General features: G+C 62.3%; 59 protein-coding genes, 1 other RNA gene and 2 pseudogenes (1 of these 62 cut by a window edge). 23 read left to right on the top strand and 39 right to left on the bottom strand.

What is annotated here, in order from left to right; genetic code table 11:
* Both C6W55_RS05925 and C6W55_RS05920 read right to left on the bottom strand, forming a co-directional pair.
* Nucleotides 1-1,089 carry the 5' portion of a metallophosphoesterase family protein gene (locus C6W55_RS05925; RefSeq protein WP_286891898.1) on the bottom strand. It extends 195 nt beyond the left edge of the window, so the window shows 1,089 of its 1,284 coding nt (coding positions 1-1,089); the start codon lies at nt 1,087-1,089; its stop codon lies off the left edge, out of view.
* Nucleotides 1,086-2,237 (bottom strand): glycosyltransferase family 4 protein, encoded by a 1,152-nt coding sequence (locus C6W55_RS05920; RefSeq protein ID WP_286891897.1) that lies wholly within the window; start codon nt 2,235-2,237, stop codon nt 1,086-1,088. Before C6W55_RS05920 ends, C6W55_RS05925 begins: the two co-directional genes overlap by 4 nt.
* A 106-nt stretch (nt 2,238-2,343) precedes the next feature.
* Between C6W55_RS05920 and C6W55_RS05915 the strand changes: the two genes are divergently transcribed.
* The gene (locus tag C6W55_RS05915; RefSeq protein ID WP_286891896.1) at nt 2,344-3,507 is read left to right on the top strand and encodes a GGDEF domain-containing protein; all 1,164 of its coding nucleotides are present in this window, start codon (nt 2,344-2,346) and stop codon (nt 3,505-3,507) included.
* An 18-nt stretch (nt 3,508-3,525) separates the two neighbouring features.
* On the top strand, nt 3,526-4,275 hold the full coding sequence (locus C6W55_RS05910) for a TraX family protein (protein WP_286891895.1): 750 nt from the start codon (nt 3,526-3,528) through the stop codon (nt 4,273-4,275).
* A 10-nt stretch (nt 4,276-4,285) separates the two neighbouring features.
* Here the strand turns inward: C6W55_RS05910 and C6W55_RS05905 are convergent, their stop codons facing one another.
* Nucleotides 4,286-4,549, bottom strand: a complete 264-nt coding sequence (locus tag C6W55_RS05905; RefSeq protein ID WP_286891894.1) for a hypothetical protein — start codon at nt 4,547-4,549, stop codon at nt 4,286-4,288.
* A 149-nt stretch (nt 4,550-4,698) separates the two neighbouring features.
* On the opposite strand from C6W55_RS05905, the gene C6W55_RS05900 reads away from it, so the two are divergent.
* Nucleotides 4,699-4,929, top strand: a complete 231-nt coding sequence (locus tag C6W55_RS05900) for a 3-dehydroquinate dehydratase (protein WP_286891893.1) — start codon at nt 4,699-4,701, stop codon at nt 4,927-4,929.
* A gap of 63 nt (nt 4,930-4,992) precedes the next feature.
* Here the strand turns inward: C6W55_RS05900 and C6W55_RS05895 are convergent, their stop codons facing one another.
* Entirely contained in the window at nt 4,993-5,991 is a 999-nt protein-coding gene (locus C6W55_RS05895; RefSeq protein ID WP_286891891.1) for a glycosyltransferase family 4 protein, read from the bottom strand.
* A 166-nt stretch (nt 5,992-6,157) separates the two neighbouring features.
* Here C6W55_RS05895 and C6W55_RS05890 point away from each other — a divergent pair, with 166 nt between their 5' ends.
* Together C6W55_RS05890 and C6W55_RS05885 are read left to right on the top strand one after the other, a co-directional pair.
* Entirely contained in the window at nt 6,158-7,651 is a 1,494-nt protein-coding gene (locus C6W55_RS05890; RefSeq protein WP_213484847.1) for an RsmB/NOP family class I SAM-dependent RNA methyltransferase, read from the top strand.
* A gap of 150 nt (nt 7,652-7,801) precedes the next feature.
* On the top strand, nt 7,802-7,894 hold the full coding sequence (locus C6W55_RS05885) for a sporulation protein YjcZ (protein WP_083883146.1): 93 nt from the start codon (nt 7,802-7,804) through the stop codon (nt 7,892-7,894).
* A gap of 66 nt (nt 7,895-7,960) precedes the next feature.
* Here the strand turns inward: C6W55_RS05885 and C6W55_RS05880 are convergent, their stop codons facing one another.
* Genes C6W55_RS05880 through C6W55_RS05870 form a run of 3 tightly spaced genes read right to left on the bottom strand, consistent with a single transcriptional unit; the run spans nt 7,961 to nt 11,138 of the window.
* Complete coding sequence (locus C6W55_RS05880; protein ID WP_213484796.1) at nt 7,961-8,767, bottom strand: Cof-type HAD-IIB family hydrolase; 807 nt, start codon at nt 8,765-8,767, stop codon at nt 7,961-7,963.
* 32 nt (nt 8,768-8,799) lie between these two features.
* Nucleotides 8,800-9,561 carry a pseudouridine synthase gene (locus C6W55_RS05875; RefSeq protein ID WP_213484795.1) on the bottom strand — a complete coding sequence of 254 codons (762 nt, stop codon included), beginning with the start codon at nt 9,559-9,561 and terminating at the stop codon, nt 8,800-8,802.
* Nucleotides 9,561-11,138: an RsmB/NOP family class I SAM-dependent RNA methyltransferase gene (locus C6W55_RS05870; protein ID WP_286891884.1), complete on the bottom strand. Its 1,578-nt coding sequence runs from the start codon at nt 11,136-11,138 to the stop codon at nt 9,561-9,563. Before C6W55_RS05870 ends, C6W55_RS05875 begins: the two co-directional genes overlap by 1 nt.
* Nucleotides 11,139-11,260: 122 nt before the next feature.
* Between C6W55_RS05870 and C6W55_RS05865 the strand changes: the two genes are divergently transcribed.
* On the top strand, nt 11,261-11,758 hold the full coding sequence (locus tag C6W55_RS05865; RefSeq protein WP_213484793.1) for a thioredoxin family protein: 498 nt from the start codon (nt 11,261-11,263) through the stop codon (nt 11,756-11,758).
* Nucleotides 11,755-12,249, top strand: a complete 495-nt coding sequence (locus C6W55_RS05860) for a PCYCGC motif-containing (lipo)protein (RefSeq protein ID WP_286891881.1) — start codon at nt 11,755-11,757, stop codon at nt 12,247-12,249. Before C6W55_RS05865 ends, C6W55_RS05860 begins: the two co-directional genes overlap by 4 nt.
* A 35-nt stretch (nt 12,250-12,284) precedes the next feature.
* On the opposite strand, the gene C6W55_RS05855 is transcribed toward C6W55_RS05860, so the two are convergent.
* The 3 genes from C6W55_RS05855 to C6W55_RS05845 are packed head-to-tail and all read right to left on the bottom strand — an operon-like array spanning nt 12,285 to nt 14,649.
* Complete coding sequence (locus tag C6W55_RS05855) at nt 12,285-12,725, bottom strand: DUF309 domain-containing protein (RefSeq protein ID WP_015254359.1); 441 nt, start codon at nt 12,723-12,725, stop codon at nt 12,285-12,287.
* Nucleotides 12,709-13,527 carry a GTP diphosphokinase gene (gene yjbM / locus C6W55_RS05850; protein WP_286891878.1) on the bottom strand — a complete coding sequence of 273 codons (819 nt, stop codon included), beginning with the start codon at nt 13,525-13,527 and terminating at the stop codon, nt 12,709-12,711. The genes C6W55_RS05855 and yjbM overlap by 17 nt, the downstream gene beginning before the upstream one ends.
* A 24-nt stretch (nt 13,528-13,551) precedes the next feature.
* Nucleotides 13,552-14,649: a quinone-dependent dihydroorotate dehydrogenase gene (locus tag C6W55_RS05845; protein WP_286891876.1), complete on the bottom strand. Its 1,098-nt coding sequence runs from the start codon at nt 14,647-14,649 to the stop codon at nt 13,552-13,554.
* Between the two features lie 174 nt (nt 14,650-14,823).
* On the opposite strand from C6W55_RS05845, the gene C6W55_RS05840 reads away from it, so the two are divergent.
* The gene (locus C6W55_RS05840) at nt 14,824-14,964 is read left to right on the top strand and encodes a hypothetical protein (RefSeq protein ID WP_015254356.1); all 141 of its coding nucleotides are present in this window, start codon (nt 14,824-14,826) and stop codon (nt 14,962-14,964) included.
* 21 nt (nt 14,965-14,985) lie between these two features.
* Here C6W55_RS05840 and C6W55_RS05835 read toward each other — a convergent pair whose 3' ends face one another.
* The 6 genes from C6W55_RS05835 to C6W55_RS05810 form a co-directional block, all read right to left on the bottom strand.
* Nucleotides 14,986-16,431: a L,D-transpeptidase gene (locus C6W55_RS05835; protein WP_286891874.1), complete on the bottom strand. Its 1,446-nt coding sequence runs from the start codon at nt 16,429-16,431 to the stop codon at nt 14,986-14,988.
* A gap of 99 nt (nt 16,432-16,530) precedes the next feature.
* The gene (locus C6W55_RS05830; RefSeq protein ID WP_083883144.1) at nt 16,531-16,641 is read right to left on the bottom strand and encodes a stalk domain-containing protein; all 111 of its coding nucleotides are present in this window, start codon (nt 16,639-16,641) and stop codon (nt 16,531-16,533) included.
* Between the two features lie 12 nt (nt 16,642-16,653).
* The gene (locus C6W55_RS05825; protein ID WP_015254354.1) at nt 16,654-17,217 is read right to left on the bottom strand and encodes a stalk domain-containing protein; all 564 of its coding nucleotides are present in this window, start codon (nt 17,215-17,217) and stop codon (nt 16,654-16,656) included.
* Nucleotides 17,214-17,579, bottom strand: coding sequence for a hypothetical protein (locus C6W55_RS05820; protein ID WP_015254353.1), 366 nt, complete (start codon nt 17,577-17,579; stop codon nt 17,214-17,216). The genes C6W55_RS05825 and C6W55_RS05820 overlap by 4 nt, the downstream gene beginning before the upstream one ends.
* Before the next feature lie 240 nt (nt 17,580-17,819).
* Nucleotides 17,820-18,056, bottom strand: coding sequence for a ferredoxin (locus C6W55_RS05815; protein ID WP_015254352.1), 237 nt, complete (start codon nt 18,054-18,056; stop codon nt 17,820-17,822).
* 46 nt (nt 18,057-18,102) lie between these two features.
* Nucleotides 18,103-19,398, bottom strand: a complete 1,296-nt coding sequence (locus C6W55_RS05810; RefSeq protein WP_286891870.1) for a DNA polymerase IV — start codon at nt 19,396-19,398, stop codon at nt 18,103-18,105.
* Nucleotides 19,399-19,612: 214 nt separating this feature from the next.
* Here C6W55_RS05810 and cimA point away from each other — a divergent pair, with 214 nt between their 5' ends.
* Complete coding sequence (gene cimA, locus C6W55_RS05805; protein WP_286891868.1) at nt 19,613-21,226, top strand: citramalate synthase; 1,614 nt, start codon at nt 19,613-19,615, stop codon at nt 21,224-21,226.
* 25 nt (nt 21,227-21,251) lie between these two features.
* Here the strand turns inward: cimA and C6W55_RS05800 are convergent, their stop codons facing one another.
* The gene (locus tag C6W55_RS05800) at nt 21,252-21,779 is read right to left on the bottom strand and encodes a TlpA family protein disulfide reductase (protein WP_015254349.1); all 528 of its coding nucleotides are present in this window, start codon (nt 21,777-21,779) and stop codon (nt 21,252-21,254) included.
* Between the two features lie 138 nt (nt 21,780-21,917).
* Here C6W55_RS05800 and C6W55_RS05795 point away from each other — a divergent pair, with 138 nt between their 5' ends.
* Both C6W55_RS05795 and C6W55_RS05790 read left to right on the top strand, forming a co-directional pair.
* Entirely contained in the window at nt 21,918-23,243 is a 1,326-nt protein-coding gene (locus C6W55_RS05795) for an MFS transporter (protein ID WP_286891866.1), read from the top strand.
* A 56-nt stretch (nt 23,244-23,299) separates the two neighbouring features.
* The gene (locus C6W55_RS05790) at nt 23,300-23,770 is read left to right on the top strand and encodes a M67 family metallopeptidase (RefSeq protein WP_015254347.1); all 471 of its coding nucleotides are present in this window, start codon (nt 23,300-23,302) and stop codon (nt 23,768-23,770) included.
* Here C6W55_RS05790 and C6W55_RS05785 read toward each other — a convergent pair.
* The 3 genes from C6W55_RS05785 to C6W55_RS05775 all read right to left on the bottom strand — a co-directional run bounded on the left by C6W55_RS05785 (nt 23,702) and on the right by C6W55_RS05775 (nt 26,964).
* Nucleotides 23,702-24,439, bottom strand: a complete 738-nt coding sequence (locus C6W55_RS05785) for an exonuclease domain-containing protein (protein WP_286891864.1) — start codon at nt 24,437-24,439, stop codon at nt 23,702-23,704. The two genes, C6W55_RS05790 and C6W55_RS05785, sit on opposite strands and share 69 nt — an antisense overlap.
* A complete protein-coding gene (locus tag C6W55_RS05780) occupies nt 24,436-25,545 on the bottom strand; it encodes a DUF294 nucleotidyltransferase-like domain-containing protein (protein WP_286891863.1) in 1,110 nt (369 codons plus the stop codon). The genes C6W55_RS05785 and C6W55_RS05780 overlap by 4 nt, the downstream gene beginning before the upstream one ends.
* Before the next feature lie 66 nt (nt 25,546-25,611).
* The gene (locus tag C6W55_RS05775) at nt 25,612-26,964 is read right to left on the bottom strand and encodes an ammonium transporter (RefSeq protein WP_286891862.1); all 1,353 of its coding nucleotides are present in this window, start codon (nt 26,962-26,964) and stop codon (nt 25,612-25,614) included.
* Nucleotides 26,965-27,348: 384 nt separating this feature from the next.
* Here C6W55_RS05775 and C6W55_RS05770 point away from each other — a divergent pair, with 384 nt between their 5' ends.
* Both C6W55_RS05770 and C6W55_RS05765 read left to right on the top strand, forming a co-directional pair.
* On the top strand, nt 27,349-27,786 hold the full coding sequence (locus tag C6W55_RS05770) for a MerR family transcriptional regulator (RefSeq protein ID WP_286891860.1): 438 nt from the start codon (nt 27,349-27,351) through the stop codon (nt 27,784-27,786).
* A gap of 174 nt (nt 27,787-27,960) precedes the next feature.
* Nucleotides 27,961-28,629: a zinc metallopeptidase gene (locus tag C6W55_RS05765; RefSeq protein WP_041853839.1), complete on the top strand. Its 669-nt coding sequence runs from the start codon at nt 27,961-27,963 to the stop codon at nt 28,627-28,629.
* Nucleotides 28,630-28,715: 86 nt separating this feature from the next.
* On the opposite strand, the gene gltC is transcribed toward C6W55_RS05765, so the two are convergent.
* Nucleotides 28,716-29,618: a glutamate biosynthesis transcriptional regulator GltC gene (gltC, locus tag C6W55_RS05760; protein WP_015254341.1), complete on the bottom strand. Its 903-nt coding sequence runs from the start codon at nt 29,616-29,618 to the stop codon at nt 28,716-28,718.
* 36 nt (nt 29,619-29,654) lie between these two features.
* Nucleotides 29,655-30,260, bottom strand: a complete 606-nt coding sequence (locus tag C6W55_RS05755) for a rhomboid family intramembrane serine protease (protein ID WP_286891858.1) — start codon at nt 30,258-30,260, stop codon at nt 29,655-29,657.
* Nucleotides 30,261-30,354: 94 nt separating this feature from the next.
* Here C6W55_RS05755 and tpx point away from each other — a divergent pair, with 94 nt between their 5' ends.
* Both tpx and C6W55_RS18270 read left to right on the top strand, forming a co-directional pair.
* Entirely contained in the window at nt 30,355-30,873 is a 519-nt protein-coding gene (tpx, locus tag C6W55_RS05750) for a thiol peroxidase (RefSeq protein WP_286891856.1), read from the top strand.
* Nucleotides 30,874-31,038: 165 nt separating this feature from the next.
* A pseudogene (locus tag C6W55_RS18270) lies at nt 31,039-31,077 on the top strand (hypothetical protein).
* 29 nt (nt 31,078-31,106) lie between these two features.
* Here C6W55_RS18270 and C6W55_RS18265 read toward each other — a convergent pair.
* From C6W55_RS18265 to cshA, 4 genes and pseudogenes are all read right to left on the bottom strand, one after another.
* Nucleotides 31,107-31,304: pseudogene (locus tag C6W55_RS18265) on the bottom strand (DUF1499 domain-containing protein); the annotation flags it as partial.
* Between the two features lie 260 nt (nt 31,305-31,564).
* Nucleotides 31,565-31,749: non-coding RNA, 6S RNA (ssrS, locus tag C6W55_RS05740), on the bottom strand.
* A 45-nt stretch (nt 31,750-31,794) separates the two neighbouring features.
* Nucleotides 31,795-32,556: a YesL family protein gene (locus tag C6W55_RS05735; RefSeq protein WP_015254337.1), complete on the bottom strand. Its 762-nt coding sequence runs from the start codon at nt 32,554-32,556 to the stop codon at nt 31,795-31,797.
* A gap of 124 nt (nt 32,557-32,680) precedes the next feature.
* Nucleotides 32,681-34,234 carry a degradosome RNA helicase CshA gene (cshA, locus tag C6W55_RS05730; RefSeq protein ID WP_015254336.1) on the bottom strand — a complete coding sequence of 518 codons (1,554 nt, stop codon included), beginning with the start codon at nt 34,232-34,234 and terminating at the stop codon, nt 32,681-32,683.
* Between the two features lie 151 nt (nt 34,235-34,385).
* Between cshA and C6W55_RS05725 the strand changes: the two genes are divergently transcribed.
* The 3 genes from C6W55_RS05725 to C6W55_RS05715 all read left to right on the top strand — a co-directional run bounded on the left by C6W55_RS05725 (nt 34,386) and on the right by C6W55_RS05715 (nt 36,862).
* Nucleotides 34,386-35,213: a YitT family protein gene (locus C6W55_RS05725; protein ID WP_015254335.1), complete on the top strand. Its 828-nt coding sequence runs from the start codon at nt 34,386-34,388 to the stop codon at nt 35,211-35,213.
* Between the two features lie 119 nt (nt 35,214-35,332).
* Complete coding sequence (locus C6W55_RS05720) at nt 35,333-35,533, top strand: hypothetical protein (RefSeq protein WP_015254334.1); 201 nt, start codon at nt 35,333-35,335, stop codon at nt 35,531-35,533.
* Between the two features lie 165 nt (nt 35,534-35,698).
* Nucleotides 35,699-36,862 carry a putative glycoside hydrolase gene (locus C6W55_RS05715; protein ID WP_286891853.1) on the top strand — a complete coding sequence of 388 codons (1,164 nt, stop codon included), beginning with the start codon at nt 35,699-35,701 and terminating at the stop codon, nt 36,860-36,862.
* Nucleotides 36,863-36,916: 54 nt separating this feature from the next.
* Here C6W55_RS05715 and pfkA read toward each other — a convergent pair whose 3' ends face one another.
* The 3 genes from pfkA to C6W55_RS05700 are packed head-to-tail and all read right to left on the bottom strand — an operon-like array spanning nt 36,917 to nt 39,370.
* The gene (gene pfkA, locus C6W55_RS05710) at nt 36,917-37,885 is read right to left on the bottom strand and encodes a 6-phosphofructokinase (protein WP_015254332.1); all 969 of its coding nucleotides are present in this window, start codon (nt 37,883-37,885) and stop codon (nt 36,917-36,919) included.
* A gap of 57 nt (nt 37,886-37,942) precedes the next feature.
* Nucleotides 37,943-39,004: a tetraprenyl-beta-curcumene synthase family protein gene (locus C6W55_RS05705; protein WP_041854264.1), complete on the bottom strand. Its 1,062-nt coding sequence runs from the start codon at nt 39,002-39,004 to the stop codon at nt 37,943-37,945.
* A 48-nt stretch (nt 39,005-39,052) separates the two neighbouring features.
* Nucleotides 39,053-39,370, bottom strand: a complete 318-nt coding sequence (locus tag C6W55_RS05700; RefSeq protein ID WP_015254330.1) for a hypothetical protein — start codon at nt 39,368-39,370, stop codon at nt 39,053-39,055.
* Between the two features lie 119 nt (nt 39,371-39,489).
* On the opposite strand from C6W55_RS05700, the gene C6W55_RS05695 reads away from it, so the two are divergent.
* The gene (locus C6W55_RS05695) at nt 39,490-40,137 is read left to right on the top strand and encodes a nitroreductase family protein (protein WP_015254329.1); all 648 of its coding nucleotides are present in this window, start codon (nt 39,490-39,492) and stop codon (nt 40,135-40,137) included.
* A 61-nt stretch (nt 40,138-40,198) separates the two neighbouring features.
* Here C6W55_RS05695 and C6W55_RS05690 read toward each other — a convergent pair whose 3' ends face one another.
* From C6W55_RS05690 to C6W55_RS05680, 3 genes are all read right to left on the bottom strand, one after another.
* On the bottom strand, nt 40,199-40,945 hold the full coding sequence (locus C6W55_RS05690) for a YebC/PmpR family DNA-binding transcriptional regulator (RefSeq protein ID WP_286891850.1): 747 nt from the start codon (nt 40,943-40,945) through the stop codon (nt 40,199-40,201).
* A gap of 145 nt (nt 40,946-41,090) precedes the next feature.
* Nucleotides 41,091-41,288: a cold shock domain-containing protein gene (locus C6W55_RS05685; RefSeq protein WP_015254327.1), complete on the bottom strand. Its 198-nt coding sequence runs from the start codon at nt 41,286-41,288 to the stop codon at nt 41,091-41,093.
* A 142-nt stretch (nt 41,289-41,430) separates the two neighbouring features.
* Nucleotides 41,431-41,865 carry a hypothetical protein gene (locus tag C6W55_RS05680; protein WP_015254326.1) on the bottom strand — a complete coding sequence of 145 codons (435 nt, stop codon included), beginning with the start codon at nt 41,863-41,865 and terminating at the stop codon, nt 41,431-41,433.
* 154 nt (nt 41,866-42,019) lie between these two features.
* Here C6W55_RS05680 and C6W55_RS05675 point away from each other — a divergent pair, with 154 nt between their 5' ends.
* The 3 genes from C6W55_RS05675 (at nt 42,020) to pepF (ending at nt 44,536) form a co-directional block, all read left to right on the top strand.
* Nucleotides 42,020-42,253: a hypothetical protein gene (locus tag C6W55_RS05675; protein ID WP_015254325.1), complete on the top strand. Its 234-nt coding sequence runs from the start codon at nt 42,020-42,022 to the stop codon at nt 42,251-42,253.
* An 84-nt stretch (nt 42,254-42,337) separates the two neighbouring features.
* A complete protein-coding gene (locus C6W55_RS05670) occupies nt 42,338-42,517 on the top strand; it encodes a hypothetical protein (protein WP_041854262.1) in 180 nt (59 codons plus the stop codon).
* Between the two features lie 225 nt (nt 42,518-42,742).
* Complete coding sequence (gene pepF, locus C6W55_RS05665) at nt 42,743-44,536, top strand: oligoendopeptidase F (RefSeq protein ID WP_041854261.1); 1,794 nt, start codon at nt 42,743-42,745, stop codon at nt 44,534-44,536.
* 90 nt (nt 44,537-44,626) lie between these two features.
* Here pepF and C6W55_RS05660 read toward each other — a convergent pair whose 3' ends face one another.
* The 5 genes from C6W55_RS05660 to C6W55_RS05640 all read right to left on the bottom strand — a co-directional run bounded on the left by C6W55_RS05660 (nt 44,627) and on the right by C6W55_RS05640 (nt 51,079).
* Nucleotides 44,627-45,505 (bottom strand): ABC transporter ATP-binding protein, encoded by an 879-nt coding sequence (locus C6W55_RS05660; RefSeq protein WP_286891846.1) that lies wholly within the window; start codon nt 45,503-45,505, stop codon nt 44,627-44,629.
* Between the two features lie 4 nt (nt 45,506-45,509).
* The gene (locus C6W55_RS05655; RefSeq protein ID WP_286891845.1) at nt 45,510-48,374 is read right to left on the bottom strand and encodes an ABC transporter permease; all 2,865 of its coding nucleotides are present in this window, start codon (nt 48,372-48,374) and stop codon (nt 45,510-45,512) included.
* Between the two features lie 31 nt (nt 48,375-48,405).
* Complete coding sequence (locus C6W55_RS05650) at nt 48,406-49,440, bottom strand: efflux RND transporter periplasmic adaptor subunit (protein WP_041853836.1); 1,035 nt, start codon at nt 49,438-49,440, stop codon at nt 48,406-48,408.
* Complete coding sequence (locus tag C6W55_RS05645) at nt 49,409-50,131, bottom strand: ABC transporter ATP-binding protein (protein WP_286891844.1); 723 nt, start codon at nt 50,129-50,131, stop codon at nt 49,409-49,411. The genes C6W55_RS05650 and C6W55_RS05645 overlap by 32 nt, the downstream gene beginning before the upstream one ends.
* A gap of 105 nt (nt 50,132-50,236) precedes the next feature.
* On the bottom strand, nt 50,237-51,079 hold the full coding sequence (locus C6W55_RS05640) for a DUF92 domain-containing protein (RefSeq protein ID WP_286891843.1): 843 nt from the start codon (nt 51,077-51,079) through the stop codon (nt 50,237-50,239).
* Nucleotides 51,080-51,246: 167 nt separating this feature from the next.
* Between C6W55_RS05640 and C6W55_RS05635 the strand changes: the two genes are divergently transcribed.
* Entirely contained in the window at nt 51,247-52,404 is a 1,158-nt protein-coding gene (locus C6W55_RS05635; protein ID WP_286891840.1) for an HD domain-containing phosphohydrolase, read from the top strand.
* Between the two features lie 45 nt (nt 52,405-52,449).
* Here C6W55_RS05635 and C6W55_RS05630 read toward each other — a convergent pair whose 3' ends face one another.
* Together C6W55_RS05630 and C6W55_RS05625 are read right to left on the bottom strand one after the other, a co-directional pair.
* Nucleotides 52,450-53,208, bottom strand: a complete 759-nt coding sequence (locus C6W55_RS05630) for a glycerophosphodiester phosphodiesterase (protein WP_286891838.1) — start codon at nt 53,206-53,208, stop codon at nt 52,450-52,452.
* 36 nt (nt 53,209-53,244) lie between these two features.
* A complete protein-coding gene (locus tag C6W55_RS05625) occupies nt 53,245-54,600 on the bottom strand; it encodes a CapA family protein (RefSeq protein ID WP_286891836.1) in 1,356 nt (451 codons plus the stop codon).
* Nucleotides 54,601-54,883 lie beyond the last annotated feature (283 nt).

Raw genomic sequence — 54,883 nt, 5'->3', positions numbered from 1 at the left:
TTCGCCCGCGAAGCTGTCTTCCCCGGCGAGCCGGTCGAAATCGAGATCGGGCGCCGTTCGGACCGTCAGCCGGTGCACCCAGATCCAGCCGGCCCCGTCATCGGCCGCCGGCTCGCCGAGCCGCTCGCGCAAGGCCGCAAGCAGCTCGTCCGTGCCGCGGGTTTCCAGCCGGCGGTGCAGCGGGCCGCGCCCCTCGACCACCATTTCGAGCATGACCGGACGCCCCTCCGCCGACGACACCGCGCCAACCGCACTTTCCTCCATCCGCTCCAGCAGCTGTTCCTCGTCCGCAATTCCCTCGATGGAGACGCGGCACAAGAGCCACCGGACTTCATCCAGCGGCATGAACGTCAGCCTGACGCCGCCGGACGCGTCGACGTCGACGAGATAACATCCCTTCGCACCGGTCTCGCCGGCATGACGGCCCTGGAGGTTGCCCGGATAGACGACATGGGGATATTCGTGCAGCACCCGCCGCCCGTGAATATGGCCGAGCGCCCAGTACTGGAACCCCGCGCCCAACAAATCATTCAGCCTGCACGGCGCATAGGCGTCGTGATCCGGATCGCCGTCGACGTTCGCGTGCAGCAGCGCGATGTGAAAATCGGCGCCCGGTGCCGGCCGGTAACCCGGGACGAGATTGTCCGTAACCGCCCGGCGGTCGTACGAAATGCCGTAAACGAAAGCGGCCGGCTTGCCGTCTCGCCGGTAAGCCGGCCGGTGCTCCGCGCTCCCGCTTGCGCTGAAGATATGCACGCCTTCCGGCAGCGCGAACCGTGCGCTTCCCGAGCCCAGCGGATCGTGATTGCCGTGGATAGCGAACACTTGGGCGCCGGCGGCCGCAAGCCGGCTCCACGACCGGTGAAGCGCCGCCTGGGCGCGCAGGGAACGGTCCGCCGAATCGAACAGGTCGCCGGCGATGACGACGAAATCGGCCTCTTCCCTCAGCGCCATGTCCGTCAGCCGGCGCAGGGCGCCGAATTCCGCTTCCGCAAAGCAGCGGCGGACGGCTTCCGGCGCGCCCGCCAGCCCCTTGAACGGGCTGCCCAGATGCAGATCCGCCGCATGGATGAACCGGAACGGATTCACGTCGTCTCCCCTTCCTGCACGGCCGTCTGCGTCAAGCCAAGGTAAACCTCCTTCAGCTGCGCGATCACCCGCTGCAGCGAGTAGTCCCGCTTCGCCTTCTCCCACGCCGCGCGCGCCAGATTGTAGCGGTAGCCCGGATCCGAGACGACCTTCTCGAGCGCGCCAGCGAGCGCCTCCGGATCATCCGGCGGCACGAGCAGGCCGTTCACGCCGTCCTGGATCTGCTCCGCGATGCCGCCGACGTTCGTGCCGACAAGCGCCAGCCAGCAGAGCGCCGCCTCGGCGAACACGGAACCGAACGCCTCCGCCCGCGACGGCAGGACGAAAATATCGAAGAACGGCATGAACTCTTCCGGGTGCAGCATGTATCCGTAAAAAATCGTTTCGTCGTACAGATCCAGCTCGGCGGCCATCGCTTCCAGTTCCTTGCGAATCGGACCGTCGCCGATGATGTGAAGGACGAACGCATGCCCCCGCTGTTTCAGCAGCGCGCACGCCTTGAGCAGAATGTCCAGCCCTTTCGCCGGCACGAGCCGGCATACGGTGATGAGCTGCGGAATTTCGTTGTCATGGGAGACGGGCCGGAACCTTTTCTCGTCGAATCCGTTGGGGATGACCGTGATGCCGCCCGGATTCTTGACGTGCGGCGCCAGATAATCCCGGAATGAGTACGATACGGTCAGCAGCCGGTCGACCTTCGTTTCCAGTTCCCCGTACAGGGAAGTCAGGAACCGGTGCTCGGGACCGTCCGGCTTGATTCTGCCGTTCAGGACGAGCTCGCGCTCGTAGCTGGAATGGATCGTCATGGCGACGGGCGTGTCGGGGAACAGCTTCTTCATGACAAGTGCGGGGATCGGATGATGGGCATGGATCAGATCATAGGTTTTGTTGATGCGCAGCCGCGTCCACCACAAGTAGTCGCGGCATGTCTGCAAATATTTGTCGACAACGGGATTGCCCCGGTATTCGCCGGCATCGAACGTCGCGAATTCGAGATCTTCACTGCCTTTGCCGCGCACCCGCTTCGGGATGGAGAACAGTTCCATGTCCCACCCCATCTTGAGGAACCTTTCCTGGATGTACGGCACCATGGAGGAAACGCCGCCCGGCTGCTCCGGGGGAAAGAACAACGCCTGCAATACCTTCATCCTGACTTCCTCCTCCGACAGTCGGTTACGCAACTGCCAAAACCATGATATAATAGAACATATGTTTCTGTAAAGGAAGCCATTACGCCTGCTCGGAAGGGATACCATGACCGCTGCATTTGAATGGATACTTTCGCCTGCCGGACGGATCACCTGCTCCGCCTCGGCGTTGACCGTCGCCGGGCTTTTGATCGTGATGTCCGTCCTCCAATGGAGAATGAACCGCCGGCACGCCTCCTACCGTCTGCTGATCGTTGCGCTGATGCTTGCGCCGGCGTCCTGGATCGAACCGGTCGGCGCGGCGCGGGACGCCATTCCGGCCGGCGCCGGTCTCCTGTCGTTCATTCTCGTCAATTTCGCCGTGCTGGCGCTCTATGTCACGTTCCGCCGCAGCGACAAATGGATGCTTGCGGTGCTGGTTGCGCTGGCCTCCGGCGCGGCCGCGGCGCAATTCGGCCTGGACGCGGGATGGTTCAGCGGAGGCGGACAAGCCCCGGACGCGGCAGACGGAGCGGGCGTCTTCCGGCCGGTGGATCTCATCTTTCTGGTCATCTCCGGCCTGATGCCGGCCTATATCCTGCCCCGCATCGGCCAGAAGGCGAAAGTTGCGGCCGCGCAAGCGTTTTATTTTCTGAGCCGGCTGATCGCCATCGCGGAGACCGGTTCGGCGTCGGCGCTTCCGGCATGGATCCCGGCAGCCGGGCTGCTGCTCATCACGTTTTACTACCATCTCCTGTTCTTCATCCTGTTCCGGCGCACGCTGGAACGGATGCAGTCCGTTTACATATCGTCGATCAAGGACGGCCTGACGGGACTGTACAATCGCCGGCATTTCCTGAAGAAGACGAACCGCTACGCCGGACACGGCCTGCCGGTCTCCATCCTGTTCTGCGACATCGACAACTTCAAGAAATTGAACGATACGCAGGGACATCACGCCGCGGACGAAGCGCTGAAGAAGGTGGCGGCGATCCTGTCCGAGGAAGTGTCGGGCGTCGGCACGGCCGGAAGGTACGGCGGCGAGGAGCTGGTCGCTTCCATCGCCCGTCCCGGAGCCGATCCGGCCGCGATCGCCGAGACGTTCCGGCAGCGCGTCGAGCGGGAGACGCCCGTCACCGTCAGCGTCGGCGTATGTCCGGCAAGCGCGGGCCTGTCGGTGGAGGACGCGATGCGCCGCGCGGACGAAGCGATGTATGTGTCGAAGACGACGGGCAAGAACAAGGTGACCATTCACCGCCCGTCCGCCGCCGCGGCAGGCCAAAAGCAATAAAATCAGCATGCCGTCCGCATGCTGATTCCGAAAGTCCCCTCTACGGGAGCGAAGACGATGCAATTTCTCGCCATGTTGACGATGCTGATCGACCACCTCGGCATCGTGCTGTTTCCCGAAACGCCGTGGCTCCGCCATATCGGCCGGCTGGCGATGCCGCTCTATGCTTATGCGCTCGTGCTCGGATACGGCAGAACGCGCAGCTTTCGCCGCTATGCGCTGCGGCTTGCCGCCATCGCCGTCCTCTCGCAGCTTCCGTACCAATACGCGCTGATGGGGCCGGACGAATCGTTCGAGTTCAACGTCGTCTTCACGCTGCTCGTCTCGCTCGCCGTCCTGCGCCTGATCGACCTTTCCATATCGTCAACATCCGCCCGCGGTCTGCGAGCCGGGGTCATTGCTCATGGAGACTCCCTTGGAACGGCATGGCGCCCCATAACCACTGCAAGCATCGCCGCAAGCGGATGTCTGCTGCTGGAGCTGCTTCCCTTCGATTACGGCGCCTACCTGCTGCTGCTTGTCCTGATCTACCGCTTCACCGTGGGACAGGTCGCAACGGCGCTTCATTTTTTCCTAAACGCGCTGTATCTGCTGCCGGGGTCCCCGCCGTACCAGATGTACAGCCTGCTGGCCACGCTGCTCATCGCCCATGCCCCGAAGGCGCTCGATGCGGCCGGCCGCATCCGCATACCCCGCTGGCTGTGGCTGTCGTTCTATCCGGCGCACCTCGCCGTGCTCGCCGCCATCCGGCCGTTCGTTGCGGTATGAACGCCTCGCTTCAAGCCTTCAGCGTCCGCCAGGCCGCATCGACGAGCAGATCGAAGGCTTCGTCGTTTTCCTCGAGATACGCTTCCACCTGATCGATGTCGCGCTCGCTTCCGGACTCGTTCATGAAAAACAGCCCGTATGCCCAGTCTGTGCCGTCCTTGCTGTGAAGCGCCGCTTCATACGGATGCCCGTGCCCTTCCACTTCAAACCGCACCGAGCCGACATAGCCGTCATCCGTCCGCCGCATTTCCGCTCCAAGGATGTTGAATTTCATGTACTTGCCCTCCTTGCAGGTTTTGTGAATATTTTGTTAACTTTTTCGCCCGGGACAACATTTATCACAATGTTTTGAATCATTTTTAACACAGTTTTAATCTAAATTCGTTATAATGGCACCATAGTTTTCGCAGGGAGAGATTTGCGATGAGAACGTTCATTTCCTTGCATGATCGGCCGATTCCCGTATATATGCAAGACACGAATCCCAAGAAGGCGCTCGAAATGCTGGGCGAAGTGCTGAACCGGAAGCTTCAGACCGGCAAGGCGGCGCTGCGCCGCTGCATCCAGTCGCTCATCAGCATCGAGATCGTCGGCAGCGAAGCGACGCTGCATGCGATGAGCGAGCACGACACGCGCACGATTTCACTGTATTGACGGACTTCCGTCATTCCCTCCATCCCGGGCGGACGCCGCCAAGGCGTTCGCCCTTTTCCGTTCCTAACCGATCCACTTCGCGAAAAATTTCCGATACCCTTCCCGCATCACCCGTTCCGAGAAACGTTCGAACGCCCGCTCGCGGTTGTCTTCCGACACGGCCGCCGGCGCGGCGAGCGCCATGTTGACCAGTTCGAACCAGTTGTCCGGATTGCCGGCGAACGCGTGGCGGCCGGAAATATGCCCGTAGCACGGATGGTCGGGCTTTACGATCAGCTTGCCCATCGCCATCGCCTCCGCCAGCGGCATCGCGAACGTGTCGAACACCGAAGTGCTCCAGTAAACTTTCGCCGAGTTCATCAATCTGAAGATGTCGTCCCGGCCGAGCGCGAACATCAGCTTCACGTTCGGCGGAATGTCGTATTTCTTCATGCTCTCCTTGTACCGGAGGCCGCCGAACACCATGACGACTTCCGCGTCCGGATGGGCTTTGGCGTATGCGATCGGAATCTCCGGCCGCCGGTTCGGCTCGTCCCGCCCGATCCAGAGCACGCGATTCTTCACGACGGCTGACGGGTCGTAATGCCGCCGCGCCAGCTCCTCCTCGAATCCGATCGGAATGACGTCCACGTCGGTGACGCCGAAATCTTCGGCGAACCGCCGCTTGAGATACTCCGTGTGGACGATCGCCTTGTCGACGATCGAGTAGAACGGCCGCATCATGTCGGCGCCGGTGAGCGCGGGATGCGGGTACGAATGCGGGAACAGCACGCATTTGTCGATGAACAGCTTCAGGAACGTAAACCCGGACACCGTGCAGATGACGTGGTCGATGTTTTCCCTGTACAGCTGGTCGAGCACGATGTCGTAGTTGACGAGATCGCCTTTCTCGTATTCGAATCCCGGCGCCTGGTCATATCCGCTCACATGGCGCTCCGGCTGCACGAACACGATCTCGATCCCTTCGTCCGCGGCGATCGCCTTGAGGCGCTCCGCGTAAATGCGCGGGCCCTGGGCTTCGGTGAACTGAATCTTGCGCATGACGAGTCCGACTTTGGTCAACGGAAGTTGGCTCCTTTCCGGGTGGGACTTGTCCAGATATTTCGATCATATAACGATCTGTTCGTGAAGGACAGACCCGCGGTTCGCCCGGCGTTCGTGCGAATCCGCAGGCCGCTGTGGTATAATGCGTTCGATCGACTGCAAGCAACGGAATGGACTGAGGACATTGAGCAATCGGGACAAAAAAACGAACGAAAACGTCATGCCGGCCCCCGTGACGAAGCTGCCCGCCGTCTCCGACAGGCACGATGCGGACGAGGAAGCGCCGGGCGCGGCGGACAGGCCGCCGCTGCCCGCAGCGTTCGTCCGCCGGATGGAAGCGCTGCTCGGCGAAGAAGCCGGGGCGTTTCTGCGCGCCTACGGCGAACCCCGGGCGTACGGCCTGCGGCTGAACGGCCGCAAGCTGGCCGATCTGAGGCTGGAGCCGGACAAGCTGCATCGGATGTTCGGCCTCGAGCCTGTGCCCTGGTGCCCCGGCGGCTTCTACTACGCTCCGGAAAGCCGCCCCGGCCGCCATCCTTATCATGCGGCGGGATTGTACTACATCCAGGAGCCTTCCGCCATGTCGGCGGCGGAGCTGCTGGCCCCGCAGCCGGGCGAGCTCGTGCTCGACCTGGCGGCCGCCCCCGGCGGCAAGGCGACGCAGATCGCCGATCGGCTGGCCGGGCAAGGCCTGCTCGTCGCGAACGAGATTCACCCCGCCCGCGCGCGGGTGCTCAGCGAGAACATCGAGCGGATGGGCATCGCGAACGCGGTCGTCACAAACGAGCCGCCCGACCGGCTGGCGAAGCGGTTCCCCGCTTACTTCGACGCGGTCATGCTCGACGCCCCGTGCTCGGGCGAAGGCATGTTCCGCAAGGACCCGGACGCCGTCCGCGAATGGTCGGAAGCGGCCGTCACCGCCTGCGCCGTCCGCCAGGCCGGCATTCTGGGCGAAGCGGCGAAAATGGTTCGACCGGGCGGCCGGCTCGTATACTCAACCTGCACGTTCAACCGCGAAGAGAACGAGGAGACGATTGAACGGTTCCTCGAGCGGCGGCCCGACTTCGAGCTGAGGCGGTCGCTGCGCCTGTTCCCGCATCGGGAGCGCGGCGAAGGCCACTATGCGGCGCTGCTCGTCCGCAGGGAAGACGCGGACGAGGGCGGACGGGCGGCCGCCGGGGCGCACGCCGGCCGCGGGCGCAAAGGCGGACGCGACGCCGGCAGGCGCGATGGCGGCGGCTTCGCCCGGTTCCGCGCCTTCGCCGCGGAGGCGCTCCCCGGCTTCTCCCCGGACGAGGATCTGCCGGGCGGCGGCCCGCTCGCGTTCGGCCAGCAGCTGTACTGGCTGCCGGACGGCGGCGGCCGCTTCGCTCCGCATCTGCTGGACGGGCTGCGCGTGCTCCGGCCGGGCTTGCATCTCGGCGACCTGCCGAAGGACCGGTTCGAACCGGCCCATGCGCTGGCGCTTCACCTCCGTCCTTCGGCGGCGCGCTGGTGCCTGCCCTTCGCGGCGGACGCGCCGGAGACCGCCGCCTGGCTGCGCGGCGAAGCGCTGCCGGCGGACGCGAATCTCGCCGGCTGGGGGCTCGTCGCCGTCGACGGCCTGCCGCTCGGCTGGGGCAAGGCGAGCGGCGGCCGCATCAACAACCGGCTGCCCAAGGGCCTTCGCCGCCCTTGATCCGCCCTTGTCCGCGCATGCCCAAAATTGAATGCCGCGGGGCATTCGTCCAAACGAACCCCATCCCTCGCCATATTATACTTTAGACCGGATGACGCGGGGGAAAGAACGACGCCCGCAACCGGAATATGCGTTCAGGGAGGGTGTTACATGTCCGGTGTAGGTGGAGCATTCACGTCCACGGGTGTGATCCTGGTTCTCTTCATCCTGCTGGTCATCGTATCCCGCGGCATTCTGTACTGATTCCTTCGCGAACCGAAAGCGACGAAATCCGCCGGCCTTCCGGCGGATTTCCCATTTTCAGGCGCCTCATGAGCTTGCCCCTAGCGCGTAGCGGCGGATCGCATGCGCGACGCCGTCCTCCTCGTTCGAGAGCGTCACGGCGTCCGCGGCCCGCTTCACCTCGTCCGGCGAATTGCCCATTGCAATCCCGAGGCCGGCGAATCGGAGCATGTCGATGTCGTTGTAATAGTTTCCGATCGCCATGATGCGGCTCCGGTCGATGCCCCTGAGCGACGCCAGCCGCTCAAGCGCCTTCCCCTTGCTCACGTCGGCATGCTGGACGTCGATGAACCAGTCCCCGCTCCGGATGCGGCGCAGCGGACTGTCCCACGCTTCCCACTCGCGCTGCACGCGGTCCATCTGTTCCTTCGAGCCGAACGCCGTGAACTTCACGAGGTCCGGCGGAAGCGGATCGTCCGGCCGGCGGCGGATCGGCACGACGCGGTAATGGACGTACATGGCATCCGCCTCGGGTGTCGACGATTCGTTGTACATGTCGAAAGCGGTGTTGATGTCGAAATGGACGCCGTTTTCGCGGCAATATTCCATATAGGGGACCATCGCCTCGTGCGGAATGCTGAAGCTGTGCAGCACCCTGCGTCCTTCCGATTCCACCGTCGCCGCGCCGTTGTGCGTGATGAGCGTGCCCGCAAGGCCGATTTCCTCCAGCAGCGGAATCGAGTTGATCGGTCCGCGGCCGGTCGCGAGCACGATCTCGGCGCCGCTCTCCGCCGCTTCCCGGACCGCTTCAATCACCGTCGGCGTCAGCTGGTGCCGGTCATTCAGCAGCGTTCCGTCCACATCGATCGCGATCAGGTCGAATTTTCGGTTCATGTTGCATTCTCTCCTCTCCCATCCGTCCGGCGTCAACGTTCGGACCACGCGCCCGCCGCAATCGCGGCGAGCGCCTCCATCTCTTCCTCCGTCAGTTCGCGATACATTCCGGGCGGCAGCGAAGGATCGAGCCGGAGCGGCCCCATCGCGATCCGCCGCAGCCGGACGACCCGCTTGCCGACCGCTTCGAACATCCGTTTCACCTGATGAAACTTTCCTTCCCGGATCGTGACCGAGACCTGCGACAGCGGGCCGTCCTCCGACTCCCGCACTTCCGTGACGGCGAGCAACGCCGGCATCGTCCGGTATCCGTCGTCCAGCGTCACGCCCGCTTCGAACGCCCGGACATCGGCTTCGCCGACCGCGCCCGCCACGACCGCTTCGTACACTTTGTCCACATGCTTCCGGGGCGAAAGCAGCTCATGCGCCAGTCGTCCGTCGTTCGTGAGCAGCAGCAGACCTTCCGTATCCTTGTCCAGCCGGCCGACGGGAAACGGGTTCCGCACCCGGTCTTCCGCCTGCAGCAGGTCGATGACGGTCTTCTCCCGCGCGTCCTCGGTCGCCGAGATGACGCCCGGCGGCTTGTTCAGCATGAAATAGACATATTCCCGGTACCGGACCGGCTTGCCGTCCAGGCTGACCGCGTCGCCTTCGGGATCGACGGTCATGCCCGGGTCCCGGGCCGGCGCGCCGTTCACTTCGACCCGGCCGAGCCTGACCGCGCGCTTGATCTCGCTCCGCGTGCCGCAGCCCGCATGGGCGAGCAGCTTGTCCAGCCGCATCCCGCGCGCCATTACATCCACCTCCATCCGGGCGCCCGCTCGTTGATGAGCAGGCCGTCCCTGAGCTTGCCCCAGCCGACGGGATAGCCGTCGATGCAGACGAGCGCGTAACCGGCCGCATCCGGCAATCGGCCGTCTTCGCCGGGCCGGAGCGTCAGCCGCTCCGGCTCGAGCGGCAGCGTCTCGCCCTTCAAATATTTCAGCGCTTCCGGCTCGTCAGCGCCGTATTCGACGCGCCGCGCGGCCTCTTCCGCCGCCAACCCCATCGCCAGCGCCTGGGACGGCGCGAAACGTCCGCGCCGCGCTTCCCCCAGGAGCCAGCCGTGGCGCACGACGCTTAAGCCCGACAGATCCGGAACGCCCGCCGGCTGCGCGTACAGCTTCTCCCCGACCGCGTCCAGCCGGCCGGGCAGTCCGCCGAGTCCGGGCAGCAGTTCCTCCTGAAATGACCGCCATGCGTCCACGGGATCCGCATCGCTGACATTTGCAATGTATCCGCGCGCCTTCCCGCGCTGTCCCGGCTTGCCGCCATTTCCGCGTCTGCCGGCATATTGCCGCGTCTTCAAGCGCGGCCTGCCGGGCGTACCTGCAGACTCGTCGTCCGGGCCGCCCGGACGCGGATTCACCGCGACGCTCTCCCGGCCGGCTTCGACCTTGCGGCGCAGCACGGCCGCGTAGTGGCCCTCGCCTTCGATACGGTGCGGCCAGAGACGCACCGTACCGGCGACCGCATCGACATGGCGGCGATCGATCCCTTCGAGGCTTACCCAGTCCGGCCTGCCCGGCGCCCAGCCGTGCGCGGGCGGTACCGGCACGACCTCGAAATCCGGCCGCTCCGCGAGCAGTTCGGCGATCCGCTCCTCGTTCTCCTCCGGCGAGAACGTGCAGGTCGAGTAGACGAGCACGCCGCCCGGCGCAAGCATTTCGGCCGCATGGCGCAGAATCTCCCGCTGCATCGACGTCCAATGCGCCGCGGGATGCCGCAGCCAGTCGGCGATCATCGACTCGTCCTTGCGGAACATCCCTTCGCCCGAGCAGGGCGCGTCGACCAGAATGCGGTCGAAGAACGCGCGGAAGACCGGCACGAGCCGCTCCGGCTCCTCGTTCAGGACGACGGCGTTCCGGACGCCGGCCAGTTCCAGGTTGCGGGCGAGCGCCTTCGTCCGCTCGCGGGCGTTGTCGTTCGCGACGAGCAGCCCTTGCCCCTTGAGCTTCGCGGCGATCTGGGTCGACTTGCCGCCCGGCGCCGCGCACAGGTCGAGCACCCGGTGACCCGGCCGCACGTCGAGCAGCTCGGCGGGCGCCATCGCGCTCGGCTCCTGGATATAATAAAGCCCGGCATGATAGTGCGGATGCTTGCCGGGCCGATCTTCTTCCGAATAGTAATAGCCGGCCTCCGCCCACGGCACCGGCTTCAGGCCGGCGGAAAGCGGCGATCGCATCCGGTACGATTCGCCGTCCGTCTTCAGTGTGTTGACGCGCAGGCCGTACCGGCGCGGCGCCCCGTACGACGCCAGCCAATCGTCAAATTCATCGCCGAGCAGCACTCGCATGCGGGCGACGAACGGCTCCGGCAGCCGGATGGACATCCTTGCCCCTCACTTTCCTCAATATTGTAACATCAATTTTGTTAGTATAGATGATATTATGTATAATAAGATCAGCCATCATGCCACCCATTATCGGATTATTGGAGGTTCAGCGTCAACCCATGCGGAAGAAAAGAAGCAAGATGCCTTTCATTTACGCGGCCGTCGTCATCGTCCTGTTCGGTGCCCTGTTTGCCCTGAAGTACATGAATCGCAGCGATCTGTACGACAAGCCGGTGTCGGATCTCAACCCGGCGACGCGGGAACTGCTCAAGGATCCGAACTACCAGAACATCATCCTGCCCGGCAAGCTCGAGGAACGGATCGCCAGCGGCGAGCCGACGTTCGTCTATTTCTTCGCTTCGACTTGCGGCTACTGCCGCGAGACGACGCCGATCCTGATGCCGATCGCGAAGGATCTGAACATCGACCTGCCGCAGTTCAACCTCGCCGAATTTCAGGAATACTATCGGAAATACAACATCGAGTACACCCCGACGCTGGCCTACTTCGAAGATGGCAAGGAAGTTGCCCGAATTGAAGGCGGCATCGGCGCTGCCGGACATTCGGCCGACGACTACAAGGCGTTCTTGCAGAACCCGAAAGGAGAAGCGTCATGAGGTTGACGAGACGCGACTGGCTTCTCGGCGGCGTCATCCTGTTCTTGGCGGCCTTTCTGATCGTGGCCGGATGCGGAGGCGGCAAGGATTCAGCCGGCGGATCGGCCGGCAGCGGGCATGACCACGGCATGACAACCGAAGGCGATCTGCTCGAGACGACGTCCGGGCCCGACGAACTGCCCTCGTTTCTGCTGAATTATACGAACCACACGGCCGATCTGTACGCCGCCGCCTATCAATACCGGGAAATCCTGCGCCATATCAACTGCTACTGCGGCTGCATGCAGTTGGACAACCCGCACGATTCGCTGCTTCGCTGCTACATCGCCGAAGTACGGGCCGACGGCTCCATCGTATGGAGCGACCACAGTGCGGCGTGCGGCATCTGCAAGATGGAGCTGGAAGACGTGATGGCGCTTGCCAAGCAAGGCAAGTCGACGGACGAGATCCGGGACGCCATCGACGCCAAGTACAAACCGGCAGGCCTGTAATTCCGGTCCGGAATGTGCCTGCCGGACATACCCGTCTATTCGCCGTCCGCGCGGGGCTGATCCCCGTGCGGACGCGCCGTTTCCGCGGCGACCAGCCCGGCCAGCTGCGGATCGATCACGCGGATCTCGATCGGCTCGGGCTCTGGCGGATGGCCGCCCGAGCCTTCCGCCAGCCACGCTTCGAGCGGCGCCAGCACCGCAGCCGCGTCTTCCCGCAGCCTTTTTACATCAATGCCCGCCTCCGCATCCGCGTACCCGTCCAGCTTCTCCAGCGCGGCGCGCAGCAGTTTAACGGCGCCGGTGTAATTGTCGTTTTCATAATGATGAAGCCCGACGGCAACCTGCAACAGCCCCTGCCAGAACCGGCTTCGTCCTTCCTCAAGCCACAATTCCTCCATGACATCATGACATTCGTAATAGTCCCGGTCGCAGTTGAACAGGACGAGAAACCGGACGAATTTAGGATCTGTCGCCAAGCGCCACCTCTCCTCCCTTGGCCCGCTCGATCGACGCCTGAATGTCCTCCGCCAGCAATTTCAGCCCGATGACGTCTTCCTGCTCCCACAATTCGTTGAATCGGAGCTGGTAGCGCGCCGCTTCCCGCACCTTGTGATAGAAATAGAGCTCCTGGATGCCGGCCAGCACGTTCGAGACGAGATTCGAGCTGTCCTCGAAGGTTCGCTGGGCTTCAAGAATCTCCTTGCGGATGCTCGACATCTCCTCATCCAGCCGGAACGCGGCTTCCGCCGCCTTGCGCAGCCGCTCCTTGACGTGCGCCGGAAGCTGCTGCTTGTACTTGTAGTTGAGCGAGTGCTCGATCGTCGCCCAGAAATTCATCGCGAGCGTGCGGATCTGTACTTCGGCGAGCACTTTCTTGAGCCCGAGCGCCGTCTGCACCGGGTATTCGACGATCATGTGATAGCTGCGGTAACCGCTCTCCTTGTGGTTCGTGATGTAATCTTTCTCATATACGAGCGTCAAATCTTTGCGCTCCCGGATCGAATCCGCGACAATGCGGATATCTTCGACGAACTGGCACATGATGCGGATTCCCGCGATGTCCTCGATGCCTTCTTCCAGCCGGTCCATCGGCACGTTCAGCCGTTTCGCCTTCTCGAGGATGCTCGAGATCCGCTTCACCCGGCCGGTGACGAATTCGATCGGCGCGTAGGATTGACGCGTCTTGAGCTCACTGCGGAGCGTTCTGAATTTGACCTTGAGTTCTTCGACGGCTTGTTCGTAAGGCAGCAAAAACAAGTTCCAATCCCGTCCGTCCATGCGGAAACCTCCTCCCGCAAGAAGCTAGCGATGATCCGCTCCTACCGCGTCGCCGACCCGGCGGAAGCCGTCCCGGGCAAGCAGAGCGGACAATTCGGCGGCGATGCTGCGCACGACGCCCGGACCTTTGTAGATCAGCGACGTATAGACCTCGACAAGCGATGCGCCGGCGCGAATCTTATCGTATGCATCCCGCGCGTCGAAAATGCCGCCGGAACCAATGATCGGCAGTTTTCCTCCGGTCAGGCGGTAAATCGTCCGGATCACGTCCGTCGACCGTTCGCGAAGCGGACGGCCGCTCAGGCCGCCCTGCTGCGTGCGGTTCGGATGCGTGAGTCCGTCCCGCGACAGCGTCGTGTTCGTGGCGATGATGCCGGAGACGCCGCTGCTTGCCAGAATGTCGACCGTCTGCTCCAGTTCGGCTTCGGTCATGTCCGGCGCGAGCTTGACGACCACCGGTTTGGGCGCTCCGCCGGTCCTGGCTGCCTGCTCCGCAATCTCCCCATGCACGGCGTCAAGCAGCGCCTTCAGCTCCTCGCCGTGCTGCAGTTTCCGCAGGTCGGGCGTATTCGGCGAGCTGATGTTGACCACGAAGAAATCGCCGTAAGGGTAAAGCACCCGCAGGCAGGCGCGGTAATCATCGGGCGCCTTCTCGTTCGGCGTCGCCTTGTTCTTGCCGATGTTGACGGCGATCGGCACGCGGCGCTCCCGGAGCCTCGCGAGCCGGGCCGCCATCGCCTCCGCGCCTTCGTTGTTGAAGCCCATCCGGTTGATGAGCGCTTCGTCGTCCGGCAGCCGGAACAGGCGCGGCCGATCGTTGCCGGGCTGGCCGACCGGCGTCACCGTGCCGACTTCGAGAAACGCCAGACCCATGCCGGCAAATCCCTCCACCGCGACGGCATCCTTGTCCAGCCCGGCGGCAAGCCCGACCGGATGGCGGAACCGGATGCCGAACAGTTCCGTCTCCAGCCGCGGATCCGGCTTCACGTCCCAGAAGCTGCGCATCATCGGCAGCACCCCGGGCAGCCTGACGGCCTTGCCGAGCCCGTGGACGATCAGCCGGTGCGCCCGCTCCGGATCCATCCGGAACAGAATCGGTCTGGCAATCGTGCGATACAACATGCGTTCCACTCCGTTCTACAGTCCGTATGCTCCACTGCAACAGTTTATCTTTTCCTGAGGGAAAAAGAAAGCGTGCAAACGCCGCGGCATCTGGATCAAAGCACCGGTTGCGGGACCCGAGGGGAAACGGTTACAATGATAGGAGAAACCGTTACAAGAGAGGGTCGATTGCCGATGAGCGCAGTTCGCAGAAGGCCGCCGGCCACGAAGAAACCGGCGCAGAATGAAATCAACAAGAAAGCGATACTGTGGGTTGCCGGCGCATTCGCCGCCGTCGTCATCGTCATGTCGGTGCTGATCATTGTGAACGGCTGAGACGATTCGGTCTCAGCCGTTTTATGTCAACCAGCGGTACACTTTGCCCGGATTCGTCTCGTCCTGCGTCGCTTCCAGCCGGAAGCGTTCGGCGGGGGCCGAGATTTCGTCCGGCAGCACCCCCGATGCGATCGTGACGCGTGTACCGAGCGGCGTCATGTCGTACAGTTCCTCCAGATCTTCCTTCGCCATCCGGATGCAGCCGAGCGACTCATCCCGCCCGATGCTGTCCGGCTCATTCGTGCCGTGAATGGCGTAGTCGGTGTCCGACAGCGTCATGCCGCGGCTGCCGAACTCGCCGTCCTCCCTGCCGTTCGGATTTTTCACTTTCTCGCTGATGACGAACACACCTTCCGGCGTCCTGTCGCCGCCGAGACCGATCTCGTAATTGCGCAGGATGACGTTGCCGCTGACGAGCGCCAGCCGATGATTGGCCTTGTCGACGATAATTTCGAGCGGCGCCTCGGGCAGGCCGTCCGGCGTCCCCGCGTTCCAGGCCGCAAATCCGCCTTCGGCCGGCATGCCCGCTTCCGGCGACGGCCGCAAGCTCGCCTTCCGTTCCGCTTCCGCCGCGGGAGCGAACAGCTCGCGCAGGACGGGCGAATCGCCGGCGAGCCAGTTGTCGGGGTACGGCCGCACCAGATCGTCCAGCGAAGCCGGCCACTCGCCGGTCGATTCCGCGTAGCGGCGGATGGCGCTGCGCAGCACCCACCATTGCTCCCGCCGTTCGCTCCACGCTTCGAGCAGCCCGAGCGATTCCGAGGCATCCGCCGGCGTGCAGACGCACGCCTCCGGGTCGAACATGCGGATGACCGCTTCCCCGGCGTCCGAATCGCTTCGCTCCACGGCGAGCAGCAGCCCGTCCGCCGCGCTGTTCCAGAACCGCCAGCCGTCCCGCTGCGCAAGCCGGATCGCAATGCCGTGCACCGGCAGCCGGGTGCCGTACAGGAGCGCCTCCAGCGCTTCGCCGACCGGCGATCCGGCGGCCGGTTCGACCACGTGCACGGCGACCGGGCGGCTGCCGTCCGCCGCGGGCCGGTCATCCGGCCGGACGGCGGGTTCGCCGCCGCCCCCGGATCGAACCGGCTGCCCGGTCGATCCGACCGTCGCGGCAGCCGGCGCGTCCGCCGCCGTCCGTTCCGCGCCCCGATGCCCGTCCGGCGCGCCGGGCGTGACGGCGACGAGGCCGATCAACATGACGGCCAGCAGGACGGCGCGCTTCGCCAGCCGCCGCCGGCGCCCCCGGTTCCATTGCTCCAATGCCTCCCGGGGAGCGGCGTCCGCCAGCGGATGCCGCTTCCGTTCGTACGCTTCATAGATGTCGCCGGCCTGCAGAAAGCAGTAATTCGCTTTCGCTTCTTTGCCCTGCTGCATATACGCCCTGCCGAGCAGATACCATGCCATCCGGTTGTCGGGGTGAAGACGGACGTACTGTTTCAAATACTCGATGTCCGCTTGTTCTTCCAATCGGAATCCCCCTTTCCGGCCGGCAAGCCCGTATAGGGTATATATCGGCAGTCAGTCCGCCCGGTTTAGACCGGGCGGACTGGAATCGCCGCAGGAAGATCAATATTGCAACTCGGTCTGCTTGTCGCGAATCAGCACGGCGCGCACGCCGCTCAGCCATTGCACGTCCAGGTCCAGCTCCTCCGCGAAGAACCGCACCGGCAGATACAGCCGGTTGTCGCGTTAGAACGGCGCCTGCGGCAGCTCCAGACTGCCGGAAGACGATTCGACCGTCTTGCTCCCTACACGAATCCGGTACCAGGCGTCACCCTGTTTCAGCGTCGTGACGCCATTTGCCCCATATTCGACGGTATAACCGAGTTCTTCGCTGATCACACGCACGGGCACGAATGTCGTGCCGCCCACGGCAATCGGCTCCGCATCCGACTCCAGCACCGTCCGGTTGTGGACGATCTCGATCGCGCTTCCTTCCAGCCTGGCCGGCGCTGCGTACGGACGCACGATCCGGATGCGGTTGTTGCCGCCGTCCGCGATAAGGAAAGCGCCGTCCCGATAATCGCCGGCCGGTTCGACGACGCCCGGGAAAACCTCGGCGACCCGCCCGGACTGCGCGTTCAGCGTCGTGACGCGTCCGTTCTCGATCTTGCGGATGACGTAGTTGAGCGTGTCGGCCACATAGATGACGCCGGACGGCGAAACCGCGACATCCATCGGATAATAGAAGTTCTCTTGCGACGCGGAACCGTCCTTGAGCCCGAGGATGCCGGTGCCTGCGATGGTCGTCACCGTGCCGTCCGGCGATATTGCCCGTTCGCATCCACCGCCGTCAAGGTCACTTTGATCGATGCCGTCTGCCGCGTTGCAAAGATCGAGGCCAAATGGAACGGCAGCCGGACGACCGCCTGGCCGTTCACTTCTTCCGCCCCGCCTTCAAATTTCAGAACGGCATAACGGACAACGTGGTTGTTGCCATCATGCTCGACATGATCGACGGCGTTAACGTCATACCCGTCGGGCGCGACCCAATGTTCATCCAATTCCACCTTGAACGGGCTTTCCGGCAAATTCCGGAAAGGGTTCAAGCCGTTCGTGTCGCGTAACAGCGTGTCGGCGAAGGCGAAATATTGCTGATCATACTCGACGTTCACCTGATAGACGAAAACGGCTCTGCTGCCCGTAAATCCGGAGAGCTTGATGTCAAGGGTCTTGACATGGGCGCTGTAATCCGAAGCGGATACCGCGACGGTCGGCCCCGGCGAAGTTCCGGGATTGGGCGAAGGTCCGCCGGTGAAAATGGCAACAAAAATTGTCGAAAAAAACAGAATTCCCCCCGCTTCCGCCCGGCAGGACGAAAACAGGGGAAATGAAACGGTTCGATACGGATGTTCTTATTTATTAAACGGCTGATCCGATACTTTGATCGAATCGGTCGGGCAGCCGTCGAGGGCGTCCTGGAGATCGTCGTAAAGCTCTTCCGGAATTTCGGTCGTGCCGGTGTTGCCGTCGCCGCCGTAGATGACTTCCGCAAGCCCTTCATCGTCATAGTCGTAGATGTCGGGCGCCGATGCTCCGCATGCGCCGCACGCAATGCAGGTTTCTTTATCCACCCAGGTATACTTCGCCATGAGATGTTACCCTCCTTGTATCTATCGCCATACGTTGCTGCAACCTTCATTCATCACTATATAATAATTCTTCCTCCGATTGCAAGGATGTACCGCGAATTCTCCGATTCCGGATCAGGGCGGACGGGCCGCCGAGCAGCATGCCGGCGGTCAGCACCGCCTCCTCGCCGAATTTGTCCCGAAGTTCGTCCATCGTCCGGATGAGCGCTTCGCGCTTCGGCTGCTTCTCGAAATCGAACAGGTCAAGCTGGACGACGGTCTCCTGTTTCGGCGACAGATTGGCCAGCGTGATGCCGAGCAGCCGCACCGGATCTCCCGGGCGGTGATGGCGGTCGAACAGCCGGCATGCGATGCGGTGAATTTCCACCGGATCGTCGGTGGGAGATTCCAGTGTCTCCGCCCGCGTACAGGTCCGCATGTCAGGCGTCCGGATCGTAATCTGCACCGTGCCGGCGATGAGCCGCTGCCGCCTGAGCCGCCGCGCCGTCTGGTCAGCCAGATTGAGGAAAATGCGGCTTGCTTCTTCGTGGTCGGTCACGTCATGCGGGAGCGTCGTCGTATGGCCGATCGATTTGTTCGGTCCGCGCTCCGGATTGACTTCGGCCGTGTCGATGCCGTTCGCGGCCGCCTTCATCCAGGCTCCGTACACGCCGAACTGCCGGATCAGCAGCTGCTCGTCGCATGCGGCAAGCTCGCCGATCGTACGGATGTTCATCCGCGCGAGCTTCGCGGCCGTCTTCCGGCCGACGCCGTGCAGCGCGTCGCACGGCCGGTGCCACAGCACCGCCGGCACGTCCCGGATGCGGAGCACGGTGATGCCGTTCGGCTTCTTCATGTCCGACGCCATCTTCGCCAGCAGCTTGTTCGGCCCGATGCCGATCGAGCAAGGCAGCGACCATTCGGTGCGGATGCGGCGCCGGATCTCCTCCGCGATCTCCAGCGGCGTGCCGAACCTGCCCGACCCCGTCACATCCAGATAACATTCGTCGATCGAGACAACTTCGACGAGCGGCGTGTATTGCCGGGCGATGCCGAGGAAACCGCGGGAGTACTTGCGGTACAGGTTGAAGTCCGGCCGGATGATGATCAGCTCCGGACACACCTTGAGCCCCTGCCGGACCGTCATGCCGGTGCGCACGCCCTTCTCCCGCGCCGCGTAAGAAGACGTGACGATGACGCCCCGCCGCTCCTCGACGCTGCCGGCGACGGCGATCGGCTTGCCGGCGTAGCGCTCCGGTTCCTCCGCTTCGTGAACCGAACAATAGAACGCGTTCATGTCCAGATGCAGGATGACCCTGCCTTTTGCCCCGCTGCCCTCATGGCGGCTTTCGGTCGGCGGCATATCCAATCCCTCCGGAGGTCTTCCTGTATCCAGCATATCCCCGGCCGGCGGCGCGGTCAACCCGAGGCCGCTGGTTGCCGGACGGCCGCGCGCACCGGCTGCCGGCCGCAGCACCGCAACACCGCGGCGGCCAGGGTTTCCCGTCCGGACGTTCGATGATATAATAGGAAATTATGATCGAAGTCGAGTGGGATCACAGGGAGGCGCTTCCGCAATGAAAGTCGATATCTCCGTATTTGACACAACACTGCGTGACGGCACCCAGGGCGAAGGGATCAGCCTGTCGGCGGAAGACAAGGTGAAGATCGCCCTGAAGCTGGACCAATTGGGCGTTCATTATATCGAAGGCGGCAATCCGGGCAGCAACAGCAAGGACATCGAATTTTTCCGCAGGATGCGGGACATGAAGCTGAACGCGAAGATTACCGCATTCGGCAGCACGCGCCGGAAGAACAGCCAGGCGGATCAGGACACGAGCCTCGTGCGCATCGTCGAATCCGGCGTGCGGGCGGCGACCCTGGTCGGCAAGTCGTGGGACTTCCATGTGACGACCGCCCTGCAGACGACGCTGGAAGAAAATCTCGCCATGATTTACGATTCATTCGCCTTCCTCAAGCGCCGGGGACTGGAAGCCATCTACGACGCCGAACATTTCTTCGACGGCTACAAACATAATCCCGAGTATGCGTTCGCTTGCCTGCGGAAGGCGGCCGAAGCCGGCGCGGACTGGATCGTGCTGTGCGATACGAACGGCGGCACGCTGCCGAACGAAATCTACGAGATCGTCTCCCGCGTCGCGAAAGAGATCGACAAGCCGATCGGCATCCATACGCACAACGACTGCGAGCTCGCCGTCGCCAACACGCTGGCGGCCGTTCAGGCGGGCGCCCGCCAGGTGCAGGGAACAATCAACGGCTACGGTGAACGGTGCGGCAACGCCAATCTGTGCTCGATCATTCCGAATCTGCAGCTCAAGATGGGCCTGCGCTGCGTCTCCGACGAGCAGCTCGGCCAGCTCACGAGCGTCGCCCGCTATGTCAGCGAGATCGCCAACGCGGTCATGCCGGTCGGCCAGCCGTATGTCGGCAACGCCGCCTTCGCGCACAAGGGCGGCATCCACGTCTCCGCCATCCTGAAAGATCCGAAAACCTATGAGCACGTCCAGCCCGAACTCGTCGGCAACCAGCGGCGGATTCTCGTTTCCGAGCTGGCGGGCCAGAGCAACATCATCCACAAGGCGCAGGAGATGGGCCTCGACATCAGTTCCGGCAACGAACGGGCGCGGGCGGTCATCGAGAAAATCAAGACGCTCGAGCACGAAGGCTATTCGTTCGAAGGCGCCGACGCTTCGCTCGAACTGCTGCTGCGCGATGCGTTCGGCGAACAGACGCAAATCTTCAAGCTTGAATCGTTCAAGATGCTCGTCGAGAAATCGGACGGCCGGCTGGTGTCCGAAGCGATCGTCAAGATCGACGTGGACGGGGACATCGTCTACACCGCCGCGGAAGGCAACGGGCCGGTCAACGCGCTGGACAACGCGCTCCGGAAAGCGCTTGTCCAATATTACCCCGAGATCATGAACATCGCGCTGACCGACTACAAGGTCCGCGTCCTGGACGAGAAGGACGCCACCGCCGCGAAAGTGCGCGTGCTGATCGAAACGACCGATTTCAAGAACACCTGGAGCACCGTCGGCGTGTCCGACAACGTCATCGAAGCGAGCTGGGAAGCGCTCGTCGACAGCTTCCGCTACGCGCTGATGAACTGCAAGAAAACGCCGGCCGCGCAGGAGGACAAACGCGAGCAGCTCGGAATCGTCAATCATTGAGTCTTTCAAAAATGGGAAGCGCTGATCAACTCCATTTGTCGATCAGCGCTTCCCATTGTGTTTTCGACAGTACGCCGACAACCCGCTCGCGGATGACCCCGTCCTTGTCGACAAGCAGTGTCGTCGGAAACTGCGACACTTTGTACAGCTCGGTAACGGCGCCTTCCCTGTCCATCAGAATCGGGAAGGTCAGTTCATGTTCTTCGACGAACCGCCGGGCGTCCCGTTCCCGGTCGTACTTCGTGCTGTTCACGCCGATGAGCAGCAGCCGGTCCGCATGCCGTTCATGCAGCGCCTGCAAATCCGGCGCTTCCAGGTCGCACGGCCCGCACCAGGAAGCCCAGAAATTGATCATCGTCAACTTGTCCGACGCTCCCCCCGCCCGCACCGTGCGGTCGCTTAAGTCCGGCAGTTCGAACGACGGCGCCAGATAGCCGATCTTCGGTTTCTCCTCGGCAGCGGCGGACGATCGCACCGCTCCCGTCTGATTCTGATGAATGGCCAGAAGGGTCAGGATCACGATCACAACGGCCATGGACCATGCGCGTTTCATTCTCCGCTTCAACTCCCGCTGAATTGTCCTCATCTTATCATGCCCAAATTTGCCGTTCAAGCCATCCGGGAATAGCCGCAGGAAGACGCGGGCACATTAGTCTCGCCAAGGAACGCATTTCAATTGGAGGAAAACGCGATGGAGAAGGCAAGACCCGGGTGGCTGACCGCAGGCGGCGGAGGCGCGGCCGCGGAGCGGAACCGGCAATTTCTGTCCGGCAACCGCTCTGACTCGCGCGGCCGTTCCGGAGCCGGAACGGGCGGGGGCGCGAGGAAATGGGCCGGGTACACCGCGCTCGCATCCGTCCCCCTCGTTATGGTGCTCGGCAATTCGATGATCGTGCCGATCCTGCCCGATCTGGAGCGGCAGCTGAACATTACCGGCATCCAGTCCAGCCTCGTCATCACGCTCTTCTCGCTGGCAGCGGGCCTGTTCATCCCGATCGCCGGCTATCTCTCCGACCGCTTCACGAGGAAAGCGGTCATTCTGCCTTCCCTCGCCGTCTTCGGGGCGGCGGGCCTTCTGGCGGGCTATGCCGTCATATGGAAGAATTATCCTCTGTTGATCGCCGCGCGGGCCTTGCAGGGCATCGGAGCGGCGGGCACGGCGCCGATCGCCATGGCGCTCATCGGGGACATGTACCGCGACGGCGCCGAGAGCGAGGCGCTCGGGCTCATTGAAGCGTCGAACGGGACGGGGAAGGTGCTCAGCCCGATTCTCGGCACCCTGTTCGCGCTCATCGCCTGGCAGGCTCCCTTCTTCGCCTTCCCCGCCTTCTGCGCGCTTTCGCTTGCGGCCATGGCGTTCATGATCCGTGAACCCGGGTCCGGAGACCGGCCCCGGCTGGCGCATTATGCCCGCCAAATCATCGGCGTTTTCCGCGCACAGGGAAGCTGGCTCATTCCCGCCTTTCTCGCCGGTGCCACCGGATTGTTCAACCTGTTCGGCGTGCTGTTCTTCCTCTCTGATGTGCTGGAGAAGCCGCCTTATGCCATAACGGGCGTGGCGAAGGGCGGCGTGCTCGCCATTCCGCTGTTCGGCCTGGTCGCCACATCCTACGCCACCGGACGCTGGATCAAGAACAACGGGCGGCTGATGCGCACCCTGATGAACACCGGGCTCGCGCTGCAGGCCGCCGCGTTCGCGGCGGCCGTCTGGCTGAACGGCAACATGCCGTTGCTGATCGCCTTGCTCACGTTGAGCAGCGTGGGCACGGGGATGCTGCTCCCCTGCCTGAACACGATGATCACCGGCGCCGTCGATCGCAGCCTTCGCGGCATGATCACGTCGCTGTACAGCAGCCTGCGCTTCCTCGGCGTCGCGTTCGGGCCGCCGGCGTTCGGCTGGCTCGCCGGCATCTCGCGCGGCGTGCTGTTCGGCGCCGTGACAGGGCTGGCCGCGGTCGCCCTCGCCCTCGTCTTCTTCCTGGTCAAGCCGCCGAAGCGCGCGGGCGATGCCGGATGACGCGCACCCGCGCGTGCGCTATACTGAGAGTGACATTCGACGGCCGGGAGGAAGCCATGATCGTCATAGCCAGCGAAGCCTACGAGCAGCTCATGGAAGCCTGCCGAACGGCATACCCCGCAGAAGCCTGCGGACTTCTGATCGCCGCCGGCGGACCCGGCGGCCCGATCGACCGGATCCGTCCCGTGCGCAATGCGCATCCGCGGCCGGAATCGGGCTACCGCTTCGATCCCGCCGACTGGGTGCGCGCCTGGACGGAAACGCGGCAAAGCCGGCGACGGATCGCCGGCTTCTATCATTCCCACCCGCATGGAGCTCCGGCGCCTTCCGCCGCCGACCTGACGGGCTGGCGGCAGTTCGGGAGCCCGGATTTCACCTATTGGATCATCTCGCTTCGTGACATCAAGCGGCCGGAAACGGCCGCATACCGGATGCAGGGCAGCGCGCCGGATTCGCCGTTAATGCCGGCTGAGATACGCATACAGATCGCCGAGCGTCACGATGTTGCGCGCGGCGATTCTGTGTAAATATCGCTGCCACAGCTTCGCCGTCATGATCGCATCTTCCAGCGCATGATGGCGCCTTGTGATCGGCACCCCGTTCGACTCCAGCAGTTCGTCGAGCCCGTAGCTGTCCCGGTTCGGTTCGAGCCATTTCGCCACCATCATTGTATCCAGCACGCGGTGGGTCAGCCGCACCTTCGATGTCCGCCACAGCGCGGCGCCCAGGAACTGCTTGTCGTGCCCGGAAGCGTGCGCGATCAGCACCCGCTTGCCGATGAACGCCATGAAGTCGCTGAGCGCCTGCACGAGATCCTCGCCATGCGCCGCCATCTCATTCGTGATCCCGGTCAGTTCGACGATATGGCGGGGAACGCGCCGCCGCGGATTGACAAGCCGGTAGAACTGCTGCGCTTCCATCAGTTCCGGTCCGCGCATCAGCACGCCGCCGATGGACAGAATCTCGTCTCCGTTCTCCGGATAGAATCCGGTCGTCTCCAGATCGAAGACGACCGTCTCCAGCTCCATCAGCGGCAGGTCAAGCGCCGACTGCTTGCGCTGCTCCTTCGCCGCATGACGGATGAACGCCATCTGCTGCGCGCCGGGTGCGCCAAACATGGACGCGATGGCCGGCGTGAGTCCTCCCATCTTGTAGAGATTCCAGGCTCGCCCGATGCCGCGATCCCCTTCCTTCATGTCTGATCACCACCATCATGTACCAGCCGGAACTTGCCTGCAATCTGCCGCTGCAGGCTGTGCCGCAGCCGCTGCACCGTGCCCAGATGGTGACGCAAATCCCGCCTCATCGGCTTCGTGAGCAGCGTCACCGCCACCTTGCCGTTGTTCGCATACAGCCCGCCCTTGTTGCGCGATGCGGCCAGCAGCCGCAGCTTCAGGAAGAAGCCGAACGCGGCTTCGCAAGCTTCCGCGTCCGAAGCGGAAAGTCTCCCCGTATCCCGCAGCCGCCGGATTCTCGACAAGGTCGACGTCTCCCGGATGCCGCCGGTGACCGCCATCAGCCGGACCGCGCTGACGAATGGAATATAGGCGCCATACTTGATATCGACGCTGCCGGCGTCTTCGCCGTACCGTTCGGGCAGCAGCTGGCCGAACAGGCCGACAAGCGGCTTGTAGCGCATCGTATTCTGCAGCATCCGCTCCGCAATGCCCGGATGTCCCTTTGCTTTGCGGAAGTAGTGATCCTTCAGCCTCGCGGCAAGCCGCTCGTCGCCGCTTACGGCGCGGCCGTCGGACATAATGAGCAGGTAGCGCACATGCTCCCAGTGCGGATCGTCGAACCAGCGGTCCAGCTTCGCCGTCCATCCCGAGAACGCATCGCACCATGCCTCGTTCGCGCTGATCACATTGCCGTCGCAAGGCGGGTATCCCGCACGTTCCAGCGTCTTTACGATCAAGCCGCCCAGTTCGCGGAACCAGGCGCGCACTTTCTCCGGATCGAGGCCGGGACCGGGATCTTCGTACAGCAGTCCGCTGTCCTGATCGCTGGAGAGGGTCTGCTCGCTTCGCCCGCCGCTGCCGAACAACAAATAGGCGTAAGGCACGGGGGGAGCGCCTTTCCCCGCCCGTGCCATCGCTTCTTCGGACAGGACGACGGCGCGCCGGATCAGCGCGTCGTGCATCCCGTTCAATATGGCGTTGAAGGGTTCGACCGATTCGCCGTCGCCGCCGGGGAGCAGCGCCTCCATCCGGAGATGGAGCCGGTCCCGGAGATCGCGCAATGCATCCGCGTTCCCGGTCGAGCCGATTTCCTCCATCAGCCTGACAAGCGTCGGATCGTTCATGTGCGCATCTCCCCCCCCCCCCGGCCTGCGTAGCCATCGTTTATGCTGATTCCATTTTATTACGGATCAGGCGTTCAGCGCATCTTGCGCTTTTTTCATTTGTTCCGGATAACCGTAGACGCCGTGTTCGCTCAGGTCCAGGCCGATGATTTCTTGTTCTTCCGTGACGCGGAAGCCGATCAGGGCTTTCATGATGCCCAGGACGATGAACGAAGCGACGAGGACGAAGGCGCCGCAGACGACAACCGATTCGAATTGCACCCACAGCTGGTACCAGCTGCCCGTGTCGATCAAGCCGCCTTGGCCGACCCCGACTTGCGCGGCCAGTTCTTCCGTCGCGAAAAGACCATTGGCCAGCGTGCCCCAGATGCCCGCCACGCCGTGCACCGAGAGCGCGTAGATCGGATCGTCGATGCGCAGCTTGTCGAACATCTTCTGGCTGAAGTAGACGACGATGCCTGCGATCAGACCGATGACGACGGCCGCCCACGGCTCGACGAATGCGCAGGAGGCCGTGATGGCGACGAGACCGGCCAGCGCGCCGTTCAGCATCGTCGTGATGTCAGCCTTGCCCGCTTCGATCCAGGTGATCAGGAGGGCCGCAACCGCGCCGGCCGCTGCGCCGAGCTGCGTGTTGAACGCGACATAGCCGAAGAAGCCGTCGCCTACCGCGACCGTGGAGCCCGCGTTGAAGCCGAACCAGCCGACCCAGAGCAGCAGAACCGCCAGTGCCGTGTACACCTGGTTGTGGCCGAGAATTTGGTTGGCCGAGCCGTCCTTGTTGTATTTGCCGATCCGCGGCTTGAGCAGCACGGTTGCCGCGAATGCGCCGAGCGCGCCGGTCAGGTGGACGACGGTCGAACCGGCGAAGTCTTGCGCGCCGTCTTCCGCCAGCCAGCCGCCGCCCCAGATCCAGTGCGCAACGACCGGATAGATGACGCTCGCGAAGAACAGCGTGAATATTAAATAGGAAGAAAGCTTCGCGCGTTCCGCGAATCCGCCCCATGCGATAGACAGCGAGATCGTGACAAATGCGGTTTGGAAAACCCAGAACGCGGCGTTCGCGTAGCCGTCACCTTCCGCACCGACCAGCGGCGGATAGTAGAAGAAGTCGCTCAGGCCGATAAACAGATTGCCTTCGCCGAACGCGATGCCGTATCCGACCGCCCAGTAGACGAGCGAAGCAAGGCCGATCGTGAAGATCGTCTTGCCGGCGACGTGGCCGGCGTTCTTCATCCGCGTCGAACCGGTTTCCAGCAGGATGAATCCGCCTTGCATGAGGAGGACGAGGATGCCGGCGATGAGGACCCAGAGCGTGTTGAGCCCCATGTCCAGCAGCGCTGTTGACGGTGCCGCAAGCGCCATGGCCGGGAACAGGCATAGCAACACGCCTGCAGCGAGTGTCAGTTTCTTCACCATGTTGACCACTCCCATGTCATTTTATATTACATTTCATGAAAGACTTAATGTCATTATAGTCAGAACGTCGCACTTTGACAATAATCATTTTTCGGTTTTTGGGCGAAAAGTGCAAAAAAATCTAACGTTCGTCTATATATCCGGCGCTAACGTTAAGTTTTTTTACGTATCCATCAACGACTGACCGGCCGTCCTCCTCCGAATTTTCGCTTTTGCCGATTGGCTTCCGCCGGTCGTCCCCATCGTCTCTTAAATATTATGTATGATAAATTGACATGAAATTTGCCGTCCCGAACGGTAAACCATCACGTTTGACTGTATGGCCAGGGATTGGTTATCATATCTATTGAGAGAGCGTTCGGCGTCGGAAGGGTGGTGAGAGCTTTGGACCAGAGCTTGTTCCGCATCGGAGAGCTCGCGGCAAAGGCCAACGTCAGCCCGCGCACCATCGATTTCTATACGAGTATCGGCCTGATCCGCCCCGTGAAACGGACCGCCGGCAACTATCGGCTGTATGGTCCTGAAACGATCGAGCGGCTGAAACGTATTGAACAGTTGAAGAAGGAAAAATATACGCTTGAAGAGATCAAGGAGATGCTCGACGGTTGGAAGCGGATTTCCTCCGAGGAGCAGATCAGCCGCAAGCTGACGGACCTGCAGCTGTCGCTGAGCAAACTGCAGCGCGAGGTGAAGGAACTGGAACCGGTGCTCAGCCGGCTGAAGCCGCACCAGGCCCGCAGCGTCTGCAAGCGTCTCATGCCGCAGACCGCCGCCTGCGTCGAAGCATTGCTGCTGCTCATTGACAAAGCCACCATTCTGTAAGGAATAAGAAAAGCATTTATGAGCTGCTCGCTTTATAGCCTATAAACAGGCTTATCTTTCAACGCAAAACGGACTCGCCATCCCGTAAAGACAGCGTCAGCCGTTTTGCCGGCATGTTGCATGGGTTTGACTTAACGAAACGGAGGGGTTCACTTGATTGGCTTTTTTCACCCGATGGATTTCCTGATTTTCATCGCGTTTGGCATCTCGCTCTGGGCGCAGTTCCGCGTCAAGGGAACGTTTAACCGCTGGGCGGAAGTACCGAACATGCGCGGGTTGACCGGATATGAAGCGGCGCGGCGCATGCTCGATTCGCAAGGGCTCCACGATGTGCCGATCGAACCGGTCCGCGGCGTGCTGACCGACCACTACGATCCGATCCAGCGCGTCGTGCGGCTGTCCGAACCGGTCTATTATGAGCGTTCGATCTCGGCCGTGTCCGTCGCCTGCCACGAGGTCGGACACGCCATCCAGCACGCACAGCACTATCCGATGCTGGTGCTCCGCCACCGCATGTTCCCGGTTGTCCGGTTCGCATCCGGCATCGCGCCGTTTCTGCTGATCGCGGGCTTCTTGTTCAACGCGCTGAACCTGATCGGTTTCGGCATCATCTTCTTCTCCGCGGCGGTCGCCTTCCAGCTCGTGACGCTGCCGGTCGAGTTCAACGCCAGCAGCCGGGCGCGGGATCTGATGATTGCGGAAGGGTTCATTACGCACGAAGAGGAGCGCGGCGTGGCGAAAGTGCTGAATGCCGCCGCGTGGACGTATGTGGCGGCGGCGCTGATCGCGCTACTCGAGCTGCTCAAGTACATCATGATCTTCACGTCGGCCCGGGAAGAATGACGCCTCGCAAAGGCCGAGCAAATTCGAGAGGGCTGCCAGCGTCCGATGGACGCCGGCAGCCCTCTTTTATGCAGCAGCCGTATTGCTCAGGTTGCAGGACCATATTCCTTGTGAAAATAATCCAGCAGATATTTGTGAAACACGCGCGCGACGAGCGGCATCGGCTCGTCCGCACGGTGAATGATGCCGATGGTCCGTGTAACCGGCTCCTTCAGCTCGATCTTGACCGGCATGAGCGGTCCGGTCTGCTCGAGCGCCATCTCCGGCAAGAGACTTACGCCCATGCCGGCCGCCACGAGTCCCCGGATCGTATCCGTCTCTTCGCCTTCAAAGGCGATCTTCGGCGTAAAGCCGGCCTGAAGACACGCCTCCCAGACGATCGGTCGGAGCGAATATCCTTCGCGGAACAGTACAAACGGCTCATCCTTGAGCTGCGAAAGCTCGATCACCGGCTCGCCGGCCAGCCGATGGTGGCGCGGCAGGACAGCCAGCAGTTTCTCCTTCAGCACCGCATGGCCGCACAGCAGGTCATCCTTCTCCGGCAGCGGCGAAATGAACGCCAGATCGATTTCGCCCGACAGCACGTCCCGGACCAGCGAAGCATACGTGCCCTGTTGGAAATGGAACCGTACGCCGGGGTGGAGCTTGCGGAACTTCGCGATCACCGTCGGCACCAGATGCGTGCCCAGACTATGCGGGAAGCCGAATCTGACCTCCCCGTTCTCCGGATCGGTCAGTTCATGGATTTCCGCAATCGCGCGCTCCAGATCGGCGATGATCGCCTCGGCGCGCTTCAGGAACAGCTTCCCCACATGCGTCAGCTGCAGATTGCGCCCCTTCGGGATGAACAGCTTGACGCCGAGCTCCTCTTCCAGCAGATGAATCTGCCGGCTGACCGCCGACTGCGCAACGTGCAGCTCTTCCGCCGCCCGCGTCACATGCTCGCGGTTCGCCACTTTCACAAAATAATACAACTGCCTGAGTTCCATCGGATCCTGCTCCCGCCCAAGTCACATTGAGCCCCTTCACCTGCTCCGCCGTTGCACGAACATGCCCAGCATGAGAAAACCGGCAAGGCACCCTCCGACATGAGCCCAGATATCAATTCTAGGGGATATGATCGAATAAAGCAATCCGAACAGAAGAATCGAGTAGACGGTTTTGCGCGACGCCTCGTCCATCGCCCGCTTCCGGAACAGGGCGAGATACAGATAGGCGCCGAATACGCCGTACACCGCGCCGGACGCGCCGGCCGCAAAGTGCGAGTCGCCGACGTGCACCGCGGCGCTGTACACATTCCCCAGGATTCCCGCCATCAGATAGAACGCCGCGTATCTGCCGTGTCCGAGCAGGCGCTCGAGCGGCGGCGCGAACACGAGGAGCGCAAACCCGTTGAACAGCAGATGTTCCCATCCGACATGGAGGAAGATGGACGTGACGTACCGCCACGGTTCCACCAGGCCGTAGGGGTCATAGACCGGAATCATTCTGAAAAATCCCGCCTCGAACAACGGATCACCCGGCAGCACCAGATCCGCGATGAACACCAGCAGATTCAAGGCCAGAATGACCGAAGTAACGGGATACAGCCGCAAATATTCGCGAAAGCTTTCGTAGCGCAGAAAAATCATCGGTGTACCTCGCTTCCATGGATTGGACAATGGCCGCGGTGAACGATTATAATGAAGGCTGAATCTTGACTTTCGCAAGGAGGTTGTTTCGAAAATGACCCAGGAACGTACAGGCGCCGCCTTGTTCAAAGGCAATCCGATCACGCTGATCGGCCCCGAACTGAAGCCCGGCGACAAAGCGCCCGATTTCAAACTGAGCAAATCGCTGCTCGAAACCGTATCGCTCGCCGACTTCGCCGGCAAGATCAAGCTGATCAGCGTCGTCCCGTCCATCGACACCGGCGTATGCGACGCGCAGACGCGCCGTTTCAACGAAGAAGCGGCCAAGCTGGGCGACAACGTTGTCGTGCTGACCGTCAGCGTTGACCTGCCGTTCGCGCAAGCCCGCTGGTGCGGGGCCGCCGGCGTCGACCGCGTCGTCATGCTGTCGGACTACAAAGACCGGAACTTCGGACAAGCTTACGGCGTATTCATCAAGGAACTCGCCCTCGATTATCGTGCCATCTTCGTTATCGACGCGAACGATACGATCCGTTATGTCGAATACCTGCGCGAGATGACCGAGCATCCGGATTACGACAAGGCGCTTGCCGCCGTCCGCGAGCTGCTTTAATCCGGCAGGACGGAAACCGCCGGCCCTACGGGGATGCCGGCGGTTTTCTTCTTCCGGCCCCCTGTCCGGCCTGTGCAAAACAAAAGCCGTCCGCATCTGTCGACCGGACAGCATGTCGTAACGGCTTTCAGTTACGGCGATTCCGTCTTGTAGGCTGCCAATTTCTTGTCCAGCGTACGGTAGATGTCAAGGATAACCCGATAATTGGAGCCGAGATCGCCGAACGATCCGCGCGATGCCGAGTAAATGTCGACTGCCGAGGTGACCGGACCCGTGGCGATGACCGATACGGTGATGTCCATCGTCCGGCCGAACGCCGTCCGCTTCTCCATCACGATCTCGCCGACCGATTCCACTTCGTGCAGCACTTTGTACCCCTGCATCTTCTTCAGGGTCGAGACGATCTCTTCCCAGGCTTTCTCTTTCGACAAGCGGTAATAATGGGATTTCAGCAACGGGTCCTTCGCCCGGTCGCCGGTCTGTTCGAAGCTCCGAATCAGCCCGATCAACGTACGCTTCAACAAATGTCTCCCCCTCCGGCGTCTCTTTCCAGCTTCCCCTATGATACCATGAAAAGACGGCTGAGAAAACCGTCCATTACGGTTGCCGGCATGCGAGAGCCTCCGGATGCATCGCGTGGAGCACCGGAGGCCCAACGTAGACGGCGCTTGAAGCCCGCTGACGAGCGTCGGAATCCCCCGCCAATGCCGTCCGGCCTGTGTGTTTCTGAACCCGCACTCGCAGGTGGGTGACCGCAGGAACGTTTTTGAAGTCCCCTTTCGGGGGCATGTCAGCCGCGCTCCGATGTAGGTCTCCCTTGAAACAGCCATTGGTTCAAAACAACGATGGAGGCCGTAACGAACACCGCAGGATGTACTACGTATTATATCCCCGCCCCGGACAAAAGTAAACCGCCGGATATCAATTCTTCGTCTCCGCTTCTTCGGCTTCCTCCAGCTGTTCCTGCTGCTGCCGTTCCTGCTGCTCCTTCAGCTTCAGATAGATCTGGTAGAAATTGAAAAAGGACAGATAAGCGATAAAGACCGCGCTGAAGAACGGCAGCAGAAACGTAAAGCGCATGCTGATCCACGCGATGCCCGCGGCAGCAATCGCGGACGACAGCGAGCGGAACGGACGGCCGATCGTGATGAGGACGGCGTTCTTCAGCAATTGAAGCGTCTTCATATGATAGTGCACGACCATGGAGAAGAAGTTGAACATCGACACGACGAGCAGGAGCGCGATGCCCATGAAGACGTAAGAGATCAGCTCAATCCCCGGAGCACCGTTGAAGTAGAAACGGATGTCAAGAAAAATGACCAGGAAGATCAGCGAATAGAGAATGCCGCCGAACATGCTGACCTTGTAATTCTCTTTGTAACCGCGGAAAAACGTCTTGAGCAGCGGCACATCGACATCGCCCATCACCCATTTGCGCACCGTCGTGAACATGGCGGATGTCGCCGGGAACAGCACGAACGGCACCGCCACTGTGGAAACGAGCAGCCCCGAGAACACCTGGTCCCATACCGGATCCGTGTTCGACAACGGAACGATGACGCCGAAGAAGAAAAGATACCAGAACGGCAGCGACGTGAGCACCCACAGCAGATTCGTGACCGACAGCCGCATGATCCATTCCGATATTTTGTAAAAGCCGCCCATCATGCCTCGCATTTCCATCGCTGAATCCCTCCGTTATCCTGACTCCTCTGCCCTGCGGATCAGATAGAAAGAAACACCGGGGCGTCGGAAGACGGCACCGCGAACGCGCCCTCCCGGTGCCCCGGTTCCTATCCGGTCCTGGTTATTCCTCGGACCAGCCGCGCGACCGGCGAACGTCGCCATAGCTGCGTCCGCCTGCGCGCTGACGGCCACCCTCGGAGCGGCCGTAGCCTCTCCCGGAATCGCCGTATCCGCCTCTGCCGCCGCCGTATCCGTTGCCGCGGCCGCCGCTGCGGGAATTTCTTCCGCCGTAACCGCCGACGGCACCGCCAAACCGGCGCCCGCTCGAACGGATATCCGGTCTGCGCTTCTTCGCGCGGATCGGATCTTCCGGCGTCAGCTCGATTTCGACATCCTTCTTCTCGCCGGTCAGTAGCTTCATCGCCGCCGCGACCAGGTGGACCGAATCGTACTGTTCCAGCAGCTGAATCGCGATGCCTTTGTATTCGGCGAAATCGTCCTGCTGGATGATCTCGATCAGCCGTTCAGCCGTCACGCGCTGCTTCCCTTCGATCGCCTCGGCAAGGCTCGGCAGCGGACGGCGCGCGATGCGCTGGCGCGTCACCCGTTCGATGAAGTGCAGATGGTCGATCTCGCGCGGCGTCACGAACGTATAGGCGACGCCTTCCTTGCCCGCGCGGCCGGTACGGCCGATCCGGTGAACATAGCTTTCCGGATCCTGCGGCAAGTCAAAGTTGATGACGTGCGTAACCCCGGAGACGTCGAGACCGCGCGCGGCAACGTCCGTCGCGACGAGGACATCGATGCTGCCGTCGCGGAACTTGCGCATGACGGTGTCGCGCTGGTTCTGCGACAGGTCGCCGTGCAGCCCGTCCGCGGAATAGCCGCGCTTCTGCAGCGCTTCGCTCAGTTCGTCCACGCGGCGCTTCGTGCGGCCGAACACAATCGCCAGATCGGGCGATTCCATGTCGAGCAGCCGGCTGAGCGCCTCGAATTTTTCCCGTTCATGCACTTCAATGTAGATCTGCTCAATGCTCGGAGCGGTAATGTTCTTCGGAATGACCGACACATGCTCGGGGTTGCGCAGGAATTGCTGTGCAAGCTTTTGGATGTTGGGAGGCATCGTCGCGGAGAAAAGCATCGTCTGGCGCTCTTCCGGCACCAGGCTGAGAATCGTCGTAATATCCTCCATGAAGCCCATGTCCAACATTTCGTCGGCTTCGTCCAGCACGACCGTTTGGACATCGTCCAGCCGGATCGTCTTCCGGTTGATGTGGTCGAGCAGCCGTCCCGGCGTGCCGATGATGATCTGCGGCTTCTTCTTCAGCGCGCGGATCTGTCTGCCGATGTCCTGTCCGCCGTAGATCGGCAGCGTGCGGATGCCTTTGTACCGGGCGAGTTTGCCCAATTCGTCAGCCACCTGAATCGCGAGTTCGCGGGTCGGGGTCATGACGAGGGCGACGATCCGCTCTTCCTCCGGCGGAATCTTGCTGATGAGCGGGATGCCGAATGCGGCCGTCTTCCCGGTACCCGTCTGCGCTTGTCCGATCAGGTCGGCTCCGCTCATCGCAATCGGAATGGCTTTCGCCTGAATCGGCGTTGATTCCTCGAAACCCATTTCGGTAACGGCCTGCAGCACTTTCGGCTCCAGGCCGAATTCAGCGAATGTTTTCAAACTTTCTCAAACTCCTTTGTCCACTGTGCCTTCTTTAAAAAAATATCCCACTCATTATAGCACAGGTCAGCTCGCGAATACCAGCGAACGGAAATCGGCGATACTAGGCGGTGTTGACGTCCGTTTCCATACCGGGAAAGGAGCGATGACCTTGAACGCCGCGCGCCGCGTTTGGACGGCGCTCGTCATGACTTGCGCCGCGGCCCTGATCGCTTTCGGCTTCAATTTTCTCCTCATTCCGCATCGGCTGCTCTCCGGCGGCGTATCCGGCGTGTCGATGCTGCTCAGCTACGCGACGGGACTCGATACCGGCATCCTTTATTTTGCACTGAACCTTCCGATCTTAATTTGGGGCTGGTTCGCGCTCGGCCATGCCTTCATCGCCTGGAGCATTTATGCCGTCGCCGTCACCTCTTTCCTGATCCGGATTGCGCCGGTCCATTCCCTGGCAGCCGACCCGATCCTGGCGGCCGTGTTCGGCGGTGTCGCGTTCGGCATCGGCGCCGGACTTGCCCTGCGTTACGGCGGCTCGTCGGGCGGCATCGACATCATCGCGACGATTGTAACGCGGCATCGCGAAGTGCCGATCGGCATGCTGCTGTTCCTGATGAACATGAGCATCGTCCTCCTCCAGGCGCTCATGTCGGAAGACTGGGAAGGCGCGATGTACTCGCTGCTGTCGATGTACGTGAGCGGCAAGGCGATCGACATGATCCATATCCGCCAGCTCAAGGTCACGGCGTTCATCATCAGCTGCGATCCGTACCGGCTGCTCGAGAAACTCCGCCGCCTGCCGCGCGGCGTCTCGATCGTGCCGATCAAGGGCGGCTATACCGGGGAAGACAAGGTGATGCTCATGACCGTCACGACCCGGTACGAGCTGTCCACCCTGCGCGCCATGATCCGCAAGCACGATCCGAAGGCGTTCGTCAACATCGTCGAGACCGTCAGCGTCATGGGCGATTTTCGCAAAGTGTGAACGCTGCCTTTCATTTCCGGCTGTTCACTGCCAGTATCGAATGTTATAATGATAATGCACCCGGGCTTTCCGTCCTGCGTCCGGCCCTGTAATTGGTTTGAATCCGTTCGGGGAAGGTGATGCAAGTGGAAATGGCAACGGTGACGTTGTGGCAAATTGTCGAAAGGCATGCGCCCGAGCTTCTCCCGTTTCTGACGCGGAGAGAACTGAACATGAACATCGTGCTCCGCGAAGGATTCGACAGGCTCGAGCCTGAAGACGCGCTGGAGATTGTGCAGCACAGCATTTGCGAACAGCAGAAACAGAAGCTTCTGCATTGACCATTTTTAAAGACGGGAACGGCTTGACCGTTCCCGTCTTGTTTTTATCTCGACGCCGGACGGCAAGATTCTGCAAAATCTCGCAAAATTCCTCTGTCTGCAGGTTACTGCCTGTAATATAATATTAATGATGTCAAGAGAGAGCTTGCGGGGAGCGGAGAAACCATGGATATCCTGTTCACGATCTTGTTGCTGCTTCACGGCCTGATGTCCGGCAACGGCGGCCTCGACGGTCTTGCGGGCGCGCTGCCGCAGAGGGGCGGCGGGGAGATCGTCGCGGAGACTCCCGGAACGGACGGAGCGGCCGAACCGTCCGGCGGAAAGACCGATCCCCAGCCCGACGCGCCGAAGATCAAAGGCATATACGTCACGGCCCACAGCGCCGGAGGCTCGCGCATGGAGCAGCTGTTTGAGCTCGTCCGCAGCACCGACCTGAACGCGATGGTCATTGACGTGAAGGACGACTACGGGGACATCACCTGGCCGACGGTCAATCCGGACCTCGCCGAACTCGGCACGACGAAGAAGATCATCAAGGACATGGAAGCGCTGATGGCCAGGCTCGAGGCGGACGAGATCTACCCGATCGCGCGCATCGTCGTGTTCAAGGACTCCGTCCTCGCCGAGAAGCGTCCCGACCTGTCGTTCCGCAAGGCCGACGGGAACGTATGGAAGAACGGCCGGGGCGAAAGCTTCGTCAATCCGTACCGCCGCGAAGTATGGGAATACAACGTTGCGGTAGCCAAGGAAGCGGCAAAGCTCGGATTCAAGGAAATCCAGTTCGACTATGTCCGTTTTCCGGAAGGCTTCGAGAAACGGGCTGATGAGCTGGCCTATGACAAGACCGACGAGAGCCGCGTCGATGTCGTAAGCGGTTTCGTGGAGTATGCGAAGAAGGAGCTCGAACCGCTCGGCGTCCGCGTATCGGTCGATATTTTCGGCTACGCCGCATCGGTTCCGGCCGCGGAGGGCATCGGGCAGGATTTCGTCCGGATATCGGAGCATGTCGACGTCATCAGTCCGATGGTCTATCCGAGCCACTACAGCACCGGTTGGTTCGGGCTGAAGGATCCGGACAAGGAACCTTACGCCACCATCAAGGGGGCCATGGAAGACACGCACGAGAAGCTGGAGCCGCTCGGCAGCTCAAAGCCGGTCATCCGGCCGTGGATCCAGGATTTCACGGCGAGCTGGCTCGGCAAGGGGCACTACATCCCCTACGGCAAAGCCGAGGTCGAAGCGCAGATCCGGGCGCTGGCCGATACCGGTGTCGACGAGTTTATGATCTGGAACGCGGGCAACAAATACACGGCCAATGTCCAGTACTGAAGAATGAAGGGCTGCACCCGCATCGGGTGCAGCCCTTTCGCGTCAATCACAGGTTTATTGCGACAAGCGAAGCGCCAGATTGTACAAATCCATGTTGAACGGCTTCTTCGTGCTCACGACGGTCTCGATGTCCGTCGCGACCAACTCGCCGCTCACGATACCGCAGCCTTTGCTCGAGTCGCCTTCCATCAGCTTGCGGACGGCGAAATCGCCGAGCCGGCTGGCGAGAATCCGGTCGTTGTGCGTCGGCGAGCCGCCGCGCTGGATATGGCCGAGCACCGTGACCCGCGGTTCGATGCCGCTGCGCGCGGTGATCGCTTCGGCGATGTCGTTGCCGCTTGCGGCGCCTTCCGCCACGATGACGATGCTGTGCCGTTTCCCGGCCTTGAAATTGTCATGCATCCGGCCGGCAATCGCATCGATGTCGTAGGGCACTTCGGGCACGATGATCGTCTCCGCGCCGCTCGCGAGACCCGCGTAGAGCGCGATGTCGCCGCTGTGGCGGCCCATCACTTCGACGACCGACACCCGCTCGTGCGACGTCATCGTATCGCGCAGCTTGTTGACGGCATCCACGACGATGCTGACGGCCGTATCGAAACCGATCGTGAAATCGGTGAACGGGATGTCGTTGTCGATCGTGCCCGGCAGCCCCATCGTCTTGATGCCGAGTTTGCTCAATTTGTAGGCGCCCTGGTACGATCCTTCGCCGCCGATGACGACGAGGCCGTCGATGCCGCGGCTTCTCAGCACTTCCGCGCCGCGCTGCTGCCCTTCGGGCGTCATGAACTCCTTGCATCTGGCCGTCTGCAGAATCGTCCCGCCGCGCTGAATAATGTCGCCCACGCTGCGAAGATCCATCGGGAACAGATCGTCCTTCAGAAGCCCTGCATATCCCCGCTGCACGCCGAACACTTCAAGGCCGTGGAACAGCGCGCTCCGTACAACCGCGCGGACCGCCGCGTTCATCCCCTGCGAGTCTCCGCCGCTCGTCATTACTGCAATGCGTTTTACTGCCGACATCGTATTCCCCCTGTACTGTATTCAATTGGTGTGATAGCCATGCAATGGGCGGCCGCCTCAGCGCGGCGGCTTCGCGCGGCGCCGTATCCACAGCACGTTCAGCCGGAAGAACAGCCGCGCCATCGGGCTGTTTCGCATCAATTCGCGCGCGACGAAGCGGACGACCGGCTGCTCCGCGGCCTTCGGGTCGGACAGATAGACCGCAAGCAGCCCTTCAATTACCATTTTATGGAATTTATTGGACGGCAACCGGCATGCCGCCTTGCGCGCCTGATCCGCGATCCATCCGATCCGTTGCAACATTTCCGCGTCGTTCTCATAATAGCTGCAGAAATTCAGATCGCCACCAAGCCGGTCCTCCTCCTGGTCGATCAGATAGTCGAGCAGGATGTGCAGGCCGCACAGATAAGGAAAGTAGGCGCCCGCCATCCGCTCCGCGTCCCGTTCCGTCACATCCGGCCGGCAAGCCTCGACGAACAGCGCGAACATGCCGAGCGTCGAACCGGTCGCGGCCGCGAACTCATTCCAATACAATTCGGGATGGTCCGTCCGATGAAGCGCCCACCACCGGTGAAGGCTTTCCAGCCGCTCCTCCCGGCGGATATGCTTGTACACCTGCAGATCGCCGTAAAGCCCGGCAAACCGGGCGACATGCGGCTGCACCTTGGCATAGCCGGGCAGCCGGCGGATATTCTCCTGGCATGCGGCAACGAGCGCCGCCAGGTAGCCGCCGTCGTCCCGTTCGGCGCGGTGCGCATAGTAATCGGTCGTCTCCGCATCCGGGTCGACCGCATCGAGCATTGCCCGGTGCAGCAGACGAAAATCGTCGGGATCGAGCGACGTGCTGCGGTCGCACAGATTGTCCAGATAATCGCTGATCGTCTGCAGGGCGACGATCAGCGGGACAAGCTCTCCGTGGCGATCGTTGACCGCCGCCGCGAAGACCGCCCCGCCTTCGCAATGAAACTGCTTGCTTGACATGCTGGCCAGCGCCTGCGTGCGCAGCTCCGGATCGGGGATCGCCTCCGCCCGCGCCCGCCAGCGCGCCAGTTCATCGTAAACCGCGGGCAGCACGTGCCGGTACATCCGATACATCAGCCTCAAGGGTCCGGCCGGCATGCCGCTCCCATGTTTCCGTGTCGCGTTCAACGGCGGCGCCTCCGTCCTTCAGGTGTGGCGCCGCGAATCAATCGTCTGATTGATGCGGTACCAGATGTTCAGATCGTTGATTCGGCTCGCCTGCTCCGCGATATCCGCGTTGAGCCTGCAGGATGTCTCGAAATCCTCTTCCTCGTCGAGCTGCCGCTGCAGCTCGCGGATCCTGCGCTCCAGCGCCAATATCCGGTCCGGGATGCGGCCGCGGATCGTTTCCCACCGTTCGAGAATCGCGCTTCTCACTTCCAGGGGGTACGTCTCCCACTCATGTTCAAGATCCGGCACCTCAATCCCCAGCCGTTCATCGTAGACGAACCATGAATCACCCATTGTGAACCTCCACCCAATAATGTACCATGACATCCGGCATAATTCCAGCGCGACCAATCATCCCGTTGGCGAACAGGACCGAATCGCCTATAATGAGAACGAAAGGATGGATCAACACAATGGACTACATGACATTCAAACAGATTTTGCTTGACCGGCGCAGCGTGCGCAAGTTCCAGGACCGACCCGTGGAGGCCGAGCAAATCCGCGAACTGATCGACTGCGCCCGCTACGCGCCGAGCGACACCAACTCGCAGACCTGGGAATTCATCGTCGTTACGGACCGCGAGAAGATCCGCGCCATTGAAGACATGACCTGGCAGCAGCTGCACGCGCGGGCGAAGGAAGCCGAGGAGCGGGGGCTCGCGAGGGAAGCGCGGCTGCTCGTGAAATCGTTCGGGCCGTACGCGACCGCCTTCTCGGACGCGCCGGCGCTCGTCGTCTGCCTCGCCACCCCGTACCAGTCGAAGTTCCGCGAGCGCATATTCGATCCCATCGGCCTCGTGCCGGATGAAGTCTGGCGCGAAGAAGGGATCAAGAGCAGCTGCCTCGCGGCGATGAATCTGATGCTTGCCGCCCACGCGATGGGGCTCGCCACCTGCCCGATGACGGGGCCGGTGCTGCTGGCTGAAGAGCAGCTGAAAGCGTTCCTGAGCATCGACGATTCGCGTCAGATCAACATGGTCATCGCCCTCGGCCATCCGGCCGAAACGCCGGGCAGACTCCCGCGCAAGGAGATCGACGAAATTCTGACGATCATTTCCTGATCGCACACAATCGGACAGGCTGTCTCCGTGGATCCGACAGCCTGTTTCGCCATGCGGCCCGTCATCCGCCGAGCTTGGCCAGTTCTTCGTCGTCGATCTCGTAGTTGGCGAACACGTCATGCACATCGTCGTTGTCGTCGAAGGCGTCCATCATTTTCAGCAGCTTCTCGGCGTTCTCGCCCTCCACCTTGACCGTCGTTCGCGGCAGCCAGCGAATGCCGGCGCTCTCGAACGTCAGGCCGCTTCCTTCGAGGGCTTGCTTCACTTTGATGAAATCGGCGGGAGCCGTCAAGATCTCGTACAAGTCCTCGTTCACGATAATGTCCTCCGCTCCGGCATCAATCGCCGCCATCAGCATCGAATCTTCGTCGATATCATGCGCTTCGCGGCTGACGACGAGCAGCCCCTTCTCATCGAACAGGTACGAAACGCAGCCCGACTCGCCCATGTTGCCGCCGCGCTTGTTGAAAATGGCGCGCACGTCGGCCGCCGTCCGGTTCCGGTTGTCGGTCAGACATTTCACCATGATGGCGACGCCGCCCGGGCCGTACCCTTCGTAGATGATTTCTTCGTAATCTTCGCCCCCGGCGGTCGCCGTCGCGCGCTTGATCGCGCGTTCGATGTTCTCGATCGGCATCTGCTCCGCGCGGGCGTTCGCGATCGCGTTCTTCAGCGCAAGGTTCGCTTCGGGATTCGGACCGCCCCGGCGGGCGTGCATGTAGATTTCCCTCGCCAGCTTGACGAACTTGTTGTTCCGCGCCTGGTCGGCCTTGCCCTTACGGTCTTTGAACAGTTTGAACTTCGGCATGTCATGATCCTCCCGGGCTTGATTCCATACAGCAGTTTACCACTGCCGGCGGTTTCCGGTCAAAAAGAGGCAAACAAGAAAGACCCCGGATGATCCGGGGCCTTGCTCGTGTCGTGCATCTTCTATTATAAGAAGTTGTTCATTCTTATAACTTGATGACGTTGGCCGCTTGCGGTCCGCGATTGCCCTGAGTGATTTCGAATTCGACGAGCTGGCCTTCGTCCAGCGTCTTGAACCCTTCACCCTGAATGGCCGAGAAGTGGACGAACACGTCGTCGCCGTCTTCGACTTGAATGAAGCCGTAACCCTTCTCAGCGTTAAACCATTTTACCGTACCTTTCAAATGAACAACCTCCTAAAATTCACGCCGATCGTCCGGCGCTTACACACAGTATAAGCGTTGGCCGACCAAAAAGCAAATCAAACTTTCCGGAGGCTGCACATTTTCTTTCTGCGGACGCGGCGTTCCAACGGAATCGTGTTCCTTATACAGGCGATGCGGGCCGATCATGCGGCAGCTCGCCGGCGACATAGCGGCCGCTTCCGTCCCTGCCGTCCGCCGCGAAGTCGTCCATGAACCGCTTAAGCGACGCCTCGCGTCCGGCGCGGTGATGGTCCAGACTGCCGTAATACGAAAAGTCGAACAGATCTTGCAAACCTTCCAGCTTGGCCGTTGAGACGTCAATCTCGGTCCGCGCTTCCCTGAACAGCTCCTCCTGCGGCAGCCTGTAGCGCGGATCGACCGCGACGGCCCGGAAACCGCGCCTCGCGGCAGCGGCCGTGAACGACGACGCCCCCGCCGCCGCATCCAGCACTTCGCCCCGCGGATCAAACGGCTCGGCGAGCGCGAACATGCGCACATACTCCGCGAAGCTCCGGCACGTGAACGCCGTGCCGACCTGGTCATACTTCCGATCCATGCTCATCTCTCCTCTTCTCGTCTCATCCGTTCTCGTCTTGTCTCAAGGAATCCGGGTCTCCCCGGCCCTTTCCTTCATCATACAGGGGCTGCGGTTGATTTCCAACCCCCCGTTCGTTATGATGGGAACAAAACGCCAACGCGGAGAGATTGCCGTGATCAAAAAAGTTCAGATTTACAAGCGCGACAAATACAATATGCTGACGGTGGAAGTGCAGGGCAAATCGCTCGTCGTCCGCGAGATCTCCGATGCGTGGGGCGAAGAGTGCCACACGTTTCTGAGCCGTCCGGAGATGCTGGCCTGGGCGGAATCCCGTTTTCAGGCGGACCGGCTGGAAGGCGGCGAAGCGGAGCGGGAAGCGATTCTCGAGAAGTTCCGTTCGATCTGACCTGCCCCCATTGTGCCGGAGCCGGGAAGGAAAAACATGCCGTGCGGCGAATTGCTTGGGGAACGCAGGAATCTGGAGGAACCGATGGATACCACAGCACTCGTCATTTTCATCATCGCCGCCTTTTCGTTCGGTGCCGTCCTCGTCATGAAACGGGATACGATTGCCCCGCCGATGCGGCGGTTTCTCGCGCTGATCGCCATCGTGATGATCGCATCCGCGTTCATCATGCTGGTGTACGCCTTTCTGACCTTAGGCGGCTGATCCCGGCATCGGATACGGCCGGTCAGAGCCGTGCTCTGACCCGGCTCATGAAGCGGCGCGCCGCGGCGCATACTAGAGGGCAAAAAAGGAAGTGCAGTCATGAACTGGCTTTCCGCCCTGCTTGCGCTCGGCCTGATCGGCGCCGCCGCGGCGCCCGTCCCGATCGACCGCGCGGCCGAACATGCTGTGCGGTTCGATATCATGTCCCCAAGGAGGAACCAAGACATGAAGCAAGTGCCGAAACGTTCCGAGACGAACCCGAAATACCGGTGGAGGCTGGAAGATTTGTTCGCTTCCCAGGCCGATTGGGACCGGGAATACGAGCAGGCCAAGGCGCTGATCGCCAAGGCGGCCGAATTCCAGGGCAAGCTGGCCGATCCGGCCCGGCTCAAGGCCTGCTTCGAGCTGGAGGATGAACTGTCGCTCCACGTCGAGCGGCTCTACGTGTACGCGAACATGCGCCACCACGAAGACACGGCCGAGCCGAACAACATGGCGCTCGCGGACAAGTCGAAGAAACTGAGCGTCGAAGCGAACGAAGCGCTCTCATTCATTACGCCGGAAGTGCTCAGCCTGCCGGACGAGACGCTCGAGAAGATGATCGCCGATCCGAATCTGGCGCCCTACAAGTTCACGCTCGAAGAGATGCGGCGCCAGAAAGCGCACGTGCTCGGCAAGAGCGAAGAAGCGCTGCTCGCCCAGGCGGGCAACATCAGCCAGGCGCCGAATACGATTTTCGGCATGCTGAACAACGCCGACCTGAAATTCCCGACCATCAAGAATGAAAACGGCGAAGACGTCGAACTGACCCACGGCACGTACATCCAGTTCCTAGAGAGCCGCGACCGTTCGGTTCGCGAAGCCGCGTTCAAGGCAATGTACGAAACCTACGGCAAGCTGAAGAACACGCTCGCCTCGACGCTCGCCGCCAACGTGAACAAGAACCTGTTCTACGCCCGGGCGCGCAAATATCCGTCCGCACTGGAAATGTCGCTCTTCGCCGACAACATTCCGAAGGACGTGTACACGAACCTGATCGACACGATCCACCGTCATCTGCCGCTCATGTACCGCTACATGGAGCTGCGGCGGAAGCTGCTCGGCGTCGAAGAACTGCACATGTACGACCTGTTCGCGCCGCTGGTGGAAGAGTTCAAGATGGAAATTCCGTACGAGCAGGCGAAGCTTACCGTGCTGGAGGGCCTGGCGCCGCTCGGTCCGGATTATCAGAACGTGCTGAAGGAAGGGTTCGAAGGCGGCTGGATCGACGTCTACGAGAACCAGGGCAAACGGAGCGGCGCTTACAGCTGGGGCGCTTACGGCACCCACCCCTACGTGCTGCTCAACCACAAGGACAACCTGAACAGCATGTTCACGCTGGCGCATGAAATGGGCCACGCCCTGCACTCGTATTATTCGGACCGGCACCAGTCTTACCGGAACGCGCAGTACACCATTTTCCTCGCCGAGGTCGCGTCGACGCTGAACGAATCGCTTCTGATGGACTACCTGCTGAAGCGGACGAACGACCCGAAGGAAAAAATGTATCTGCTGACGTACTACGCCGACCAATTTCGCACGACGGTGTTCCGCCAGACGATGTTCGCCGAGTTCGAGAAAATCATCCACGAGAAGGCGGAAGCCGGCGAATCACTGACGCCGCAGCTCCTGTCGAAAATCTACTACGATCTGAACAAGCTGTACTACGGCGACGGTATGGTCGTCGACCAGGACATCGAGATGGAATGGGCGCGCATTCCGCATTTCTACTCGAGCTTCTACGTTTACAAGTACGCGACCGGCTTCTCGGCCGCGACGAGCTTCGCGAAGCAGATCCTCGACGAAGGCGAGCCGGCCGTCGAGCGGTACCTCGGCTTCCTGAAGAGCGGCGGCAGCGACTACTCGATCAACATCCTGAAGCGAGCCGGGGTTGACATGTCGACGCCGGAACCAATCGAACAGGCGATGAGCGTGTTCGAAGATTTGATCCGTCAAATGGAAGAATTGACCCAGGCGTAAAGAAAGCGGCCGTGCCCGGAATGGGCCGGCCGCTTCGGCTTGCGACAGGGTTGCCGTCCGGATTCGCCCGCGGCGCATCGGATGGCTTGTTTATTTCGCCTCGGCTTTCTCCTCGTCCGGCGGGTACAGGACGATGCGTCCGTTCTCCATCTCCACGCGCACCCGCCGCGCGTTCCGGAATCCTTCCGCATTCATGAACCCGGCGGGAATCTGCAGCCGCCCCGTCTTGTCGACGACGACATATTCCACATGGCTCTCTTCGCGCTCGAGATTCTCGTAGTCTTCGCGGTACGAACGGCGGATGATCTCCGACGACGTCTTCCCGTCGCGGATCGCGACGACGCGGTCGACCTTGCGCGCGAGCTGCGGATCGTGCGTGACGATGACGATCGTCAACCCCAACGTCCGGTTCAGCTCGCGGAACAGGTCGAGCACCTGGTTCGACGTCTTCGTGTCGAGCGCGCCGGTCGGCTCGTCGGCGAGCAGCAGCTTGGGATGGTTGGCGAGGGCGATCGCGATCGCGACGCGCTGCTGCTCGCCGCCCGACAGCTCGCTGAGCCGGTTCTTCATCCGGTGCCCGAGCCCGACCGCCTCGAGCAGCTCGACCGCCCGCGCCCGGCGCCGCCTTCCGCGCAGCAGAATCGGGAGCTCCACATTCTCGAGCGCGGTCAGGTACGGAATCAGGTTCCGCGCCTTGTTCTGCCAGACGAAACCGACCGTCTCCCGCTTGTACCTGACAAGATCGCGCTCCGAGAACGCGAGCAGATCTTTCCCGTCAACCATCAGCTTCCCGGCGGAAGGACGGTCGAGGCCGCCCAGCATGTTGAGCAGCGTCGATTTGCCGCTCCCGCTGTTGCCGATGATCGCCATCAGCTCGCCGGTCTCGACCCTGAGGTCGAGCCCCTGCAACGCCACGACTTCAAGGTCTTTCGTCTTGTAGATTTTCACGAGTCCGTCGCAGACAATCATGCCGTCACTCCTCCCCCAGTTTGAGTGCCTGGGCGATCTTCACGCGCGCGAGCCGCCAGCCGAGCACGATGAGCCCCAGGGCCAGCATGACTGCCACCACGCCGTAGAGCTGCGCGTAATCGCCGGCATGGCGGACGATTTCGAACGGCGGCACCTGCTCGGACGGATTGAACGCCATCTCGAAGAGCGGCACGAACTGTTCGCTCACGACATTGCCGACGATGACGCCGATGACGACGGCGGCGACGGTCGTCAGCAGCTGCTCGCTCGCCAGCATGCCGATGAGTTGCCCGAACGGGATGCCCATCGCCCGCAGCACGCCGAACTGGAGCGTCCGCCCGGACAGCGACAGCAGCCAGAACACGAGGAAGCCGAAGAAGCTGATCAGCATCGAGATGACGAAGCCGAGTGTCATGACGCCGTTGATCGCGAGCCGGAACGGATCGTTCTTCGACCGGATCAGCTCCTGGCCCGCATCCTGCAGCGAAGTGAGCGGGTATCCCGCTTCCGTGATCGCTTCGTACAAGGCCGCGCTGGAGGCGGCGCCGTCCTCCAGGTTCAGCCACACCTCGTACGGCTCGAGCGCCAGCCGATTGTGGATCGCGGACAGCTGGGCGACGACGAGCCGCGGTTTCTCCTGCTTACCGGGAGCCGGCAGCGGGTTCCAGCCCGGCCAGTAGTCGACGACGCCGAAGACGGTCAACATCGTGGAGTCCAGTCCTTCCCAGCCGATGTAGATCGGATCGCCCGGCCCGACGCCGAACTCTTCGGCCACCGAGCGGGAGATCAGCACGCCCCGCGGATCGGAGGCGAGCAGGTTCAGATACGCGTTCAGGTGGTAATCGAGCAGACCGTTTTTCATCCATGCCGTCCGGCCGAATTCGTAGGTTTCGATTCCGTACATCGTCGTGACGCCCCCGCCGCCCGCGGCGTTCAGGCGGGCGTCTTCCTTGACGAAGACGCGTGCCGCCGCTTCGACGCCGGGCATTTCGGTGAACGGCAGGAACGGCGGTTCGGTGTACTGCACCCGCTTCGGCGGCGCGGCGTCCGCCTCCGTCTGCTGCGGCGCCGGCCCGCCGGCCATCGGCGGCGGCGCATCGTTCTCCCACCGCGACGTGAGCACGACGTCCGCCCCGATCGCATAGCGGATCTTGTTCTCCATGTTGTCGCCGATCGTCCGGGCGGCGTTCGCGCTGAACAGGCCGGTCGCCACCGTCATGATGAGGAACACTTTGATGCCCAGATACTGGCCGGACGAGCGGCTGATCGTCACGAGCGTCGAATAGAGCGCCGGCGGCCACCATCTCCGGCCGAGAAAATAGACCAGCCGGATGAACCACGGGTAGAGCCGGAGGATGAACAGCCCGCCGCCGAGCGCCAGCACGGCCGGCATCACGAACAGCAGCGGATCGACCTGGAGCGAGCCGGCTTCCAGCGCCAGCTCGCGCATGTCGGCCGACTGGCGCCGGAAATCGCTCAGCAGCCAGACCGCCGCCGCGATCAGGATGAGATCAATGCCTGTCTTGTGCCAGAACGGCGTCTTCTCCAGGCGGGCCGACTCGCGCTTGCGGTCGACGATCGACGTCCTCGCCGCCCGCCCGGCCGGAACGAGCGTCAGCAGCGCCGCTCCGAACGCCGCGCTTGCCGCGATCGCCCAGACGCCGCCGGTCAGCTCGACATCGAGGGCCGCGCGGTCGACGAACGTCAGGAAGCCGCTCGACGCGCCGAGCATCTTCGTGAACAGGACGCCGAGCCAGGGGCCGACAGCCCATGCGGCGGCGCCGAGCATCAGCCCTTCCGCCGCGTAGGCCAGCAGCACCTGCAGACGGCTCGCCCCACGGCTGCGCAGCACCGCAATCTCCGTCTTCTGCCGCTCGACGATCAGGCCGGCCGTCATATAGAGGTAGAAGGCGAGCATCATCATGACCGGCGCATACAGCGACAGCAGCACGACGCCGAGCCGCTCCCGCTTCTTCTCGTACGTCTCGATCTTCTCGAGCATCGCAATCGTCAGATCGGCGTTGTACGAGAAGCGGTTCGCGAGGTACCGGTCCATGTACGCGGACTGCTCGAGGAACGTCTCGATGCCGGTCGTTTTCAGCTGCGTATAATCGAGCGCCAGCACGTACTGGAAACCGCCCAATTGCAGGCGGCCGCCGTACACGAAGTCGCGCATGAACACGTCGTGCGGGATGTAGAACGACGATTCGTAGTTCTGAAGCGGATACGGCGCGTAGGCGTCGATCGCCTCCGGCGCGGCGGATTCGATGACGCCAACCGGCAGAATGCGGAACTTCTCGCCGGTTTCGCGGTTCAGTCCCGTAATCTCCTCGCCGAGATCCCGTTTGAGCTTGATGAGGAACGACTGGGTGACGAGCGCTTCGTACACGCCGTCGCTGCGGCCGGCATCCGGCATCCGGCCGTCGATCAGCCGGATCTGCCGCTCCAGATTGCTGACGGCGCGGAAGCTTCCGACGACGTTCGTGTTCCTGATCTCCTGTTCCGTCGCGTCCGCACCGTAGACGCGGAGCATGATCGTGGACCGGGCGGCATACCCCGAATGCATGCTCAGGCCGACGCGCTCCGGAAAACCGAACACATACCGGTCCAGATTGTCCACGACCTGCGCCGCCCTGGCGCGGTCGTCAATTGTGCCGGGCAGCGCGTTCACGCGCATGTATCCGGGATAAACATTGCGTTCGGTCTGCATCAATTGCAGCTCTTTCTGCAGCGTCCGCTCCAGAATCGCGTTCGCATAGAGCGGCATCGAGCTGAACAGCGCCACGCACACGGTCAGCCCGAACCACAGATTGAGCTGCAGCCATTTGGTGCTGGCCATCTTGCGCAAGATCATGACCCACAAGGCCAAGGCGCTCCACTCCCCCGCGCCGTGCGGCGCGCTAGTTGTTCAAGATTACCCGGGCGCCTTCTTCCAGTCCGCGGACAATCTCGACCTCGGTCGACGTCTTCAGCCCGACCTCGACATCGACTTCCTTGCGGCGCTCGCCGTCGGCGATCTGCACATACTCGCGTCCGAGGTACGTGCGAAGGCCGGCGCGCGGGATGACGATGGCGTTCTCGCGCCGCTGCAGCGGAATCTCGAAGTCGGCGCCGGTGCCGATCCCGGCGTCTTGCGGCGGGTTGTCCAGTTCGAGCACGATGGTGCGCGAATTGCGCTCCTGCTCCGTCTTGTCGGTTGTGAGCGGCGCGTTCGACGGCGCCTGCACGACCTCCGCCCGGTACATCTCGCCGCCATAGACGACCGCCGCCTCCATGCCGGGATGGACGCCGAGCAGATCGGTCGCCGACGCCGCCACATAGGTCAGCCGGACCTGCTTCGGATCGGATACGGTGACGAGCGGCCGATAGGCGGTGACCGAATCGCCGGGCGCGATTTCCGCGACATACGTCACCTCGCCGTCAAACGGCGCAACGAGCCGCGACTTCTCAAGCTGCTCCTCGAGCGCCTCGAGGCTGATTCGCTCCCGCTCAAGATCGATCTCGCGCAGCCGCAGGTCGCGGCCGGTCAATCCGTCAATCCGCGCCTGCTCGTATTGGATCTGCGCCCGCTCGACGTTCAGCCGCTGCAGCCGGATGCGCAGCTCGAGATCGCCGACATCGAGCTCCAGAACCGTCTGGCCGGCTTTGACCTCATCGCCCTGCTTCACATGCACCGCCAGCACCCGTCCCCCGGATTCGCGGAAGTAGAGCGGCTCGCTGCGGCTCGACGTGAACGTCGCCGAGCCGCGCAGCACCGTCTGGATCGTGCCGCGCTTCGCCTCGACGACATCGAACACTTCTTCCTTCGGCTGCACCAGCGGTGGTGCAAGCGCTTCCTCTTCCTGCGGCAGCAAGGAACAGCCGGCCGCGATCATCAGTGCCGCCAGCGCGGCCGCCGCGCGGTCAAGACCGCGTCGCAGCCGGCGTCTCCGCATGTTTGACAATTCTCCCATCCTCCAATGCGATCACTTGATCGACCAGCTCCATAATGCCGGGATCGTGCGTCGTCAGCACGACCGTCGTGCCTAATCGTTTCACCAGATCGCGGAACACGCGGATGATCGTAAGCCCCATCCGGCTGTCGAGCTCGGCCGTCGGCTCGTCGGCGATGAGCAGCCGCGGCTCGTGGGCGATCGCCCGGGCGATCGCGACCCGCTGCTGTTCGCCGCCCGACAGTTCCGGCGGGCGATGCTTCATCCGCTCTTTCATGCCGACCCACTCGAGGGCGCGCTCCACCCGCTCGCGTCCCGCCTTGACGCCTGCGACGCGCAGGCCGAATTCGACGTTCTCGTAAGCCGACATCAGCGGCATCAGACCGAACGACTGGAAGACGAGCCCGATCTCCCGGCGCCGCAAGGCGTTCTTCTGCTTCTCCGGCATGGCCGTCAGATCCCGGCCGTCCCACCAGACGCGTCCCGCCGTCGGCTCATCCAGGGCGCACAGGATGTTCAGGAGCGTCGTCTTGCCCGACCCCGAACGGCCGACCAACGCGGTAATCGTGCCTTGCCGGATCGTCAGGTCGATCCCGTCGAGAGCCGTGACGGCGCCGCTGCCGCTGCCGAATACCCGCCGGATGCCTTCCGTGCGCAGCATGACGCGTAAATTGCAATCGTTTTCAATTGACATGATCGTTGTCCCTCCCGCACGTCGGACCATAAAATGCCGGAAAACCATTTAAGAGCATAATAGGCATCTCGGGAACGAGGTGTCAATTTAAATCTTCGGCAGATTTCAGATTTTTGACAATAACACGGCCAGCGCCGCGAGCGCCCCCGCTACCAGCGACGAGATGAGATTGACGAGATCGTTCGTCATCCAGCGCCGGCCCTGGGCGTGCAGCGCCGGCTTGCCGCAGTGGACCTCGCGTTCCGTGAGGGCGCCGCACGTCAGGCAGCGGTACATCGCCTGCTGCCACGCGCCGAGCAGCGAATCGGCTATCGTGCCGGCCAGTCCGGTGGCAGCCGCGACGACGATCAGCGCAGCCGCCGGAATGCCCGCCGCCTCCCCGCCGCCCAGCAGCGCGGCGGAAATCCCGATCAGCGCCGCGCCGGCAAACGCGGCGAAAGTACCGAGCGGCGTCACTCCGCCGCTCGTCCCCGCCGGCACGGAGCGGCCTGTCAGCAGGGAACGCGGCTGCGTCCGGCTCAGGGCGCCGATCTCCGTCGCCCAGGTGTCAGCGTTTACGGACGCCATGACGCCGACGAAAGCGGCGGCAAGCGCCGGCTCCGGCCAGACCGCATATGCCGCGCAGAGCGCAAGGCCGATGCCGCCGTTCGCCCATACCTGTCCCGCGTCGCGCCGGCCGGTCTTCGCGTAATGGCGCTCTGCTTCCCTTTTTGCGCGGATATGCCGCTTCCAGCGGGACCAGAAGACGGAGGTGGCGAAGAAAACAAGCAGCAAACCGTACCAGAGCGGTCCGCCGAGGGCGAAATAGACGGCGCCCATCAACACGGCGGACCAGGCACCCGACGCCGAGAGCGCCTGTTTGCGCCAGGCGATCCAGGCGATCAGCCCGCTGCCCGCAAACCCGGCTGCCCATCGCAGAGGCATCGAAGCGGCAAATTCGTCCAGCATGATTTCAACTTCCTTCCGGTTGATGCGCTTCCGCAAGCCCGTGAGGCTGCAAGATGTCTTTTTTCAGTCCCGGGCGGCAGGAGATGCGCGATTGATATCGAAATTTTTGGAAAATGCTCCGGCATGTCCGGAAAGCCACGAGACCGTTTGGCAAGGAGTGTCGCCCGTTGCCCGATTATCCCCGTGAATTCGAACGGATGCCCGCGCTTCGGGAGGAATTGACGCCCGAGCAGATGCTCCGCATCATTTTCGATTATACCGCAAAAATTGCGAACGAACGAAACCTGCACAATGTGCTCGTCCTGATGGCGAATATGGGGCGGGAGATGATTTTGGCCGACCGGTGCACCGTCTGGCTGGTCGACTACAAGCGCGGCGAACTGTTCACAACGGTCGCCCACGGCGTGAGCGAGATCCGCGTGCCGCTCAATTCGGGTCTCGTCGGCCATTCGATCGCGCTCGGCCAGCCGCTGCTGATCGAGGACGCCTATCAGGATCCCCGCCACAACGCGGAGAACGACCGGAAGGCGGGGTATCGGACGAAATCCGTCATTACCGTGCCGTTCGCCGGCAACGACGGCAGCATCATCGGCGCTTATCAGGCCGTCAACAAGATGACGAAGGAAGGCGTCTTCACGCAGCGCGACCTGGAAAATTTGTCGCTGGCCGCCTCCTACGCGGGCAAGTCGCTCGAATCGGTCATGCTGCACGAAGAGATCGTCGCCACGCAGAAGGAGATTATTTTCCGGATGGGCGAAATCGGCGAGAGCCGGTCGAAGGAGACGGGCAACCACGTCAAACGGGTGGCCGAATACTCCCGCATCCTCGCCCTCGGTCTCGGCCTGCCGCAGGAGGAAGCCGAGAAGATCCGGGTGGCGTCCCCGATGCACGACATCGGCAAAGTCGCCATCCCCGACGCGGTGCTGAAGAAGCCGGGCAAGCTGACCGACGAAGAATACGAGATCATGAAAACCCACACGACGATCGGATACAATCTGCTTAGGGGATCGAACCGCGAACTGCTGCGCACGGCCGCCCATATTGCGCACGAACACCACGAGAAATGGGACGGCACCGGCTACCCGCGCGGCCTGAAAGGCGAGGAAATCCATCTGTATGGACGGATTACAGCGGTGGCCGACGTGTTCGATGCGCTCGGCAGCGACCGGGTGTACAAGAAAGCTTGGGAACTCGAGCGAATCATCAACCTGTTCCGCGAAGAGCGTGGCCGGCACTTCGACCCGAAGCTGGTCGACGTCTTCATGGAACAGCTTCCGCGCATGCTTGAAGCGCGCGACCGTTACAAAGATGAACTGCAGGAATGACGCAAACGGCCGGAAGGCGCCTGACGGCATCCTCCGGCCGTTGCTTTATCTCCCGAACCACTTGAACTTCCTCCCCGCCTTCAGCTCGCCGAAGCGATCGGGGTAGTTCGTGCAGATGATGATGTCTTCGCCCATTGCGGCGATCCGCCGCATCCCGGGCTTCCGGTCGACCGTCCAGGCCACCACCTCAAGGCCCGCCTTGCGGAACGCCGCCATCCGCTCGGCCGTCAGCCTGGTCCAGCCGATCGACAGGAACGCCGCGCCGATGCGCGCGAGCGCCTGTTCGAGCCCCGGCGGGGCGGCATCGATGATCAGTCCCGTTTGTATTGCGCTCTCCACTTCCTTCACCCGCCTGAGTGCCAGCGGATCAAACGACGTAATGACGGAGTTGCGGATCCGATCGTGCCGACGGAGCAGCCCGACGACCGCCGCCTCGATGCCCGGATAGCGGCCGCCGTAAGTTTTCAGCTCGATGTTCAGCCTGCACTTGCCCGCCGTCAGGTCCAGCACCTGCTCCAGCGTCGGCACGGATTCGCCGCGAAATTCCGGGGAAAACCAGTTTCCCGCGTCCATCGAAGCCAGCTCCGCCGCCGTGAAATCGGCCACGCGGCCTTTGCGGTCAGTCGTCCGGTTCACCGTGTCGTCGTGCATGACGACCGGCACGCCGTCCTTCGACAGCTGCACGTCCAGTTCGATCCATTCGACGAACGGGAACGTGAGCGCCTTCTTCATCGCCGCCATCGTGTTCTCGGGCGCAAGCCCGGACGCGCCCCGGTGCGCGCAGCACGGATTGGCAATTCCCACGCCTTGAGGCCTCCTTCCCCCTGTTGCCCGCTCCGGTCAAGCCGCTCCGGCCGCTCCGGCGTCTTCGGCCTCGGCAGCCGGACGAAGCGTACCGTCTTCGCCGACCGTGACGCCGAATGAAATCCGCTCCAGCTGATCAAGCATCGCCTGTCGCGCCTCGCCTTCCAGCGGCTCCGGACGCGACGGCTCGATCGCCCGCATCGGGACGAATTGCAGCTCGCATCCTCCGCCCTTCGTGCAGACCGCGTTCAGCACGCCCGTGTCGCGCGTATCCTCGTTCTTCGTCACATTGAAAATGAAATTGCCGAGACTGTACGCGATCCATCTGCCGTTGTAATGCTCGAAACCCTGCAGAACATGCGGGTGAGAGCCGACGACGAGATCGGCGCCCGCGTCGATGTAGGCGCGGGCCAGTTGCTTCTCGATGTCGCGCGGCTTGCGGCTAAGCTCCTCGCCCCAGTGGGCGTACACAATGATCAGATCATGGGACTCCCTGGCGCGTTCGATCGCTTCTACCGCCCTGCGCGGATCGTACGTTTCCGCCACGCCGGGATGGTTTTTGTCCGCTTTCCAGCTGACTTCCGGCACGACGCGGCTCAGGCTGAAAATCGCGATCGACATGCCCCTCACGTCGAAGACGGCCGGCTTGAACGCTTCTTCATCATTGCGGCCGGCTCCCGCATGTTTGAGATTCGTCTCGTTCAGATGGTCGATCGTATCCAGCAGCCCTTCGACGCCCTGGTCAAGCGTATGGTTGTTCGCAAGCGAGACGAAGTCGATGCCCGCTTCGCGCAGCGACGGGAGAAGTTCCGGACTGCCTTTAAACACGTATTTCTTGTTTTCAGCCGGCGTGCCGCGCGTTGTGATCGGATTTTCGAGGTTGCCGATCGTCAGATCCGGTTCCTGCAGGTAAGGCAGCGCCTTCGCGTACGGGTAGTCGAATCCTTCGCGGCGCATCAGCTTCTCAACGGACGAAGCCAGCAGGATGTCGCCGACGAACGCGAGCCTGACCGGCTCCTCGGCCGGTTCCGGTTCCGCCTCTTCCGACGGCGCGGGAGTAACGTCATTTCCGTCCCCGGCGTCATCCGCACCGGTCCCCGCATCCGTGGCGTTGTTCGCGCCCTTGTCTTCACCGCCTTCTGCACTTGCGGTCCCCTCGTCCTGCGGCGAACTTCCGTCCGGCTCTGAAGCCGGACCTTCATCCGCCGTCAGCGGCGGATTCGGCGTGCCGGAACTGTCTTCCCGCCCGTGAAGCCAATGGCCTGACGCAATGCCGTACACCAGCGCGGCGATGGCGAACAACATGCCTATGTTCAGCAGCGCAAGCTGGCGCAGACGCCGTCTGCGTCTGTTCCGATCCCGCGCGCGCGAGTCAACCCGCGAGAGTCCCATTTCCCACAAATCCCCCTAAACCGGTATTCACCGTCATGCCGGCGGCGTTCATCCCATCACATTATAGCAGGAAAAGCGGCTGACACGGCTTGGAAGACAAAAAAATTTCCGCGCGCAAGCCGCGAGGAGACAACGCCGGTGCGGGGTAACGCGGACACCGCGTTACAGCGGTGCGCGAGACCCCGTCGGCGCGGCTGTAACGTGCATACCGCGTTACAGCGGTGCGCGAGACCCCGTCGGCGCGGCTGTAACGTGCATACCGCGTTACAGCGGTGCGCGAGAC

Origin of the sequence: Thermobacillus sp. (assembly GCF_003390775.1) — a bacterium.
Taxonomy (GTDB): Bacteria; Bacillota; Bacilli; order Paenibacillales; family Paenibacillaceae; genus Thermobacillus; species Thermobacillus xylanilyticus.
The sequence above is the reverse complement of the archived record's forward strand: the minus strand, read 5'-3'. Positions and strand labels throughout refer to the sequence as shown.

Excerpts from the sequence above, each read along its gene's own strand:
- C6W55_RS05920 (WP_286891897.1), bottom strand. The coding sequence starts at position 2,237 with ATGAAGGTATTGCAGGCGTTGTTCTTTCCCCCGGAGCAGCCGGGCGGC.
- C6W55_RS05915 (WP_286891896.1), top strand. The coding sequence starts at position 2,344 with ATGACCGCTGCATTTGAATGGATACTTTCGCCTGCCGGACGGATCACC.
- C6W55_RS05910 (WP_286891895.1), top strand. The coding sequence starts at position 3,526 with ATGCTGATTCCGAAAGTCCCCTCTACGGGAGCGAAGACGATGCAATTT.
- C6W55_RS05905 (WP_286891894.1), bottom strand. The coding sequence starts at position 4,549 with ATGAAATTCAACATCCTTGGAGCGGAAATGCGGCGGACGGATGACGGC.
- C6W55_RS05900 (WP_286891893.1), top strand. The coding sequence starts at position 4,699 with ATGAGAACGTTCATTTCCTTGCATGATCGGCCGATTCCCGTATATATG.
- C6W55_RS05885 (WP_083883146.1), top strand. The coding sequence starts at position 7,802 with ATGTCCGGTGTAGGTGGAGCATTCACGTCCACGGGTGTGATCCTGGTT.
- C6W55_RS05880 (WP_213484796.1), bottom strand. The coding sequence starts at position 8,767 with ATGAACCGAAAATTCGACCTGATCGCGATCGATGTGGACGGAACGCTG.
- C6W55_RS05875 (WP_213484795.1), bottom strand. The coding sequence starts at position 9,561 with ATGGCGCGCGGGATGCGGCTGGACAAGCTGCTCGCCCATGCGGGCTGC.
- C6W55_RS05870 (WP_286891884.1), bottom strand. The coding sequence starts at position 11,138 with ATGTCCATCCGGCTGCCGGAGCCGTTCGTCGCCCGCATGCGAGTGCTG.
- C6W55_RS05865 (WP_213484793.1), top strand. The coding sequence starts at position 11,261 with ATGCGGAAGAAAAGAAGCAAGATGCCTTTCATTTACGCGGCCGTCGTC.
- C6W55_RS05860 (WP_286891881.1), top strand. The coding sequence starts at position 11,755 with ATGAGGTTGACGAGACGCGACTGGCTTCTCGGCGGCGTCATCCTGTTC.
- yjbM (WP_286891878.1), bottom strand. The coding sequence starts at position 13,527 with ATGGACGGACGGGATTGGAACTTGTTTTTGCTGCCTTACGAACAAGCC.
- C6W55_RS05845 (WP_286891876.1), bottom strand. The coding sequence starts at position 14,649 with ATGTTGTATCGCACGATTGCCAGACCGATTCTGTTCCGGATGGATCCG.
- C6W55_RS05840 (WP_015254356.1), top strand. The coding sequence starts at position 14,824 with ATGAGCGCAGTTCGCAGAAGGCCGCCGGCCACGAAGAAACCGGCGCAG.
- C6W55_RS05815 (WP_015254352.1), bottom strand. The coding sequence starts at position 18,056 with ATGGCGAAGTATACCTGGGTGGATAAAGAAACCTGCATTGCGTGCGGC.
- C6W55_RS05810 (WP_286891870.1), bottom strand. The coding sequence starts at position 19,398 with ATGCCGCCGACCGAAAGCCGCCATGAGGGCAGCGGGGCAAAAGGCAGG.
- cimA (WP_286891868.1), top strand. The coding sequence starts at position 19,613 with ATGAAAGTCGATATCTCCGTATTTGACACAACACTGCGTGACGGCACC.
- C6W55_RS05800 (WP_015254349.1), bottom strand. The coding sequence starts at position 21,779 with ATGAAACGCGCATGGTCCATGGCCGTTGTGATCGTGATCCTGACCCTT.
- C6W55_RS05795 (WP_286891866.1), top strand. The coding sequence starts at position 21,918 with ATGGAGAAGGCAAGACCCGGGTGGCTGACCGCAGGCGGCGGAGGCGCG.
- C6W55_RS05790 (WP_015254347.1), top strand. The coding sequence starts at position 23,300 with ATGATCGTCATAGCCAGCGAAGCCTACGAGCAGCTCATGGAAGCCTGC.
- C6W55_RS05785 (WP_286891864.1), bottom strand. The coding sequence starts at position 24,439 with ATGAAGGAAGGGGATCGCGGCATCGGGCGAGCCTGGAATCTCTACAAG.
- C6W55_RS05780 (WP_286891863.1), bottom strand. The coding sequence starts at position 25,545 with ATGAACGATCCGACGCTTGTCAGGCTGATGGAGGAAATCGGCTCGACC.
- C6W55_RS05775 (WP_286891862.1), bottom strand. The coding sequence starts at position 26,964 with ATGGTGAAGAAACTGACACTCGCTGCAGGCGTGTTGCTATGCCTGTTC.
- C6W55_RS05765 (WP_041853839.1), top strand. The coding sequence starts at position 27,961 with ATGGATTTCCTGATTTTCATCGCGTTTGGCATCTCGCTCTGGGCGCAG.
- gltC (WP_015254341.1), bottom strand. The coding sequence starts at position 29,618 with ATGGAACTCAGGCAGTTGTATTATTTTGTGAAAGTGGCGAACCGCGAG.
- C6W55_RS05755 (WP_286891858.1), bottom strand. The coding sequence starts at position 30,260 with ATGATTTTTCTGCGCTACGAAAGCTTTCGCGAATATTTGCGGCTGTAT.
- tpx (WP_286891856.1), top strand. The coding sequence starts at position 30,355 with ATGACCCAGGAACGTACAGGCGCCGCCTTGTTCAAAGGCAATCCGATC.
- C6W55_RS05735 (WP_015254337.1), bottom strand. The coding sequence starts at position 32,556 with ATGGAAATGCGAGGCATGATGGGCGGCTTTTACAAAATATCGGAATGG.
- C6W55_RS05720 (WP_015254334.1), top strand. The coding sequence starts at position 35,333 with ATGCAAGTGGAAATGGCAACGGTGACGTTGTGGCAAATTGTCGAAAGG.
- C6W55_RS05715 (WP_286891853.1), top strand. The coding sequence starts at position 35,699 with ATGGATATCCTGTTCACGATCTTGTTGCTGCTTCACGGCCTGATGTCC.
- pfkA (WP_015254332.1), bottom strand. The coding sequence starts at position 37,885 with ATGTCGGCAGTAAAACGCATTGCAGTAATGACGAGCGGCGGAGACTCG.
- C6W55_RS05705 (WP_041854264.1), bottom strand. The coding sequence starts at position 39,004 with ATGCCGGCCGGACCCTTGAGGCTGATGTATCGGATGTACCGGCACGTG.
- C6W55_RS05700 (WP_015254330.1), bottom strand. The coding sequence starts at position 39,370 with ATGGGTGATTCATGGTTCGTCTACGATGAACGGCTGGGGATTGAGGTG.
- C6W55_RS05695 (WP_015254329.1), top strand. The coding sequence starts at position 39,490 with ATGGACTACATGACATTCAAACAGATTTTGCTTGACCGGCGCAGCGTG.
- C6W55_RS05690 (WP_286891850.1), bottom strand. The coding sequence starts at position 40,945 with ATGCCGAAGTTCAAACTGTTCAAAGACCGTAAGGGCAAGGCCGACCAG.
- C6W55_RS05680 (WP_015254326.1), bottom strand. The coding sequence starts at position 41,865 with ATGGATCGGAAGTATGACCAGGTCGGCACGGCGTTCACGTGCCGGAGC.
- C6W55_RS05670 (WP_041854262.1), top strand. The coding sequence starts at position 42,338 with ATGGATACCACAGCACTCGTCATTTTCATCATCGCCGCCTTTTCGTTC.
- pepF (WP_041854261.1), top strand. The coding sequence starts at position 42,743 with ATGAAGCAAGTGCCGAAACGTTCCGAGACGAACCCGAAATACCGGTGG.
- C6W55_RS05660 (WP_286891846.1), bottom strand. The coding sequence starts at position 45,505 with ATGATTGTCTGCGACGGACTCGTGAAAATCTACAAGACGAAAGACCTT.
- C6W55_RS05650 (WP_041853836.1), bottom strand. The coding sequence starts at position 49,440 with ATGCGGAGACGCCGGCTGCGACGCGGTCTTGACCGCGCGGCGGCCGCG.
- C6W55_RS05645 (WP_286891844.1), bottom strand. The coding sequence starts at position 50,131 with ATGTCAATTGAAAACGATTGCAATTTACGCGTCATGCTGCGCACGGAA.
- C6W55_RS05640 (WP_286891843.1), bottom strand. The coding sequence starts at position 51,079 with ATGCTGGACGAATTTGCCGCTTCGATGCCTCTGCGATGGGCAGCCGGG.
- C6W55_RS05625 (WP_286891836.1), bottom strand. The coding sequence starts at position 54,600 with ATGGGACTCTCGCGGGTTGACTCGCGCGCGCGGGATCGGAACAGACGC.